The following is a 51,365-nucleotide window of genomic DNA, read 5'->3' as shown; positions in this document are numbered from 1 at the left end:
TACATCGGGGGGGGCCGGGTTCTTTTTTCCTTTAACACCGCCCCCGGCCCCGGCCGTTCTGCGGTACTACCGGTTTTCCGCGGTAGCACCGCTCTTCCGCGATGTCACCGGCCCGAGCGGGTCAGAGGCCCAGGTCGGTCAGGTCGTACGCGGTCACGTAGGGCAGGCCCTGCGCCTCGACCGCGGCAGCGCCACCGCGCTCCACGATCACCGCGACGCCGACCACCTCGGCGCCCGCCTCGCGCAGCGCCTCGACGGCGGTCAGCACCGAGCCACCGGTGGTGGAGGTGTCCTCGACGGCCAGCACCCGGCGGCCCTTGACCTCCGGGCCCTCGATCCGGCGCTGCAGACCGTGCGCCTTGCCCGCCTTGCGGACGACGAACGCGTCCAGCTCGCGGCCGCGCGCGGCGGCGGCGTGCAGCATCGCGGCGGCCACCGGGTCGGCGCCGAGGGTCAGGCCGCCGACGGCGTCGTACTCCAGGTGGGCGGTCGCGTCCAGCATCACCCGGCCGACCAGCGGGGCGGCCTGGCCGTCCAGCGTGATCCGGCGGAGGTCGACGTAGTAGTCGGCCTCCTTGCCGGAGGAAAGGGTGACCTTGCCGTGCACGACGGCCTTGTCCTTGATCTGTGCCAGCAGGGCGTCGCGGTCGTTGCTCATGAGCGTTCAGTCTAGGGGGTGGTGGTCCTCCTAGCGTCGGCGCAGGGCCCTGACCAGCACCACGGCTCCGCCGATCAGTGCCACACCGCCGCCGATCATCCACGGCACGGCGCTGCGGCCGCCCGGCCCCGGCACCACGATGCCGCCCGCCTCGCCGCCCCAGCGGGACGCCGCCCGGGCCCGCGCGCTGCGGGCCGGCAGGGCGGGGGCGTAGGGGCCGCGCGGCGGGGCGTGGTCGACCTCCTCGGCGGAGCGGCCGACGATGCTGCGGCGGACCGGGCCGCTGAGGACCGGCTCCTGCTCGTAGCCGAAGGGCAGGTCGGCGGGCAGCTCGGTGCCGGCCCCGTTCCCGGCCCCGGCGGCGGGGCCGTCCACGTCGGCGGCCTCCTCGCTGTCGTCCTCGTCGTGGTCGCCGCCGGTGGGGAGGCCGAAGCGCTCGGCGTCGGCGTCGGAGAAGGCGATCAGGTCGGAGAGGTCGTCGTCGAGGTCGTCACCGGGGTTGTCCTGGTGGTCGTCCAGGAAGAGCACGGTGGCGGTGGGCTCCTCGGCGTCCTCGGCGTCCTCGGTGTCCTCGGTGTCCTCGGCGTCGGGCTCCTCGGCCTCGGCGGCGGTGTCCGCGTCGGCTTCCGGGGCCGGGTCCGCCGCGGTGTCCTCGTCGGTGCTCCCGGCGGTGTCCGCGTCGGCATCCGGAGCCGCGGCCGGGCTCGCGAGGGCCTCCGTCTCCGTCTCCACGTCCTCGTCCGCGTCCACGTCCACGCTGGTGTCCGGCGAGGCGAGGCCGGCGGCGAACCGGTCGAGCAGCCGGCGGCCGGCGGCGGCCAGGGTCTCCCCGTCGAACTCGGTGAGCCGGCCGGTGGCGCTCAGATCGCCGATGAAGCGGACCAGTGCGGTACCGCCCTCGCCGCCCTCGGCGGTGCTGACCCGCAGCGTCGCGGTGGCCTCACCGCTACCGCGCACCTCCTGGCCCTCGGCGAACACGGTGAGGACGCCCTCGCGCCCCTCGATCAGCGACAGCACGCCCTTGTAGGTGATGGTGGAGGTGCCGATCCGCAGCTTCAGCCGCCCGCCGATCTCGTCGGCCGGCCCGCTGCCGACGGCGGCCGGCTCGGGGCTCAGCCCGGGCACGCACCGGGCCAGCAGAGCCGGATCCTGCAGGGCCTGCCGGACCAGCTCGGCCGGCATCGGGACGACAACCTCATGCTCCATGTCACGGAGCCTACCGACCGAACCACCGGTGGTCCCCGTGGTGGCCCCTACCTGCCGTCCGGACGTCCCCGACCGGCCGCACCCGGGCCCGCCGCCGACCGCTTGTGGCCCGGGCCCGCCCGCTTCTGTCCGCTCCGGGCCGGTCCGCCGCCCCGCGCCGCTCGGGCGCCGCCCGTCAGCGTGGCCCGTCAGCGCGGCCCCAGCAGGGTCAGCGCGGCCGGCGGGCGGGCCGGGCGGAGGGCGGTGAGGCGGGCGGCGGCGGCCCGCAGGGCGTCCGCGGTGAACGCGCGGGGCGCCGGGGCGTCCGGGGCGAGGGTGAGCGGGGGCTGGGCGGCCGCGGCGAGCAGGAAGGACTGGCTGTCCGGTGGGCCGGGCCGGCAGCTCGCGGCGGGGCCGCCCTGGACGGCGTACGGGACGGTCCGCAGCCCGGCCGCCCGCAGCCCGGACTCGACCTGCCAGAGGCCGTCGGGTTCGTCGCCCGCCCGGACGGCCAGCCGTCCGCCGGGTGCGAGCAGGCGGGTGGCGAGGCCGTAGAACTCCTGCGAGTGGAACGTCACCGTTCCGCTGTCGGCGGGGCTGGGCAGGTCGGCGAGCACCACGTCGAAGGCGTCCTTGCCGGGCCGTACGCCGCGCAGCCACTCCAGCGGGTCCGCCGCCGCAGTCCGGACCCGGGGGTCGTCCAGGGAGCGACCGGAGAGCGCGGCCAGGCCCGGGTCGGTCCGGGCCAGCCGGCCGACGGCCGGGTCGGCGTCGACGACCAGGACCGAGCGGACCCCGCTGTGCCGCAGCACCTCCCGCAGGGCGAGTCCGTCGCCGCCGCCCAGCAGCAGGACCCGGCCGTCCGGGCCGGCGGCCATCGCGGGGTGGACCAGGGCCTCGTTGCCCCGGTACTCGTCCGGCCCGCAGATCGCGAGCCGCCCGTCGAGGTAGAGCCGGAGCGGACCCTCGGCGGGGCCGGTGAGCACGATCTCCTGGAACCGGCTCTGGGCGGCGAAGCGGACCTGCCCGCCGTACATGGCCTGCCGGGCGGCGCGCTCGACCGCGCCGGACCAGGCGGCGGCCGCGGCGAGCAGGGCCAGGACGAGGACGCAGCCGCCCCAGAGCAGCAGCCGGGTGCGTGGCGCGGGCTCCTCGCGGAACAGCCAGAGCACCACGGCGGCCCCGGCGACGGCGTTGACGGCGCCGGTGACCAGGGCCCCGGTGCCCGGCCCGAAGAGGGGCAGGATCAGGAACGGGAAGGCGAGGCCGCCGATCAGCGCGCCCACGTAGTCGGCGGCGAAGAGGTCGGCCGCGGCCCGCCCGGCGTCCTCCCGGCGGATCCGTTGGACGAGCGTCATGAGCAGCGGGATCTCGGCGCCGATCAGGACGCCGATCACGCAGGTCAGGCCGATCATCGCGGCCTGGTACCGGCCGATCCAGGCCCAGCAGGAGTACAGCGCGAGGACGGAGAGCCCGCCGGTGAGCGCGAGCGCGCATTCGACCAGGGCGAAGGCGGTGGCCGGGCGCCGGGTGAACCGTTTGGCGAGCAGCGAGCCCAGGCCCATCGCGAACACCATGACGGAGAGCACGACGGAGGTTTGGGTGACCGAGTCCCCGAGCAGGTAGCTGCCGAGTGCGACGAGTTCGAGCTCGTAGACGAGTCCGCAGGCCGCGCAGACGAACGCGGCCAGCAGCACGGTGAGCCGGGCGAGCGCCGGGTACGCGCGCAGCCGGGCTCTGCGGCGGGCGGGCAGAGGGGTCAGGCTCCGCCCGGGCCGGGGTGGGCTGCCGTTGTCGAGGTCGAGTCCCGGCTGTGCGGGTGGACCGGCCGGATGGTTGATCACGAACAAACGCTAGGCGACGTTCGGTACGGATGGCTGCGTCCATTCGACGGACAGTGCGATACGACAGGTTGACGAATCGTTCCTGCGTGCGAATGAAAGCCGGTGTGCTGGGCTATGGCGGCAACGGGCCCGGCGGCCGCGGTCATCGGGCCAGCACCAGCGAGGACCGCGTGCAGACCAGTTGGCCCTCCTGCGGATAGGCGTGCCAGGTGCGCCAGAGCAGCCGGTCCGCGCCACCCTGGGTGACCAGCGCGGTGAAGGCGCTCGGGTCGCCGGGGAAGACGCCGGCCAGGCCGCGGGGATGCCCCTCGACCAGGGCCAGCAACTCCTGGGCACGGGCGGCGAAATCGTGCGGTGGCAGCGCCTCGATCCGGGCCGCGAACTCGTACTCCCAGCCGTCGACCTGCTTGGCCACCCGGGCGGGCAGCGGGGTCCGGCGGCCGGGCAGGCAGGCGACGGTCTCCAGGCATCTGCCCGGCCCGGCGGCGATCACCACCTGGTGCGAGGCGCCCAGCAGGCGCAACTGGAGGGTGCCGGGCGGACCGGGGCGCCCGGCACTGGCGAGTCTCAGGTCGCGGACTGCGAGAGCGGGCAGCGGTTCGCCGCCCAGGCACCAGGCCAGGTCACCGGCGCGGGTGTCCGTGTAGGAGGTCTGCAGTGTGGTGAGCATGCTCGGCTCCGCGTTTCAGCTCCGTGCGCGCCCGCCGTGCAGCAGCGAGTAGGCCCAGGCAAAGGCGAGGCTGTTCGAGGCTGTGCGGTCCAGGGCGCGGCCGACCGTGGAAGGAAGGATTCCGGCTGGAGATTCAGCAGCAGAGAAGCATGAATACGCCGGGTCCGTCGGTGATTTACCCAACTTTGTCAAGCATTCACCGTTTCGAGCACCCCGGCTTCCCTGCTCTGATCGAGCCGGTGTGCGACTTTGCACAGCGCGCGCCCCTCGCCCCGGGGCGTGCGCCGCGCACGCTGGTCGCGCGCTGCTCACGAGGCTTGCGCGCCGCAGCCCTCCCCGCGCCGGGCGCGCGCACCGCGGACGGGGAGGGGAGGGCCGGCGGGGCCGCGCGGAATCCCTGACAGGCGGCAAATGGCCTCCCTGACAGGCACATTGACTATTCGTCAGAACGTGCGAGGTGTTCCACCCGATGGTCAGAGCCGACCGAGTCGGGTGACCGCCTCCTCCAGAACCTCGATCTGCTTGCAGAAGGTGAACCGGACGAGCGGCCGGCCGGCGTCGGCGTCGTCGTAGAACACGGCGTTGGGGATCGCCACCACGCCGCACCGCTCGGGCAGGGAGCGGCAGAACTCGATGCCGTCCTTCTCACCCAGCGGGGTGATGTCGGTGGTGATGAAGTAGGTGCCCTCCGGTCGGAACACCCGGAAGCCCGCCGCGCTCAGCCCGTCGGCGAGCAGGTCCCGCTTGCGCAGCAGATCGGCGCGGAACCCGTCGAAGTAGTCGTCGGGCAGCCGCAGCGCGTCGGCGACGGCGTACTGGAAGGGGCCGGCGCTGACGTAGGTCAGGTACTGCTTCGCGGTGCGGACCGCGGCGACCAGGGGCGCGGAGGCGGTGACCCAGCCGACCTTCCAGCCGGTGAAGGAGAAGGTCTTGCCGGCCGAGGAGATCGAGACGGTGCGCTCCCGCATGCCCGGGAGGGCGGCGATCGGGTGGTGGGCGCCGCTGAACACCAGGTGCTCGTAGACCTCGTCGGTGACCACCAGCAGGTCGCGCTCGACCGCCAGGGCGGCGATCGCGGCCAGCTCCTCGGGGGAGAGCACCAGGCCGGTGGGGTTGTGCGGGGAGTTGAGCAGCAGCAGGCGGGTGCGCGGGGTGGCCAGCGAGCGCAGCCGCTCCAGGTCGGGGCGGAAGTCCGGGGCCCGCAGGGTGAGCGGCACCCGGACGGCGCCGGCCATGGCGATGCAGGCGGCGTAGGAGTCGTAGAAGGGTTCGAGGGCGATCACCTCGTCACCCGGTTCGAGCAGGGCCAGCAGGGCGGCGGCGATCGCCTCGGTGGCGCCGGCGGTGACGAGCACCTCGGTGTCCGGGTCGTAGTCGAGGCCGCGGAAGCGCCGCTGGTGCTCGGCGATCGCGGTGCGCAGCTCCGGGACGCCCGGTCCGGGCGGGTACTGGTTGCCCCGGCCCGCCAGGACGGCGTCGGCGGCGGCCCGGGCCACCGAGGCGGGCCCGTCGGTGTCCGGGAACCCCTGGCCGAGGTTGATGGAGCCGGTGGCGGTGGCGAGGGCGGACATCTCGGCGAAGATCGTCGTGCCCATCCCGGCCAGCCGTCGGTTCAGCAGCGGCCTCGTACCCATTGCGGCTCCTCACGCCTCGTCGTCCGCCCCATCCTCGGGGCAGTGGGCGGCCGGGGACAAGAACGGCCCGCCGCCGGGGGTGCCGGTGGCGGGCCGTGCCGCGGTGCGGGGCCGGGGAGGATCAGGCCTCGTTGGTGCCCTCGGGGGTCTCGCCCTCGCCGTCCTCGCCCTCGATCTCCTTCTGCAGGCCGAGGCGCTCGACGATCCACTGCTCGAAGCCGACGGCGGCCTGGGTCCAGTTGGCGGTGGTGGTGACGAAGTAGTCCAGGTTCACGCCGGTGCCGACGATCATCTGGGCCTCGCCGATCAGGCGGACCACGCCGTCCTCGTGCGTGTGGGTGTAGACCTTGGGCCAGAGGGTGTCGCGGTTCCACTCGTCGATGAGGTCGAGGATCTCGGCCTTGTCCTCCAGCGGGTACGCGCGGTCGTAGAAGGCGCGGACCGCGAAGAGCTCCTTCTGCTCGCCGCGGAACATGTAGTAGACGCGGAAACCCTCCCAGGGGGCGGTGAGGTCGCCCTCCTCGTCCACGACGTGCTTGAGCTGCATCTGGTCCAGCAGCTGGGTCACCAGCGCCTGGTCCGGGACGATGATCGGCGGCGGGCCCGCCGGCTGACCGCCCTGACCGCCGGGCTGTCCGCCCTGCGGCAGGCCGAACGACGGGATGGACGACGGGTCGATGCTCATGGGGGTCCTCTTCCTCAGTGCACGTGGTGGCCGGCAATGAGAGGCCGCCCTTTCCACATCCCATCCTGCCTCATCCGGGCCCTCCCTCACAGGGGCGCCCGGGCGGTGGGGAGGCATCGGTGGATCTTGTCGGAGCCCGGCTCCGGGACCCCGGGGAGGGGGGTCGCCGGAGGCGGGCACGGCACCGGGCCGCCGCCGCGGGGAACGGGGGCGGCCCGGGCCGGGAGGCGCCGCGGGCGCTACTTCTCCAGCGGGCCGCGGGCGCGGACGGTGAGGCGGTCGCCCTCCTCGGCCCGCTCGACCAGCACGGTGTCGCCGTCGTGCACCTGGCCGGAGAGGATGGCCCGGGCCAGCTGGTCGCCGATCGCGGACTGCACCAGGCGGCGCAGCGGCCGGGCGCCGTACGCCGGGTCGTAGCCGGTGAGCGCCAGCCAGTCCCGGGCGGCCGCGTCGACCTCCAGGGTGAGCCGGCGCTCGCCCAGCCGGGCGGCCAGCCGGGCCACCTGGAGGTCGACGATCCGGCTCAGCTCGGCGGTGCCCAGCGGGTCGAAGACCACGATGTCGTCGAGGCGGTTGAGGAACTCCGGCTTGAACGCGGACCGCACCGACTCCAGCACCAGCTGCTTCCTCCGGTCCTCCTGGGTCGCCGGGTCCATCAGGCTCGGTTCATTGAACGCGTGGCTGCCCAGGTTGGAGGTGAGGATCAGGATCGCGTTGCGGAAGTCGACCGTGCGCCCCTGGCCGTCGGTGAGCCGGCCGTCGTCCAGTACCTGGAGCAGCACGTCGAAGACCTCGGGGTGGGCCTTCTCCACCTCGTCCAGCAGCACCACGCTGTAGGGGCGGCGGCGGACCGCCTCGGTGAGCTGGCCGCCCTCCTCGTAGCCGATGTACCCGGGCGGGGCGCCGACCAGTCGGGAGACGGAGTGCTTCTCGCCGTACTCGCTCATGTCGATCCGGACCATCGCCCGCTCGTCGTCGAACAGGAAGTCGGCCAGGGCCTTGGCGAGTTCGGTCTTGCCGACGCCGGTGGGGCCGAGGAACAGGAAGGAGCCGGTCGGGCGGTCCGGGTCGGCCACCCCGGAGCGGGTGCGCCGCACCGCGTCCGAGACGGCCTGGACGGCCTTGGTCTGGCCGATCAGGCGCTGCCCCAACTCGTCCTCCATGCGCAGGAGTTTGGCGCTCTCGCCCTCCAGTAGCCGGCCGGCCGGGATGCCCGTCCAGGAGGCGACCACGTCGGCCACGTCGTCCGGGCCTACCTCCTCCTTGACCATGGAGGCGGAGGCGTCCCCCCCGGCGGCGCCCTCCTGCGCCGCGGTCAGCTCGTGCTCGGCGGCCGGGATCTCGGCGTACATCAGCTTGGAGGCGCGCTCGAAGTCGCCGTCCCGCTGGGCGCGTTCGAGCGCGCCGTGCAGGTCGTCCAGTCGCTCCTTGAGCTCGCCGACCCGGTTGAGGCTCTTCTTCTCCTGCTCCCACCGGGCCGTGAGCACGCTCAACTGCTCGTTCTTGTCGGCGAGATCGCGCCTCAGTCGGGTCAGCCGGTCGACCGAGGCCGGATCGGACTCCTTCTCCAGGGCCAGCTCCTCCATGCGCAACCGGTCGACGGAGCGCTGGAGTTCGTCGATCTCGACGGGGGAGGAGTCGATCTCCATCCGGAGCCGGGAGGCCGCCTCGTCGACCAGGTCGATCGCCTTGTCGGGCAGGAAGCGCGAGGTGATGTAGCGGTTGGACAGGGTGGCGGCGGCGACCAGGGCGGCGTCCGAGATCTGCACCTTGTGGTGCGCCTCGTACCGGCCCTTGAGGCCGCGCAGGATGGCGATCGAGTCCTCCACACTGGGCTCGCCGACCAGCACCTGCTGGAAGCGGCGCTCCAGCGCCGGGTCCTTCTCGATCCGCTCGCGGTACTCGTCCAGGGTGGTGGCGCCGACCATCCGCAGCTCGCCGCGGGCCAGCATCGGCTTGAGCATGTTGCCGGCGTCCATCGCGGAGTCGCCGCCGGCGCCCGCGCCGACCATGGTGTGCAGCTCGTCGATGAAGGTGACGACCTGGCCGTCGCTCTGCTTGATGTCGTTGAGGACGGCCTTCAGTCGCTCCTCGAACTCGCCGCGGTACTTGGCGCCGGCGACCATCGCCCCGAGGTCCAGCGCGACCAGCCGCTTCCCGCGCAGCGACTCCGGCACGTCCCCGGCGACGATGCGCTGGGCCAGGCCCTCGACGACGGCGGTCTTGCCGACGCCGGGCTCGCCGATCAGCACCGGGTTGTTCTTGGTGCGCCGGGAGAGCACCTGGACCACCCGGCGGATCTCCTGGTCCCGCCCGATGACGGGGTCGAGCTTGCCGTCCCGGGCGGCCTGGGTGAGGTCGGTGCCGTACTTCTCCAGCGCCTTGTAGGTGCCCTCCGGGTCGGGGGAGGTGACCCGGCCGCTGCCCCGGACGTCCTTGAAGGCGGCGAGCAGGGCCTTCGCGGTGGCCCCCTCCCGGGTGAGCAGGTCGGCGACGGCGCCGCCCTCGGCGGCCAGGCCGACCATCAGGTGCTCGGTGGAGACGTACTGGTCGTCCAGGTCGTCGGCGCGCTTGCCGGCCTCGGTGAGCACGGCCAGCGTGTCGCGGGCCAGCTGGGGCGCGGCGACGGTGGAGCCCATCGCGCGGGGCAGCCCGGTGGCCTGCTTGCGGGCCTCGCCGGCGATCCGGGCCGTATCCGCGCCGACCGCCTTCAGCAGCGGCCCGGCGATGCCCTCGGGCTGCTCCAGCAGGGCGATCAGGATGTGCACCGGCTTGACGTCCGGATTCCCCGCGGCGCCGGCCTGCCGGATCGCGGCCGACAGAGCGTCCTGCGTCTTGGTGGTGAACTTGCTGGCGTCCACTGCTGGGGTGTCCTCCTCGCTGATGGCGAACTGGGGTGGTGCGTTCTCACGGCGACCGGTCGGCTGCCGTCTCTGACGACTACAGCATGCACTAAGTTGAGTCTATTCCGCTCAACTTTCGGATGAATGCTTGGGGTGGCCGGGGGCTGTGTAGCGGTCCAGGCGCGGTGCGGGCTGCCACCCGGTGCGGGCGGACGGGCCGGACCGGCGGGTCAGCACCAGCAGCTCCCGGGCCGGCCCGCCCGGCCGGTGCCCGGCCGGCCAGACCGCCCGCAGCGGACGCCGCAGATCCAGTCCGTCGGCCAGCGGCACGGCCACCAGTCGCCGGGTCGCCAGTTCCTCGGTCACCGCCAGCTCGCTCAGGCAGACCGGTCCGGCGCCGGTCATCGCCGCCGCCTTCAGCGCGGTCGAGGAGGCCAGCTCCAGCCGCGGCTTCGCCGCACCGCCGTACGGCGCCAGCGCCATCTCCAGGACCTCCCGGGTGCCCGAGCCGGGCTCGCGCAGCACCAGCGGGGTGGCGGCCAGCTCGGCGCCGGTCACCGGGGCCCGGCGGCGGGCCCAGGCGTGGCCGGGCGCCACCACGACCACCAGCCGGTCGGCGGCCACCACCGCGCCGGCCAGCCCCGGCGGGGTGGACGGTCCCTCGACGAAGCCGAGGTCGGCCTCGCCGGCCAGTACGTGGCCGGCGACGTCCGACGAGTTGGCGGTCCGCAGCGTCACCGCGGTGCCCGGGCTGGTCTCGTGCAGCGCCAGCAGCCAGCCGGGCATCAGGTACTCGGCGACGGTCAGGCTGGCGACCACCACCAGCCGGGCGTCCCGCCGCTCGCGCAGCGCGTCGATCCCGGCGTCCAGGGCCTGTGCCGCCTCCACCACGTGCCGCGCCCACTCGACCACGAGCAGCCCGGCCTTGGTCGGCCGGGAGCCGCGCGGGGAGCGTTCCAGCAGCGGTACGCCGATCTGCCGCTCCATGCCCTTGATCCGGGCGCTGGCGGTCGGCTGGCTCACGCCGAGCTCGGCCGCGGCCCGCCCGACACTGCCCAGGCGTGCCACCGTGAGCAGCAGTTCCAGTGCTCCTAGTTCGGGGACGTGCGGAGAGAGAGCCATAGGTTCAGGCTATGCCGTCATAGGCCGCCGGGCGCTACCGGCCGCCGACGGCGGACGGCACGGTGGTGTCATGGCCATCCTCACCGGCGTACGACCGCTCAGCCGCACCGCCCGCTTCGACCTCGCCCAGCTCGGCCCCAACTGGTACGCGGTGGTGATGGGCACCGCGATCGTCGGCAACGGCGCGGCCGTGCTGCCCGTCCGGCTGCCGGGGCTGATCGGGTTCGGCGAGCTGATGTGGGCGCTCGGGGCGGTCGCGCTGCTGGTGCTCGGCGCCGCCCGGGTGGCCCACCTCACCCGGCACCGCGCCGCCGCCCGGGCCCACCTGCTGGACCACCCGGCCACCGCGGTCTTCTACGGCTGCCCGCCGATCGCCATGCTCGCGGTCGGCCTCGGCACACTGACCCTCGGCTCGCGGGTGATCGGCACCGGCCCCGCCGTCGCGGTGGACGCGGTGCTCTGGAGCGTCGGCACGCTGTACGCGCTGGCGGTCGCGGCCGGCATCCCGTACCTGATGATCACCCGGCACAGCGTCACCCCGCTGGAGGCCAACCCGACCTGGCTGCTGCCGGTGGTCGCGCCGCTGGTCGCCTCCGCCACCGGCCCCGCGCTCGTCCCGCACTTGCCGGCCGGCGTGGCACAGCAGGGCCTGCTGTACGGCTGCTGCGCGCTGTTCGGGGTCGGGCTGCTGGCCATCCTGGCGCTGCTGCCGGTGGTGCTCACCGGGCTGGTGCACAGCAAGCTGCCCGCCCTGGCGCTCACCCCGTCGCTCTTCCTGGTGCTCGGCCCGCTCGGCCAGTCCACCACGGCCGTCCACCAACTCGCCGACGCCGCCCGCCCGGTGGCTCCGCAGCTGGCCCCGGTCGGACTCGCCCTCGCGGAGCTCTACGGGGTCGCGGTGCTCGGCGTCGCGATGCTCTGGCTGGTCATCGCCACCGCCGCCAACCTGCGCGCCCGCCGCGCCGGGATGTCCTTCGGGATGACCTGGTGGGCGTACACCTTCCCGGTCGGCACCTGTGTCACCGGTGCCTCGGCGCTCGCCCGGCACACCGGCTTCGCGGGGTTCACCGGTCTCGCGGCCGGGCTCTTCGTCCTGCTCGCCGCCGCCTGGGCGGTCGCGGCCGGCGGTACCGCCGCCGGGCTGGCCGGCGGGCGGCTGCTGGCCCGTTAGGCCCCGTCGGGCCCCGTCCGGCCCCCGGCGAGCCCGGCCGGTCGGGCCCGGTCCGGCCGGCCCCGCCCGGCCGTACCTAGCAGAACCGTCACGTACGGGTCAAGGTTGGTCACGGTGGGTGGTGGCGGGATCCTGGGGTCGCGCGTGAGGCTGCCCGATCGGGCAGCCCGGATCCGGAGCACCCGGCTCCGCCACCGACTGAACGGATGGTTGCCACGTGCCCGGCCACCGCGCTGACCTAGGCTTTTCCGGCACTGCCGAGGATCCGCCCGGGCTCCGCCGCCGCACGGCGGTGCAGGTTCCTGCAATTGCGAAAACATGCACTCGGGCGGCACTTGTTCACCGGCCGTCACGCTGTGATGGTGGAGACACGCCAAGACCCTCGGGGCAACCGTAGCCCGCTGGTGGTGACTTGCTCTTCAATACTGGATGCGAGAGGTACGTCCGTACCTGCATATCGGGGGGAAGAGCGCCGGCCGGGACGCCATGTGTGGTGATGGTCCCCGGGACCGGAGCCGGCGAGGCGTTGCTGCTCCGCCTCGCCGGAAGCACCCTGGAATTGGCGTGACACCGGCGGATCCCCGAAAGCCCGGCGTGCGACGGCACCCGGGCCCAGGGGGTCCGCCGGCCCGCAGTACCGTGAGCGCGTGCGGCGTCGGTGCTGGGAGCACGATCGACCCCTGTGGGGGCACACGCGGCACAGGAAGATCCGAGACCCATCCGGCAGGGAGTGTTCGAGGTGACGGCGGACTCGACGGCCGCCCCGGGCACCACCGCGTCGGGCGGTGAACCCGACGAGGCGGCCCGGCAGCTCTACCTGGCCGTGCTCGCCGCCGGTGGCCGGGTGCCCGCCGCCGACGTCCCGGAGGCCGACCGGGCCGCGCTGCGCAGTCTGGTCGACATCGGCCTGCTGATGCCCAACCCGATGGACGCCTGCTACACCGCCGTGAGCCCGCGCTCGGTCAGCGACCGGCTCGGCGCCGAGCTGCGCAGCGAGGCCACCCGACTGCTGGTCCGGGCCGAGAACCTCCCCGGAGCCCTGGACGGTCTCACCCGCGCGTACGACGCGATGCCCCGTCCGCCCCAGCGCTCCGGCGGCGCCGTCTACATCGAGGGCCACGTCCACATCCGCCAGCGGATCTCCCAGCTGGTCGCCGACTGCCGGACCGAGGTCCTCACCGCCCAGCCCGGCCACCGCCCGGCCGACGCCCTGAAGATCGCGCTCCTCCAGGACGTCCGGCTGCTGCAGCGCGGCTGCTCGCTGCGCACCGTCTACCAGCCGGTCGCGGTCTCCGATCCGGCCGCGCTCGCCTACGCCGAGGAGGTCACCCGGCACGGCTCGCGGATCCGGATCCTGGACGAGGCGTTCCAGCGCCTGTTCGTCTTCGACCGCTCGGTCGCGGTGATCTCCGCCAGCGAGGACAACAGCACCGCCGCCTTCATCTCCGACCCGGCCGCGATCGCCTTCCTGGTCGGCACCTTCGAACGGGACTGGGCCCGCGCCGACGCCGTCGACTGGTCCGGCACCTTCGTCAGGGGCGCCGCCGGGGACGCCCCCGACCGGGTCGGCCGGCTGCTCGCCAAGGGCCTCACCCAGCGCACCGTCGCCACCCGGCTGGGCCTGAGCGAGCGGACCGTCGCCGCGCACATCTCCCGGCTGCGCGAACGCCACGGCGCGCAGACGCTCTTCCAGCTCGGCTGGCTGATGCGGGGCGGCCGCGATGACTGAGACCCGGCTGCCGTTCCCGGACGCCGAGGCCCGGGAGCTGTACCGGCGCGTCCTGCGCGAGGGCGGGCGGCTGCGGATCGACGAGGTGCGCGCGCAGGACGCCCCGGCGATCCGCCAGCTGACCGACCTCGGGCTGCTCGCGCTGCGGCACGCGGACGGCGTGTACCGCGCGGTGAACCCGCGCGCGGTCGGTGAGCGGATCGGCGCCGGCCTCCGGGAGGAGGGCGCGCGCCTGCTGGCCCGGGCGGCACTCGTCCCGGAACTCCTCGACGACCTGACCCGGGCCTACGACACCGCGCCCGGCCGGTACGACCGCGCCGGCGGCGTCCGGCGGATCACCGGGATGGAGCACATCCGCCACCTGATCTCGCAGCTCGCCGACGAGCACCGCCGCGAGGCCTGGGCGGCCCAGCCCGGCGGCGCCCGGCCGCCCGCCCACATGAAGGACTCCCTGGAGCACACCCGCCGCTACCTCGAACGCGGCGGCAGCATGCGCACCATCTACGAGGCGAGCGCCCGCCTCGACGCCCCGACCGTCGAGTACGCGGCGACGTCGGCCCGGCTCGGCAGTCCGATCCGCACCACGGTCGTACCGTTCAAACGCGTGCTGATCTTCGACCGCAGGGTGGCGGTCATCCCGGCGGCCGCGGACAACACCAGCGCCGCGCTGGTGGAGGACTCCGCGACGGTCGCCTTCCTGGTGGACGCGTTCGAGCAGCAGTGGCGGCAGGCGGAGGGGGTGAACTGGTCGGCGCTGGCCGCCGGTGCGGCGGAGCCGGCGGTGCACGACCAGATCGGCCGCCTGTTGGCGCAGGGACTGACCCAGCGGGCGATCGCGAGCCGGCTGGGCCTGAGCGAGCGGACGGTGGCCGGTCACATCTCGCGGCTGCGGGAGCTGTACGACGCGGAGACGCTCTTCCAGCTCGGCTGGCAGATGCGGGGAGCCCGGACGGGGGAGTCCGATGGGTGAGCCGCGGTCAGCCGGTCGCCGCGCCGGTGGGCCAGTAGCCGGTCGGGCCGACCACCGGGGGCTGCTGCCGGGGGACGCTGAACTGGTCGCCGGGCGCGGTCCAGAAGCCCTCGCGCAGCGAGAGCGCCATGCCGGCCCAGTCGAGGGCGGTCTCCACGGTGTGGTGCAGGGCCTCCTGCGACCAGGTGTCGTCGAAGACCAGCGGCAGTACCGGGGCGACCTGCTCGATGGTGGCGATCAGCGGGTTGTGCGTGATCGCCTCGTCCACCAGCAGGACGATCGGCTTGCGCAGGGCCGAGGCCCAGCCCAGCTCCAGGCTCACGCCGGCCGAGAGCGGCGCCCCGACGTAGGCGAAGACCAGGTCGGCGGACTGCAGCGCGCGGAAGTCCGACGGCACCCGGGGCTCGGGGGCCCGGCCGGCGACGGTCCAGGCGTCACTGTGGTGGGCGCTGTACACGGCGGCGCCACTGCGCAGGAGGGTGGTCCGAAGGGTCGTCAGCCGCGTCCGGCTGGCCAGGGTCACCACGCTGTCCGCCGGGCCGGTCAACCGCATCAGCGGCGCGGCCAGGAACACGCGTGCACGCCGGCCCTCGGGGGCCTGGCTGTCGTGGTGACGCAGGTAGGGCTCGGTCATGTCGACTCCGGGGGAAGGCCGACCGGATTGGGGGACGGTGCCGGCAGGCGTTGAGAGTAGTTGCTGCTTCAGGTGGATCCAGTGCCCTGTGGTGGTGAAGAATTGACCGTACAGCAACAGGTTTTTGACCTGCTGCTGGACCATCGGGGGCGAACTGATCGTCTATCAGCGGTCACGGTCGCGTCCAGGTTTCTGCCCTGTCATCTGGCTGCCTGGCAGGGAGATGACGCCGCCGGAGGACAACGGGGAGGTGACACCACAACTCGATGTGCGGCATCATGTGGACTCCAGTGCTATTAGTTCAGCTTGAGCAACTTTCGGAAAGGAGTGGGCTGGTGTCCCCTATGTCCAAGCTTGTGCGCAAGGTCGTGCTTCCGATTGCCGTCGCGGCTGGAGCTTTGATCGGTGTCGGCGTCCTGTCAAGCAGCGCGCAGTCGCAGGTGGGCGCAGGTGCCGATGATTCCCGCACCCAGGCCGCGGTTTACCTCGTCGCCAATGACATGAACTGGGGCTGACCGCTCCCCGTCATTGCCGTCGTTCAGTACCGAAAGCCTCCAGGCGCGGGCGCCCGCCGTCCTCGGGGTCGCTCATTCGGGTCTGTGCTGCGCCCGGCCGAGCATGTAGCCCAGCTGGAACAGGGAGTCGACGTTGTAGTCCTCCCTCATCTCGGCGATATGTCGCGCCAGTGTGCGCTCGCTGATGCCGAGTCTGCGGGCGATGACCCGATGGTTCGTACCGGAAAGAAGCAGGTCGATGATCGTCTGGCGCAGCCGGGAGACCACCTGCTGCGGGACGGTCGTGTCGCCGTCGAACTCCAGCGCCCGCCCCCAGTTGCGCTCGAATACCTCTTCCACGAGATATTTGATGACCGCCGGGTCGTGGATGAAAGCGGCGAGATCGTCATCGCCCACCGGAATTACCGCGAGGCGTCGGTCGACAATGATGAGGCGGGCATACGGTTCGTCCAGAGTGCGGAACTGATAACCCTCCTTCGCCAGTCGTGACACGTATTCACGGGTGGGTTGGTGGTACCGGGTGCTGGCGTTGTAGATCGTGCGCATCGAAGCGCCCTGCTGCAGGCTCTTGAGGTCCCGTTCCATTCCCGCGGCGAGCAGCTCCGGGGGGCGCGGGCCGCCCGGCTGCATGGCGAGTCCCTCGGTCATACCGGTGGCCATGCATTGTTGGAGGCGCTGATTGATGAGCGCCTTGCCCTGGACGTATTCGATGGGGCCGCCGGCCTGATCGGGGCTGTGGAAGGCATCGGCCAATTCGCTGAGGTCGGCCGGCAGGGCGACCGCCCGGGCCAGCAGATCGAGCGCCTGGCGCTGGTAGGCCGAGCTCAGGCTGAAGGAGAGCTGGGCCGGGTCGACCGCGATGAGCGAGCCGGGTTCGTCGCTGTCGGGAATGAGCAGACCGAGGTCCATGAGCTCGCGGAGCGCGGCGCTCTCGGCGGGGCCGGCGTCCGTCCCCAGCCGGCCGTTGCCGTGGACGGTCCTGAGATAGAGCGTTCGGGCATCCGCAGACAGTATTCGCGATCCGCCACCTGCGGGACCGGGCTGCTCTCGCCCACTCATCTTCGGCTCCCTGTCGTCGACCGGACAAGTGGTCAACGTTCTAAAGTCGGTTGTACCAGGCATCCTAGGTTGCGATCACGGCCAGGAGGACTGCCACCGACAGCACTGCCTGCCAGGGGCACGCTCCGGTCCAGCACTCTCTCACAGACAAGCGAGCCGCCGGCACCCCCCGATCAGGAGGGAGCCGGCGGCGGGTGCCGTGGTGGCGGGGTTATCGCTTGGGACGCCAGACGACCAGCGCGCTGGACTGGGTCGGCGGCTGGTACGGGACGAGATCCCGCCGGTAGGAGGCGTGGACGGCGGCCTCGCGCTGCTGGAGCGCGGAGGCGGCGCCCTCCAGCGAGTCGACCAGTTCGGCGATCCGGGACTGGAGCGCGGTGACCTGGTTCTCCAGTTCGATGATCCGCTTGATCCCGGCCAGGTTGATGCCCTCGTCCTGGGAGAGCCGCTGGACCTCGCGCAGCTGCTGGATGTCGCGGCTGGAGTAGCGGCGGCCGCGGCCGGCGGTGCGGTCGGGACAGACCAGGCCGAGGCGGTCGTACTGGCGCAGCGTCTGCGGGTGCAGACCGGAGAGCTCGGCGGCGACCGAGATCACGTAGACCGGGGTGTCCTCGGTGAGGACGTAGTGCGGCGGCGGCGCCGCACGGCGGGGGCGCGGGGCGCCGCCGGGCAGGCCTTCGCCGATACCGGGGCCGATCGGGCCGCTGTCGGGGGTCATCTGGTCGTCACGCTCCCTTCGCCGCCTTGAACAGGGCGGCTCGTGGGTCGTCGGAGGCGGTGGCCTCGCGGTACTGCTCCAGGGCCGACAGCGCGTCGCCGGTGACGTGCTGGGGCACCACGACCTCCACGGTGACCAGGAGGTCGCCCCGGGTGCCGTCCTTGCGGGTGGCGCCCTTGCCGCGGGCCCGCAGGGTGAGGCCGTTGGCGCTGCCCGGGGGCAGCTTGAGCTTCACCGAGGGGCCGTTGAGCGTCGGTACCTCGATGGTGCCGCCCAGCGCGGCTTCGGGGAAGGTCACCGGCACGGTCACGGTCAGATTGTCGGCCTTGCGCCCGAAGACGGGGTGCGGGTCGACGTGCACGGTGACGTAGAGGTCACCGGACTGGCCGCCGCGCTCGCCCTGGGCGCCCTTGCCCTTGAGCCGGATGCGCTGGGCGTCCTGGACGCCGGCCGGGATCCGGACCTGCATGGTGCGGGCCGAGCTGGCCCGGCCGCTGCCGTGGCAGTCGGCGCACGGGTCGTCGACGATCATGCCGCGGCCGCGGCAGTCGCGGCACGGCTCGGAGAGGGCGAAGGCGCCCTGGCCGCGGCTGACGGTGCCGGCGCCCACGCAGGTCGGACAGACCCGCGGGGTGGTGCCGGCCTTGGCGCCGGTGCCGCTGCAGGTCCGGCAGGCGGCCTGGCTGGTCATCCGCAGCGGGACGGTCGCGCCGTCCACCGCCTCCTCGAAGGAGAGCGTCACCTCGGTCTCGACGTCGGCGCCGCGGCGCGGCTGCGGCTGCCGGCCGCCCCGGTTGAAGAGGCCGCCGAAGACGTCGCCGATCCCGCCGCCGCCACCGCCGCCGCCCTGGCTGCCGGTGAAGAGGTCGCCGAAGTCGAAGCTGTAGTTGCCGCCGCCGGGGCCGCCGGAGCGGTAGCCGCCGTTGGCGAAGAGGGTGCGCGCCTCGTCGTACTCCTTGCGGCGCTTGTCGTCCGACAGGACGTCATAGGCCTCGGAGATGTCCTTGAAGCGGTCCTCGGCCTTGGTGTCGCCCTTGTTCGCGTCGGGGTGGAACTCGCGCGCCAGCTTGCGGTAGGTCTTCTTGATCTCGGTGGCGGAGGCGTCGTTGGGCACGCCGAGGACCTTGTAGTAGTCCTTCTCCACGTAGTCCTTGCCGCTCATGCGCCTGCCTCGCTTCGCCCGGCAGCCGCGTCGCGCAACGCGCGCCCTCGGTCGATTCGCTCGTTACGCCCGCTCATGGCTGCCGCCACCTCCCGGAGTCACAGGTAGGGATCCGACACGGGCGGGCCCGCCCGCCGCGGATCCACCGGATACCCCGCCGTGGGGAACCGGGTCAACGGATACGGCGCTGCGGAGCCGGCCGCCGTACTGGCCGGCGTACGACTCCGCAGCGCACGGGGTGTCAGCTCTCCGAGCCACCGTCGGCCTTGTCCGACTCCGCGGACTTCGCCGACTCGGCGTCCGGCGCGGAGGTGGTCTGGGTGCCCGGCTGGGGCTCCGCGACCGCCACCATCGCCGGGCGGATGATCCGCTCGCCGATCCGGTAGCCGGGCTGGAGGATCTGCACGCAGGTGTCCTCGGTGACGTCCGAGGAGTAGCTGTGCATCAGTGCCTCGTGCATGGTCGGGTCGAAGGGCTCGCCCTCCTTGCCGAACTGCTGCAGGCCCAGCTTGGCCACGACCGTCTCCAGCGACTCGGCGACGGACTTGAAGCCGCCCGTCACCTCGCCGTGCTCGCGGGCCCGGCCGATGTCGTCCAGCACCGGGATCAGGGACTCCAGGATGTTGGAGACCGCGATCTCGCGGACCGTCAGACGGTCCCGCTCGACCCGCTTGCGGTAGTTCTGGTACTCGGCCTGAAGACGCTGGAGGTCGGCGGTCCGCTCGGCGAGCTCGCGCTTGGCGGCGCTCGCGTCGCCGGTGCCGGCACCGGCCGCGGCGGCCTCCTCGGCGGCCTCGATCACGGCGTCCTCGGCGGCGGAGTCGTCGCCGGGCTCAGCACCCTGCGGCTTCTCCGTCATGCCGCACCGCCCTTGGGCTTCTCGTCGTCCACGATCTCGGCGTCGACGACGTCGTCGTCCTTGGCACCGGCGGCGTCACCGGCCGGGGCGGCACCGGCGGCGTCGGCGTTGGCGTAGAGCGCCTGGCCGAGCTTCTGGGCGGTGGTGGAGACCTTCTCGGACGCCTCGCGGATGGCCGCGATGTCCTCGCCCTTCAGGGCCTCCTTGAGCTCGCCGATGGCGGCCTCGACCTCGGTCTTGACGTCGGCCGGGAGCTTGTCCGCGTTGTCCGCGATGAACTTCTCGGTCGAGTAGACGAGCTGCTCGGCCTGGTTGCGGGTCTCGACCGACTCGCGGCGCTTGTGGTCCTCCTCCGCGTACTGCTCGGCCTCGCGCATCATGCGCTCGATGTCGTCCTTCGGCAGCGCGGAGCCACCGGTGACGGTCATCTTCTGCTCCTTGCCGGTGCCGAGGTCCTTCGCGCCGACGTGCATGATCCCGTTGGCGTCGATGTCGAAGGTGACCTCGATCTGGGGCAGGCCGCGGGGGGCCGGCGGGAGACCGGTCAGCTCGAACATGCCGAGCTTCTTGTTGTACGCGGCGATCTCGCGCTCGCCCTGGTAGACCTGGATCTGCACGGACGGCTGGTTGTCCTCGGCCGTGGTGAAGATCTCGGAGCGCTTGGTCGGGATCGTGGTGTTGCGCTCGATCAGCTTGGTCATGATGCCGCCCTTGGTCTCGATGCCGAGGGACAGCGGGGTGACGTCGAGCAGCAGGACGTCCTTGACCTCGCCCTTGAGGACACCGGCCTGGAGCGCGGCGCCGATGGCGACGACCTCGTCCGGGTTGACGCCCTTGTTGGCGTCCTGCCCGCCGGTCATCTCCTTGACGAGCTCGGCGACGGCCGGCATGCGGGTGGAGCCACCGACCAGGACGACGTGGTCGATCTCGGAGAGCGAGATGCCGGCGTCCTTGATCACGTTGTGGAACGGGGTCTTGCAGCGCTCCAGCAGGTCGGCCGTGAGCTGCTGGAACTGGGCCCGGGTGAGCTTCTCGTCCAGGTGCAGCGGGCCCTCGGCGGAGGCCGTGATGTAGGGCAGGTTGATCGAGGTCTCGGAGGACGAGGACAGCTCGATCTTGGCCTTCTCGGCAGCCTCGCGCAGACGCTGGAGGGCCATCTTGTCCTTGGACAGGTCGACACCGTGGCCGGCCTGGAAGACCTTCACCAGGTGGTCGACGACCTTCTGGTCCCAGTCGTCACCGCCGAGGTGGTTGTCACCGTTGGTGGCCTTCACCTCGACGACGCCGTCGCCGATCTCCAGCAGGGACACGTCGAAGGTGCCGCCGCCGAGGTCGAAGACGAGAATGGTCTGGTCGTCCTTGTCCAGGCCGTAGGCCAGGGCGGCCGCGGTGGGCTCGTTGACGATGCGCAGGACGTTGAGGCCCGCGATCTCACCGGCCTCCTTGGTGGCCTGGCGCTCCGAGTCGGAGAAGTAGGCCGGGACGGTGATGACGGCGTCGGTGACCGTCTCGCCCAGGTAGGCCTCGGCGTCCCGCTTCAGCTTCTGCAGCACGAAGGCGCTGATCTGCTGGGGGTTGAAGTCCTTGCCGTCCAGGTTGATCTTCCACCCGGTGCCCATGTGGCGCTTGACCGACCGGATGGTCCGGTCGACGTTGGTGACCGCCTGGCGCTTGGCCACCTCGCCGACGAGCACCTCGCCGTTCTTGGCGAAGGCGACGACGGACGGCGTGGTCCGCGCACCCTCGGCGTTCGTGATGACGGTGGGTTCGCCACCCTCAAGGACGCTGACGACCGAGTTCGTCGTACCGAGGTCGATGCCGACCGCGCGTGCCATCGTTGGTACCTCCACGGAAGAGTTGAGCTTTACAGGCTCAAGGATGCACGACTGGGCGGAGAGCGTCAACAGCTATGAGTCGCTGGCGCTCAACTTTGCTGAGCCGCAAACTCCGGACGACCCGCCCGGAAGGCGTGGCGCGTTGGGACTCACGTGACTGCCGCCATACCTTGGGCATCTTCTGGAGGAGTGTCGGCGGGCGGTAGTGTCCGGGCCGTCGGCCCGATAAGTTACCGGCGAGTACACTCACTCGGGTCAGAGACTGCTCACCAGGGAAGCCGCAGGAGACGGAGAGCCGATGCAGCTAGCAGCGATCGTCATCTCGCTGGTCACGTTTGTGATCGGCACCGCGCTCGCCGCCCGTGCGGCGATGTACATCTTCAGAGTGGTGAGGACCGGCCAGTCGGACCCCACCAGATTCGGCGTGCCCGCCCAACGGGCGAAGACGGTGGCGGTCGAGTTCGTCGGCCACACCCGGATGAACCGCTGGGGCGTCGTCGGCATCGCGCACTGGTTCGTCGCGGTGGGCTTCTTCACCCTCGGCCTGACCCTGCTGACCGCCTTCTTCCAGCTGTTCGACGCCGAGTTCGTGCTGCCGGTGCTCGGCGGCTGGCTGCCGTACGAGCTCTTCACCGAGCTGGTCGGCACGCTCACCACGCTGGGCATCGCGACCCTGATCGTGATCCGGCTGCTCAGCCTGCCGTCGCGGTCCGGCCGCAAGTCCCGGTTCGCCGGCTCGATCGCCTGGCAGGCCTTCTACGTCGAGTACACGATCCTCGGCATCGGCCTCTGCATCATGATCCTGCGCGGCCTGGAAGGCGCGCTGGAGAACGTCGGCTCCTACGAGGCGGCGTACCTGGTCTCCTACCCGCTCGTGCTGGCCTTCAAGGGCCTGTCGCACGGCACGCTGGAGAACCTGATCTACCTCTTCGCGATGCTGAAGATCTGCATCTCCTTCGCGTGGGCGATCACCATCGGCGTCAACCCGTCGATGGGCGTGGCCTGGCACCGCTTCCTCGCCTTCTTCAACATCTACTTCAAGCGCGAGGAGGACGGCGGCACCGCGCTCGGCGCCCTGCGGCCGATGACCAGCGGCGGCGCCCCGATCGACTTCGAGGACCCGGCGGACGACGCCGTGTTCGGCGTCTCCCAGGTCGAGCACTTCTCCTGGAAGGGCATCCTCGACTTCTCCACCTGCACCGAGTGCGGCCGCTGCCAGTCCCAGTGCCCCGCCTGGAACACCGGCAAGCCGCTCTCGCCCAAGCTGCTGATCATGAGCCTGCGCGAGCACGCCTTCGGCAAGGCGCCGTACCTGCTCGCGGGCGGCGGCAAGGACATGGAGGGCGAGGAGCGGGCCACCGCCGAGCAGCTGGCCGGCGTGCCCGCCGAGGCGCTCGCCGAGGCCGAGCGCCCGCTGATCGGCACCGCCGAGGAGGGCGGGGTCATCGACCCCGACGTGCTCTGGTCCTGCACCACCTGCGGCGCCTGCGTCGAGCAGTGCCCGGTGGACATCGAGCACATCGACCACATCGTCGACATGCGCCGCTACCAGGTGATGATCGAGAGCTCCTTCCCGACCGAGGCCGGGACGATGCTCAAGAACCTGGAGAACAAGGGCAACCCGTGGGGCATGGCCACCAAGGCGCGCCTGGACTGGGTCAAGGAGCTGAAGAAGGAGACCGGCATCGAGGTGCCGGTGATCGGCGAGGACATCGACCCCGCCGAGGTCGAGTACCTCTACTGGGTCGGCTGCGCCGGCGCCCTGGAGGACCGCGCCAAGAAGACCACCAAGGCCTTCGCGGAGCTGCTGCACACCGCCGGCGTCCGGTTCGCGATCCTCGGCAAGGAGGAGTCCTGCACCGGCGACTCCGCCCGCCGCCTGGGCAACGAGTTCCTCTTCCAGATGCTCGGCGCGCAGAACGTCGAGACCCTGAACGCGGCGCTGGAGGACGCTCCGAAGAAGCGGATCGTCGCCACCTGCCCGCACTGCTTCAACACCATCGCCAACGAGTACCCGCAGCTGGGCGGCCACTTCGAGGTCATCCACCACACCCAGCTGCTGCAGCACCTGATCGACGAGGGCAAGCTCGTCCCGGTGAACCCGGTCGAGGGCCTGATCACCTACCACGACCCCTGCTACCTGGGCCGGCACAACAAGGTCTACAGCCCGCCGCGCGAGATCATGGACAAGGTCCCGGGTCTGCGCCAGCAGGAGATGCACCGGCACAAGGAGCGTGGCTTCTGCTGCGGCGCCGGCGGCGCGCGGATGTGGATGGAGGAGCGCATCGGCAAGCGGATCAACACCGAGCGCGTCGACGAGGCGCTGTCGCTCAACCCGGACATCGTCTCCACCGCCTGCCCGTTCTGCCTGGTCATGCTCTCCGACTCGGTCAACGGGAAGAAGAACGAGGGCGCGGCCAAGGAGCACCTGAAGGTGGTCGACGTGGCCCAGCTGCTGCTCGACTCGGTGAAGGCGGCGCCGCCGGCCGAGACGGTGGAGACCGTCGACGCCTGACCGGTACCGCCGACCCGGCTGTTCGGCTGTTCGACAGTTCTGCTACAACTGCCCGGCCCGGTGGGTGCGACGAGCGCCCGCCGGGCCGGGCTTTTCGCCCGGCTCCCACCCGGGCCCCACCCGGCTTTCCACCGGACTTCGCGCCGCGTTCCCCGGGCCGCCGCGCACCGGCCGGTGGCACCAACCGGCGGACCGCCCGGCAGGGCCCGCGTTGGAAGGAAATACAGTAGGCGCCGGACCGGCTCCGTGCCGGTCGACCCGTGCCGGCCGTCCGGGCGGGTGTCCAGACCACTGACGGAGGTATCGGCCCGCCGGGCCGGGCCGCAGAGACCACAAGGGGAACAGCGCAGACCATGACCGAGGCGATCATGCTGGTCGGTGGTAAGGGCACGCGACTGCGTCCGCTGACCACCCACACCCCCAAGCCCATGCTGCCCGTGGCGGGCGTCCCGTTCATCGCGCACCAGCTGGCCCGCGCGGCCGCGGCCGGGGTGACCCGCGTGGTGCTCGCCACCTCCTACCTGGCCGAGGTCTTCGAGGACCACTTCCAGGACGGGACCCCGTACGGCATCGAGCTGGTCTACCTGACCGAGCGGGAGCCGCTCGGCACCGGCGGCGCCATCCGCAACGCCGCCTCCGGGCTGACCTGCGGCCCCGACGAGCCGGTCCTGGTCTTCAACGGGGACATCCTGTCCGGCGTCGACATCGCCGCCCTGCGCGACGGTCACGTGGCCGCCGGGGCCGACGTCACGCTGCACCTCACCCGGGTCGAGGACCCGCGCGCCTTCGGGCTCGTCCCGACCGACGCGAACGGGCGGGTGCTGGAGTTCCTGGAGAAGCCGGAGACGCCCGAGCAGATCGTCACCGACCAGATCAACGCCGGCTGCTACGTCTTCACCCGCTCGGTCATCGACCGCATCCCGGCCGGCCGCGAGGTCTCCGTCGAGCGCGAGACCTTCCCCGAGCTGCTGGCCACCGGCGCGCTGCTGCGCGGCGTGGTGGACACCTCGTACTGGCTGGACCTCGGCACGCCGGCGGCCTTCGTCCGCGGCTCGGCCGACCTCGTGCTCGGCAAGGTCGACTCCCCGGCCGTCCCCGGCCCCACCGGCGACGCCCTGCTGCTGCCCGGCGCGACCGTCCACCCCGGCGCGGTGCTGAGCGGCGGCACCGTGGTCTCCGAGGGCGCGGTGGTCGAGGCCGGCGCGATCGTCGAGGGCAGCGTGATCCTGCCCGGTGCGTCGATCGGTCCGGACACCCTGGTCAAGGACTCGATCGTGGGTGCCTACGCGACCGTCGGCGACCGCACGGCGCTGGACGGCGCGGTGATCGGCGACGGCGCGATCGTCGAGTCGGACAACGAGCTGCCGACCGGCATCCGGGTCGCCTGCGGGACGCTGCTCCCGGTCGGCGCGGTCCGCACCTCGGCCGGCCCGGGCGGCTGCCCGGCCGGTGCCTCGGCGGCCGCGGCGGTGCACGCGCCGGCCGTGAGCGCGCAGCGGTAGCTCCGGCGCCGCGGCGCCCCGGGCCCCGGCCTCCCGTGCTCCCCCGTCCGCGCTCCGGCGCCGGGCGGGGGAGCACGGTCGTCACCGGCCCGCGTCACGGGCGCGCGTCACAGGCTCGCTGCAAACCGGCCCCGGCCCGGTGCCCGACCGACGAGGAGCCGGCCGGGCGGGTACCTTCGAACCGTGGCTGGTAATCGATACGACAGCGGTCAGGGCGCCGACCCTCGCGGCGGGTGGTCGGCTCCTCCCCCCTCGACGGGGGCGCCCGGGGGGTACGGGCAGGAGGACGGTCCGGAGTACTTCACGGCTCCGCACCGGGGGGCGGCGCCGCGCCCGGGAGAGCCGGGCGGTGCGCCGGCGGGCGGTCACGGCGGTCCGGGCAGCGCGTCCGCGGGCGGTCCCGGCGGCGCCGGTGGGTACGACCCGTACGCGGCCGACCAGCCCGGTCACACCCGGGCCTTCCCGACCGGGAGCGACCCGTACGCGGGCGAGCCGTACCCGCAGCAGGGGTACCCGGCGCAGTACGGGCAGCAGCCGTACCCCCAGCAGGGGTACCCGCAGGGCGGCTACGACCAGGGATACGACCAGGGCTACGGCTACGGCCAGGACCCGGGTTACGGCCAGGACGACAACGTCGCGGTCTACCGGGCCGGCGGCCAGGCCGCCCCGCACACGGCGGGCCCGCGCCCGCGCTGGCGCGACCTGCTGATCGGGATCTTCCGCAGCCCGACCGCGACCTTCGACCGCACCCGCGACCACCAGGTCTGGCTGCCCGCGCTCACCGTCTCGCTGCTGTACGGCGCGCTGGCGGTGCTCGGCATCGGCCTGACCCACGACGACGTGGTCAACTCGACCTTCACCAGCGCGCTGACCGCCATGGTCGTCGCCGCGATCGGCTTCACCCTGGCCGGCGCCACCCTCGGCGCCGTGACGTTCGCGCTGGCCCGCCAGTTCGGCGGGGACGGCCCGTGGAAGTCCACGGTCGGCCTGGCGGTGCTGATCGGCTGGACGACGGACGCGCCCCGGCTGCTGCTGGCGCTCGTGCTGCCCTCCGACACCATGGTCGTCCAGGTCGTCGGCTGGGCCACCTGGCTGCTCTGCGCGGTGCTGCTGACCACGATGGTGCGCCGGCTGCACGACCTGCCGTGGGGCAAGGCGGCCGGCGCCGCCGCGCTGCAGCTCCTGGCGCTGCTGGTGCTGATCAAGCTGCCCACCCTGGGCTGAGCAACCGAGGGCCGCCCGTCGCGGGCCCGGGGGAGAATGGTCGACGGGTCCCGCCCGCGGGGCCCGTTCCGCTTCCACCACCCTCACCCGCACGGAGCCCGGCATGAGCCTCCCCACCACCCACGTCAGTTTCCCGGCCGGGGCGGTGACCGGCGAGTCCCCGGTGCTCGCGGTGCACCCGCTCGACGGCGGCCGGTACGCGGTGGTCACCGCGGCGACGCCGTTCCACCCGCTGGACCACACCTGGCCCGACCAGCCGGCCGACCTCGGCACCCTCACCGTGGACGGCACCGAACTGGCCGTCGTCGACTGCCTGACCGGTGCGGTCGGCCCGGACGGCGGCGCCCCCCTGGTCGGCGCGGACATCCCGGTCCGGCGCGGCGACGAGGAGTGGTCCTGGCTGGTCCTGCACGTGGTCGAGGGTGACCCGGGCGACCTCGCCGGCACGACCGCGACCCTCGCCGTCGACCCCGGCCGGCGTGCCGCGCTCTGCGCTTCGCACAGCGGCTGCCACCTGCTCGCCCTCGCCCTGAACGCCGCCCTCGCACCGCGCTGGCGCAAGGACCCGGGCCGCTCCGACGCCTTCGGCAACCCGGACTTCGACAGCCTCGCGATGGCGTCCTCGGTGATGGACACCGAGGCGAGCACCGACACCTACCGGCTCGGCAAGTCGCTCCGCAAGAAGGGGTTCACCGCCGAGGCGACCGAGGACTTCCCGGCCCTCGCCGACGCCCTGCCCGCCCTCACCGACGAGGTCAACCGACAGCTGGCCGCCTGGGTGGCCGCCGACGCCCCGGTCCGGATCGACGTGCCCGGCCCCGAGCTCACCGCCCGCCGCCAGTGGCACTGCGAGCTGCCCGAGGGCTCCGCGCGGATCTTCTGCGGCGGCACCCACCTGCACCACCTCGGCGAGCTGGCCGAGCTCCGCACCGAGCTGCGGCTCTCCGAGGACGGCAGCGAGCTGGTCGCCGTCACCCGCCCGAAGCGGGCCTGAGACGCGGGCCCGGACGCGGGCCCGAAACGCCGCGGGCGGCCACCCCTTCGTCGAGGGGTGGCCGCCCGTCGTGCGTGCCGCGTTCTGCCTCTGCTCCGGTGCTCCGGTCAGACCTGCGTGCGGTGGAAGTTCAGGAACGAGCGGGACGGCGTCGGGCCGCGCTGGCCCTGGTAGCGCGAGCCGTACCGCGCCGAGCCGTACGGGTGCTCGGAGGGCGAGGAGAGCCGGAACAGACAGAGCTGTCCGATCTTCATCCCCGGGTACAGCTTGATCGGCAGCGTCGCGACGTTCGACAGCTCCAGCGTGACGTGCCCGCTGAAGCCGGGGTCGATGAAGCCGGCCGTGGAGTGCGTCAGCAGGCCGAGCCGGCCCAGGCTGGACTTGCCCTCCAGCCGCGAGGCCACGTCGTCCGGCAGCGTGATGACCTCGTAGGTCGACGCCAGCACGAACTCGCCGGGGTGGAGGATGAACGCCTCGTCGCCCTCCGGCTCGACCAGCCGGGTCAGGTCCGGCTGCTCCTCGGAGGGGTCGATGTGCGGGTACCGGTGGTTCTCGAACACCCGGAAGAAGCGGTCCAGCCGCACATCGATACTGGAGGGCTGGATCATCGCGGGGTCGAACGGGTCGACCACGACCCGGCCCTTGTCGATCTCGGCCCGAATGTCCTTGTCAGAGAGCAGCACGCTTCGAGGTTACGTGCACGACAGGGCCCCGGACGAATCGCCCGGGGCCCGTTCCGTCCTGGTGTCCGCCGTCAGGCCAGGAACTCCGCGGCCTCCAGCCGCATCGCCCGGGCCAGTTGCGGCGCGGACAGCTCCCGCACGTCGGCCAGCACCGAACTGCGCAGCCGTCCGCACTGCGGACAGCGGATCAGCCGCCCGGGCCCCAGCCGGCCCGGCCCGAGGTTCTGCATCGGGAACGTGGTGGTGCTGAACAGGTGCCCCTCGGCACAACGAACGACGGCGCGCTGCTCCATCGGTCCCCTTCCCATCCTTACCCCGGTACTCGCCCGTACTCATCGCACCCCGAACGGCGGAGCGCTCGGGACAGCGTCACATTAGGGGATGTTCCGGACATTCCGCAGGATGCCTCGCCGCCCCGGAACCCACCCGCCGGAGCACTCTCACGCGGCCCACACAGTACGCCTCCGCCCCCGCCCCGGGCGGCTCCGCCACGACCCCGGGCCACCTGTGCAACGGGCGTCACGCATGGGGTACAGTGAGGGCAGATCGAGCGGTCTGTGACGGCTCGTCAGGCGGGCGTAGTTTAATGGTAGAACATGAGCTTCCCAAGCTTATAGCGCGAGTTCGATTCTCGTCGCCCGCTCCAGCGGTAAAGCCCCAGGTCAATGACCTGGGGCTTTCCTGTTGTCTGGACCAATTTGGGGTCACCGTGCCAGATTCGTGCCAGAAGGGCGCCGGCAAGCCGTTGGATCCTGTGATGAGGGAGCAGCCTTGCACTGGAACGTCCCTTGTCCACAGTCCTCTTGAACAAGGAGCGCCCGCTGGCCCGGACTGCTCCCGGGCAGTCACGCAGTGATCTCCGAGTGCTCGGCGACGGGGGGTTGAACGCCGGTGAGTTCGGTGGCGCGCTCGGCCAGGAGCGGGGCGAGTTCCGGATACCAGCCCCGCGCGACCGCTTGCAGCATCTCGGCCAGCGCGGCCAGTTCGCCGATCCGGCCGGCCGGCGTGCCGAGGATCGAGGAGAACTCGTCTCGGATGCGAGCGGCGAGCCCGGGAACCAACAGGCTGTTGGCGTGAAGCAGGCCGGGGTCGTAGCCGACGGGCACCCGGCCCCAGCGTTCCCAGTCGAGGAGGGCGAGCGGTGCGGTGAGATTGCCCCAGTGAAGGTCACCGTGGCCGGTCACACGCTCGATCTTCTCGGGTGCGGGGATACCGAGGAACCGCGGGAACGCCTTGTCGATCCAACCGGACCGCACGGTGACCCGAACGCCGTCCGCCTGGCCCAGATGGTGGAGGGCTCGCCGTAGGCTCCCCCACCACTCGTCCGGGAGACCGGGATCGTGGGCCAGGTCCGGTCGGTCGGGCGAGATGACCGGGTGAGGAACGTAGTCGGCGACCTCGGCCTTGTAGACGTAGGTGTCGTCGGTCCAGTCGAGCACGTCGTGCAGTCTGGGACGCGGCACGTCGTCCGACACCAGGACCGACGCACCAACGCTGCCTTCTCCCCGCTTCCGGCCCGCGTTCGCCTTGGCGGTGGAGGCCACCCGCAGCCAGAGGTCACCGGCCCGACGGCTGACCGTGCAGCCGAGGAACCCCCATAGGGGAGCGCTGGTGCAGGTGAGCCCGAGAAGCGCCGCCGCGTTGGCGTGGGCGGCCTCCATGCGGAGTCTGGTCTCCTCATCCGGCGGCGAGTGCATCGATCACGCTCCTGAGTCGGTCGCGTTCCAGCGGGACGGCCACAGCCCTTTCCGCATCGTGCCAGTGATTCGCGGTGCTCGCGGACAGCAGCACCACATCCAGGCCAGGGCACGACGCCACGGCCAGCAGCGCAGCTGCCGGAGCGGACAACCCTGGCCGGATGAGGTCCACCAGTTCGGGTGTCATCAACCCCGGGAGCACTCCGCCATGGAGCGGAGCCGAAGCGAAGGTGATCACCCCGGCGTCCCCCGCCTCCACGAGCGGTCCGCCGCCGTCGAGCGCCTTGGCGATGGGCTCGGCCATGACCAGACTCACAGGGAGCTGCAGTCCGCTGAAGTGGTGACTCGCAGAGCCGGCGGCTTGCTCGGCCAGGCCGAGAACCTCTGCCACCGTCAAGGCGCCCGAGCTCAGGCCCGACCAGGTGGCGACGCCGTAGCCGCCGATTCGGCCGGCCTGGGCGAACTCCTCCAGTACGGCGAACGCCCCCCGTAGAAGATCGTCCAGTCGGGTGCGGTCGTGGCCGGATGCGGCCTGCTCGGGGTTGTGGACGAAGACCAGGTCGGCGCGGCCCAGCGCACTCAGGGAATGCTCGGTCTGCCACCGCACGAACGCCGGATCGAGGCTGTGGCCCACCCCCGCCTGTTCCGGGGTGAGCACGTTGGCCTCGACGGCGGCGCGGCCTTGGGCGGTCGTGATGAAGCCCGTCTTCGTGCTCACCCGAACGCTCGGGTGGCCAGCCAACACGGACGCCAGCTCCTGATGCGCCAACCCGCGGGCGTAGTTGGGGGCGGTGTCCACCCATCGCGCCCCGGCGGCGAGGGCGGTGCGCGCCGCCTGGCTGACGGCGCGCACCCGGTACGTTCCCAAAGCGAGAGCAGCGGTCACAGCGCCGTCCCGACCACGGAGGCAGCCTGGCCCTCGATCAGGACGGAGAGTAGCGACGCCACGTCCTTCACCTCCAGGTCGGCTGTAGCGGCCAGTGATCCGAGGGTGGTCGGCTGCCCGTCCAGCAGAACCCGCAGCAACGGGGCCGCCTGGCCGGCGAAGTCCCACGCGGTCCCCGCCGCCGCGAGGGTCACGGTGCCGTCCGGCCCGTTCTCGCTCATCCTGGCCCGAGGTGCGGTGAGCCGGACCGTGATCTCCGGCCGGGCCGGAAGGCCGTCGATGTAGGGCAGGGACGTGACCGCCCGGCCGTAGTGTGTGGTGTCGACCGACTCGGCCCAGCGGCTGACCAGTTCGGGATCGGACAGCTCGGTCAGCATCTCCTTGCGCAGCTCGTCGACGTACGCGGCCTGCTTGCCGCGCGAGGCGAAGCGCGGCACGTCCAGCCGCAGGGCGAGGTGGGAGCGCAGCTGGTCCACCACCCAGGTCAGCAGGTCGGCTCCGGTGTGGGTGACCAGGCCGAAGGTCAGGTGCAGGGACGGCGTTCCCTGGTCCGCGGTGACCGCGTGCCACCAGCCACGCGGCAGGTAGAGCACGTCCCCGGCCGTCAGGACGAGATCGGCTACCGGGTCGCCTTCCGGCTGGTCCGGGGACTCCACATCCCGAAAGGTCGGCGCGGTCCGGGTGGGGGCGTACAACCGCCAGCGCTTGGCCCCGTACATCTGGACCACCACCACGTCGTGGTCGTCCCAGTGCGTGCCGAAGCCTTCCCGTTCGGTCCACGAGGCGTAGGCGTTGACCTGCACCAGCGTGCCGAGGAACCGTTCCAGGGCCTCGGCGGTGGCCCCGATCGGCGGGTGGATCTTCTCGATCGAGTCCAGTACCAGCGAGGCACCCTCGGCCAACCGTGCCTGAAGTTCGGCCGGTTGGATGCGGTGCCAGGTCACCGACCGGCGGGTGGTCACCGGTAGCGCGTACCGGTGCAGGGGGAGCATCTCGCCGTCCATCGACAGCCGAAGCCGCGGGGGCTCCAGGCGCTGGGTGGCGAGGATGGTGTTCAGGTCGTCCCAGGACAGCAGGCCGGCGATGTCGGCGGCCTGCCCGGGGATGACGGCGTAGGAGCGGTTGAACGTCTGGGCGAGGAACGAGTCCCCGCCCAGACGCGCCGCCCACGAAGCGGCATCATGCATCGTGGGCGTCCTTATCAGTCGTTGCCGTCGGAACGGCCGCTGCTGACGTCGGACGGCTGCTCGGTACGAGCCCGGGCAGCGGCGATCTTCCGCGCGGCGACCAGGAGGCCGCCAGCGGCCGGAGCCGTCGGGGTGTCCTGCACCATGTGCTTCTTCCCTTCTTCTTGAGAACTCCTGCCGGGGTTCCGGCAGGAAGACTGGAGTGGCGCCAGCCGACCAAAAGGGTGTGGCGACCGGCGCCGTGTCCACCCGCCCGTGATTCCCAGGGGCCGGGTGGAGACTGAGAGGGTCAGGCCGACTGCGGCAGGCAAGCTGTCTGAGCCTGCGTGGCGTGGACAAGGACGGCGAGCCGTCTGTCTCCGGTCACCAGTTGGTCAGCGGCGCACTCGAACCACACGACCTTGCCGGCGCCCTCGGGATACCAGCCCCAGGAGTGGGTGAGCCCTTCGACCAGGACGAGACCACGTCCGCCCGTGATCATGTCCTCAGCGCTGCCGGGGTCGGGCGTCCGGACGCTGTTGTCCGCGACCTCCACGCGCAGACGTTCGCCGGTCCACCGCACGGTGACCCGGAACCGGGCGCCCGTGTGCTCGACCGCGTTGGTGAGCACTTCGCTGGCGCAGAGCTCGACGTCCCGCAACGCGGCATTGGACAGCGGAACGCCCCAGCGTTGGGCAATCCCCTTGATCAGGCGGCGGGTTGACGGGACGGCCACGAGATCCGGCTCGACCTCCCACGTCTGTGGTGCCGGCAGCTCGGCGTTGTTCGTCGGGCTCATCAGCACGGACCGCCCTCTCAGTCGGGGTTCCTCCGGCTTGCCCTCGGAGGAACCCCAGGATTGCCGGGTGGGCGGTTCTGGAATAAGGGCCAGGTGTGTACCCACCACGGGTAGACTCGCGGTCAGTTATGCCACGTGACACCGAGTGATGATCTTCCCGGTGCTGGGGGTGCCGGACATGACCGAATCCACGCCTTCGGCGGGGCTGCCGAGTCGCCTGCTGGTGGACCCCGAGATGGTCGCCGCCTGCAAGGTGCGGGACTTCGCGGTCATCTTCGGCCTGGCGAAGGCCAGAGGTGGCTTCCACTCGTCCCGCATCGCCAGGGTTTGCGAGCTGACGCCCAGTCGAGTGGGTGAAGTCATCGCGGGCAGTCGGACGATCACCAACATGGCCGTCATCGAACGCATTGCGGACGGTCTGCGCATCCCCGGTCACATGGTCGGCCTTGCTCCCCGAGCGTGGGAGCGTCAGTCGGCCACTTCCCGAGACACCACGCGGCCGATGAGCCACCAGGTCACCTCAACCGGGGATTCGGTGCTGCCGAATCGCGAGCTGGACGACATCCTCGCCATCGCGGCCGGGGCCAAGGCCACGCCGACGGTTCTCAGGTCCCTCCAGGCGTCCATCGAGGACTACTGGCGACGCGACGACGAGCACGGCGGTGAAGCCCTTCGGCCGGCCGTGATGGGTCAACTGCGGTACGTCATGGGCATTCTGCGCGACACGGCCGATCCGAACTACCAGCGCAGTCTCCACGGCATCGCGGCCGAGCTCGCACGCCTCACGGGGTGGACGTACTTCGACGCCCGGCAGTACAGCACGGCTCGGACCTACTTCACCGATGCTCTGCGCTTGGCTCGCGAGATCGACGACCGGCCGTTCGTCGCCAACGTGCTCTCCTGCCTCAGCCTCCAGGCCACTTACGAGGACAAGGCGCGCGACGCGATCACCCTGGCGCGGGCTGCACAGGACAGCGCTCGGCTCGACGCCGGTACGCCGAGGCTGATGGCGATGCTGTCCATGCGCGAAGCCTTCGGCCATGCCAGTGCGCAGGACCAGGAGTCCACCCGCCGCGCCATCTCGGACGCGCACCGGCACTTCGAGCGGATCGACCCCGCCGATGACGGCCCGGCGTGGGTTCAGTACTTCGATCGGACGAAGCTCACCGTCGACACCGGCATCGCGCTGGGCCAGCTCGGCGACTCGTCGGCGGCCGAACCGCTCATCGAAGAGGCCCTACGCAGCGAGGCGGCGGCGAACCTGCGGGGTCGCGCGTTTCATTCCTTTTGGCTCGCGCGCACCCAACTCCAACGGCGAGAAGTGGAGTTGGCATGCGCCACGGCCGGGATGGCCCTCGACCTGGCAGCCGAGGTGGCGTCCCCCAGAGTGCTCGCGCATCTCCAGGAGTTCCGTCAGCTGCTGGCCCCCTACCGCACCGCCCGGCCGGCCGCCGAGTTGTCGGTACGCATCCGGGACATGAGCGTCTGACTACAGGCCGGCCTCATCGAGCAGCAGGTACAGCACGCCGACCAGGGAGCCGCTGCTGACGATCTCGCGGCGGTCGATCATGGCGCGCAGCTCGGTGAGCGGAATCCACTCGATGCGGTCCGACTCGTTCCGTTCGGTCGGCGGTCCGGTGTACTCGACGGCGTCGACTCGGAAGACGAAGTGTTCCGAGTCGGTGATCCCGTTCGCGGGCTGCGCGTAGATGAGCGGCTTGACCTCTCCGGTCTTCCAGCCCGTCTCCTCCAACACCTCGCGGGCGGCGGCCTCCGCGGGGGTCTCGTCAGCTTCGATCAGACCCATGGGAAGCTCCCAGGCCCACGAGTCGGTGATGAAGCGGTGCCGCCACATCATCAGCACCTGCTTCTGGTCGTTCACCACCGCCGCCACTGCCAAGTGCCGCAGCTTGAGCACGTGATGCTCCCAGCGGTGGCCGTCGGGCTGCTCGACATCGACCATCCACAGGTTCACCCATGGGTTCTCGTAGATGGGACGTTCCCCGTGGATCTTCCACTGCATGGTTTGAGGCCCCTCTCGATGGACCTTCAGCATGTCAGACCCAGGCGGCGCGGCCAGCTTGTTCCGGCGAATTTGCGTCAAGGTGACGAATACGGATCCAAGCCTGTCGCGCTGCGGCCATAGCCGCCTACACGCGGGTTCAGCTGGGAGCGTCGGCGAGGCCCGGATGGCCACCACGCTCACTACAGTCATCGTCATGACTGACTCCCAAGGTCACGAGGCGGTGGCCCAGCCTCGCGCGGCCGCCGGCGTGCTGTTCTTCGACGAAGCCGACCGCGTGCTCCTGGTGAAGCCCACGTACAAGCTGAGCTGGGAGATCCCGGGCGGCTACCTGCATCCCGGTGAGACCCCGAGTGAGGGAGCGGCCCGAGAGGTCAAGGAGGAGCTCGGCATCACCCCGCTCCTCGGCCGGCTCCTTGTCGCGGACTGGGCGCCCCACCCGACCGAGGGCGACAAGCTGCTCTTCGTCTTCGACGGGGGCCTTCTCCCGGCGGAGGAGCAAGCGCAGATCAACCTGGACGGGGTCGAGGTCGGCGAGTACGCCTTCCACACCGCCGACCAGATCGACGTGCTCCTCATCCCTCGCCTGGCCCGGCGAGTCCACGCTGCCCTCGCCGCCGGATCATGCTCGGGGACCGCCTATCTGGAGCACGGGACACCTCGCCCCTGACTCCTAGAAGGGCGGCTCCTCATCGGTCTCCACTGCGTCGAACAGGGAGTCGCTGTGCCGTCGTGGCCGGCCTCGGCGCGACCATGAACCGCACCATGTCCTGGTCCGCCGACCCCATGCCCGAGGGTGTCGTGCTGGACGCCCTGCTGGAGAACGTCCAGTGGGATCGTGAGGCGAGGTACTGGGGCGGTGTTGCGGCCAAGGTGACGGACAGGGGTGCCGTCAGCTGGGCCGGTGGTGCCCGCGACTCCGGCCACAAGGTCTACGACGCGCTGAACAACCCGGACACCGACGCCGGCATGCAGATCCGGGGCCGCTTCTAGCCCGCAGACAGTAACGGCCCCTCCCCAATCGCAGTGGGGAGGGGCCGCTCGGCATCTTCGCACGCTGGGACCGGGTCTGGGCATGTCCTGCGCGGTCCCGACGAAGCACCGGATTGGAAAGCCTGCCGACGAGGAGCAGGTCGGTCTGCCCTGCTGGGGCTTTTGCGTTCTCCGGGGTCGGCGGGGATCAGGGGCGGGTCGGGATTCGGTGGAGGGTGCGGATCGGGCGGGTGGTGAGGAGGGCGAGGGCGGTGAGGAGGGCGACCGCGATGCCGACCAGGAGGACGCGGTCGGTGCCGAAGGCTCCGACGGCGGGGCCGGCCAGGGCGCTGCCGATCGGGTACATGCCGACGGATCCCGCGACCTCGTAGGCGTGGACGCGGTTGAGCACCTCGCCCGGCACCTGGGTCTGGACGCTGGTGGCCCACATGACGCCCCAGACGCCGATGCCGGCGCCGACCGCGACCTGGGCGGCGGCGAGCAGCCAGACCGGCCAGCCGAGCACGATGCCGAGCGGGTAGAGCGGGTAGGTCAGCATCGCCACGGCCCCGGCGGCGAGCGGGCGTTCGGGCTTGTAGCGGATCGCCAGCAGGCCGCCGGCCACGGTGCCGGCGCCCAGGGCGGCGTTGAGCAGGCCGAAGGCGGTCGCGCCGTGCTCGACCACGATGACGCCGGCGGCCACCGACAGCTGCGGTCCCCAGGAGAGCACCGCGAAGAACATCCAGATCGCGATCACGCCCCAGAGCCAGCTCCGGGCGCGGAACTCCCGCCAGCCGATCGCCAGGTCGCGCCAGAGACTCCCACCGGCCGGCGGGGTGGGGAGCGGTCCGAGCCGGAGCGCGAACAGGCAGGCCGCGCTGGTGCCGTAGGCGACGGCGGAGATCACCATCACCCAGCCGGTGGCCCCGAAGCCGACCAGGACGCCGGCCAGCGCCGGGCCGCCCAGTCCGGTGAGCGCCTCGGAGGTGCGCAGGACCCCGTTGGCCCCCTGGACGTCCCGGGCCACCAGCGGGACGGTCGAGGCGGAGCCGGGCTGGAACAGCGCGTTGGCGGTTCCGGCCACCACCAGCAACGCGTAGAGCTGCCAGAGGTGGTCGATGCCGTGCATGAACAGGACGGCGAGCAGCAGGTGGGCGGTGAGGTTGGCCAGGTCGGCGATGATCATCATCCGGCGGGCGGTGAACCGGTCGGCGAGCACCCCGCCGAACAGCACCAGTCCGGCGAACGGGGCCACCAGGAAGGCCATCGCGTACCCCGCGGTGTCCAGGCCGTATCCGCCGCTGAGCAGGCCGGCCGAGACCGCGACCGGCAGCATGGCCCAGCTGAGCAGGCCGGCGCTGCGGGCGGTGAAGTAGCGGCGGAAGTTGCGGGACCAGATCGCCGGTTCGCCGGTCGGCGGCGTCCCGGTCGCCGGTGCCCCGGTCGCCGGCGTCCCGGTCGCCGGTGCCCCGGTGGGCTGGTCCTGGAGCCGTGAGGGTGTCGCGGCCGCGGTGGGGTCGGTCAGGCACTGTTCCATGACTGTTCGAGCCTTCGGTCGTTGATCGTGGTCGTCATCGGTGGGTGTCGTCCCGGGCCGTGTCGTCCCGGGAGGTGGTGTCCCAGGCGGTGTCGGGCCGGGCGGCGAGTTCCGCGCGCAGGGCGGCGTTCTCCTGTTCCAGCCGGGTGAGGCGGTCCTGGAGCGGGGCCAGGGAGTCGGAGAGTTCGCGTCGGCTGAAGCGGGGGGTGATGTGGTTCGGGCAGTTCCAGGCGGTGGCCTCGACCCGGATGGTGACGAGTTGCTCGACCGTGCCGTCGGTGCGCGGCGAGCCCAGCCGCCGGGCCAGCACCGGGTCCGCGCCGGCCGGTACGGCGGTGGCGTGGCCGAACAGCTTCAGACGGGCCTGGCGGGCGTGGTCGAGGAAGAAGAGCGCGACCCGGTCGTCGGCGCGCAGGTTGCCGGTGGTGATGTACTGCCGGTTGCCCCGGACGTCCAGGTAGCCGAGGGTGTGCGCGTCCAGGACGTGGACGAACCCCGTGGGTCCGCCCCGGAACTGGAGGTACGGCCAGCCGGTCTCGCCGACGCTGGCGAACAGGAAGCCGTCGAGGCCGCGAATGAAGTCGGCCTCGGCGGTGGTGAGCGGCTCGGCCTCCTCGCCGGGCCCCCGCAGCCGGCGGTCGGCCGCCGCTGCGCTGCCCATCTCCCGCTGGACCCGGCGCACCGCCGGGGTGTACGCGAGGTGGTCGTACCGGCTCATGCGGCGGCGCTCCCCGAGACCTGGCCGACGATGCCGCGGGGATGACGGTCGATCAGGGGCGTCGGGGGCGGGGTTCGGAGCGCCGCCGCGCGGGCGGTGGGGAGGGATGTGGTGGGGAGGGGCGTGGTGAGCTGCGGCAACGGGTCACCTCAGGGATCGGCACGGGGAACGGCCTTGCGGTGCGACCACCGTACGGAGCCGGTCTGGTCGGGTCCCTGCAGTCGGACCAGAGGGCCGGGACCCACCCCGGGAGGTCGGTGCCGGCCGATCTCACCCGTGCTGACCTGCTGTTCTGTCGCCCGGGCCGGTGATCGGCCCGGGCGGACCGGCAGAACCGGCGAGACTGCCGGACCGTCCTCCTGCCGCCGGGGCCGGCGTTCAGGGGGAGGCGGTCCGGTCCGTCAGTCGGGAGAGCCGTTGCCGGGCGGTGTGCGCCTCCTCCTCGCCGACCAACTCGCGGGCGTAGCAGTGCAGCAGGCCGTGCAGCCCGAACCGGCCGGCCGCCCGCTCCCGTACCAGGTGGGCGTCCGCCAGGCTCGCCAGCAGTCCGGCCGCTTCGGCGGTGGTCGAGTCCGCCAACGCCGCGGCGCCGTCCACGGTGAGGTCCGGGCCGGGCAGCAGGCTCAGGAGCCGGAACATCCGCCGGGCGTCGGCCGGGAGCGCGCGGTAGGAGAGGTCGTAGGCGGCCCGTACGGTGGAGCGTCCGTCCCCTTCGACGCGCAGCCGGCCGAGCAGGTCGTCGCCGGCCAACTCGGCGTAGTGGTCGGCGATGCCGGTGTCCCGGGCTGCCCCGCGGTCGCCGGCCGATCCGCCGCAGTGGTCGGCGATGCCGGTGTCGCGGGCCACCAGGTTGGCACCGGCGATCCGGATCGCCAGGGGCAGGCCGCCGCACAACCGCGCCAGCCCGCGGGCCGCGTCCGGTTCGGCCGCCACCCGGCAGTCGCCGACGATGCTGCCCAGCAGCCGGCCGGCCTCGTCGGGGTCGAGCGCGTCCAGGCTGAGCCGGCGGGCGCCGTTGTCGGCGACCAGACCGGCGAGCCGGCTGCGGCTGGTGATCACCACCGCGCAGTCCCGGGCGCCGGGGATGAGCGGCCGGACCTGCTCGGCGTCGCGCGCGTTGTCCAGCACGATCAGCATGTGCCGGTCGGCGAGCAGGGTGCGGTACAGGGCCGCGGCCTCGTCCTCGTCCGCGGGCAGGTGGTCGGGCGGTGTGCCCAGGGCCCGGAGGAACTGCGCGAGGACATCGGCCGGGCGCAGGGCCGGAAGCCGGGAGTGGCCGCGCAGGTCGACGAACAGCTGCCCGTCCCCGAAGTGTTCGCGCCGCGTGTGCGCCCAGTGCGTGACGAGGGCGGTCTTGCCGATCCCGGGCGGGCCGACCACCACGACCAGGGGCGGGCGCCGCGCGGGGTCGGGGGCGACGAGGGTGTCCAGCACCCGCAGCTGCCGGTGCCGCCCGACGTGCGTACCGGTCCCGGCGGGCAGTTGGGCCGGGGGTGGGCCGGCCGGGGCGGGCCGGTCGGCGGGTGCCGTGCGCCCGGCGGGTGCGGGGTGCGTGGCTGGCCCCGCGTCGTCTGGCTGCCGTGCGAGGGGCAGGTGTCGGCGCAGGACCCGCAGGTGGGCGTCGCGGACCTCGGCGCCGGGGGTGACGCCCAGGTCCCCGTCCAGGCGGTCGCGCAGGCGGGTGAACACCCGGAGCGCGGCGGCCTGTTCCCCGCTGCCGGCGAGGGTGAGGATCAGTCGGGCGTGCAGACCCTCGTGGAGCGGTTCGGTGGTGACCAGGTCCGCCAGCACCGGCACGGCCTCCTCGGGGCGGCGCAGCAGCAGCGCGGTGTCGGCGTGCAGCAGCGCCGCCCGGACCCGTCGCCCGTTGGCCGCCACCGCGGCCGGGTGCTGACGCAGTGCCGGATCGGCGTCCGCGAGCACCGGGCCCCGCCACCAGCGCAGGGCCTGGGTCAGCGACTCGTACGCGGCGGCCCGGTCCGGCGTGCGGTGCGCGCGGTCCGCCCGGTCCAGCAGCTCGTCGAAGTGGCCGAGGTCGAGCCGGCTCCGGGGCGCCGCCAGCAGGTAGCCGGTGGGCGTCCGGACCACGGCCGGCGGCGGGTCGTTCGCCGGGCCGCCCGGGGCCAGCAGCCGGCGGGCCTGGCTGACGTAGGTGTGGACCAGGCTCTGGTGGGAGTCCGGCGGCCCGGCCGGCCAGAGGACGTCGGTGATCTCCAGCGGGGTGGCGGGTCCGGGGTGCTTGAGCGCCAGCAGCCCGAGCAGCCGGCGCAGCATCGGGCCGGTGACGGGGAGCGGGGTCCGGCCGCGTTGGAGGGCGAGCGGGCCGAGGATCAGCAGGCGGGGGCGGCCGGCGCCGCGCGGTGGCCCGGTGCGGGTGGCGGCCAGCAGGTCCGCCCGCTCGCCGTCGGTCAGGCCCAGCGCTCCGGCCAGGTGCCGGAGGGTGCGCGACTGGGGCCGGCGGACCCGGCCGTGCTCGATGTCACGCAGCGCCCTGGTACTGATCCCGGCCCGTGCCGCGGCCGCCTCCTGGCTCAGCCCGGCGCGTCGGCGCAACGACCGAAGCCGCGGGCCGAACGGGTCCGGCTCGCCTGCCGGGCACCCCCGGGCCGGGCCGGTGGTCGACGTCCGCTCCGCCATGGCATCTCCCTCGTCCGACGACCGTGACCGGTCGGCCGTGACCGCGACCGTACGACCGTGACCGTACGACCGTGACGGCGGCGGCACCGCGGGTCGTGCGCGGCCGACCCGGCGCCGACCCGACCGGCGATCAGTTTGGACCAGACCAATCTGCCGGGCAAGGGAAGGCCCGCTCGCCAGGGAGGGGAGGGGAGGGGAGGCGAGGGGACGGGGCGGGGCGGGCCTTCGGGCGGGCTCCTGGTTGAGGCGCCCCGCCCGGAGGCGCGGCCCCGCTTCGGGTGAACCGACAGGTTCGTCCTTGATCGTCCTGCGCGTAGCATGCCGGGGTGGAGGGGGCACCGGGCAGGGACCGCGCGTCGAGGCTGTCGCACGCGCTGGTGGTGGCGGTCGCCGCCGCCGTGGCCTCGGTGCACGTCCTCAAGGGGCTGGCACGGGTACCGGCGGAGCCGGGGGCCGGTCTCGCCGTCGCGGCGGCCTGCCTCACGCTGGTGGTGGCGCAGCTCCGCCACACCTCGCCGGCGGTGCGGCGGATCGCCCCGAAGGCGCCGCCGGTGGCCTGGACGGCCGCCGAACTGGCCGTCGGCTGGCTGGCCGTGGTCCCGCTGGGTGCCTCGATCGCTGTGCTCTGCCTCCCCGCCGCCTCGCTGCTGCTCGAACGCCGCCGCGTGTCGCCGGCGCTGTTCGGCGGCTGCGCGGTTCTGGTCGAGCTGGCCCGGTCGGGCAGTGTGCGCGACACCGCCGACCTGGCGCTCATCGTCGCGATCGGCGGCATCATGCTGTACGCCGTCACCACGCTCGCGCTGTTCGCGACGCGCGTCCACGCGGCCCGGCTCACGCTGGCGGCCTCCGCCGTGACCGCCGAGCGGCTGCGCCTCGCGTCCAGCCTGCAGGCCGAACTCTCCGCGGGGCTGCGGGAGGTGCGCGGCCTGGCGGGCCGGGACGACCCGGCGGTCCTGGACCCGCTCATCGCCGCCGCGCGCCGGACCCTGGCGGCGACCCGCGCCACCGCTGCCGAGCTGCGCAGCCTCTCGTTGGCTCCCGAGGCGGCCAGTGCCCGGGCCCTGCTCACGGCCGCGGGGATCACCGCCGACCTCCGGGTGGGGCACGCGGAACCGCTCGGCCCGGCCGGGACGGTGCTGGCGGCCGTGCTGCGCGAGGCGGTCACCGCGGTGGTGCGGGTCGGCGACGCGCGGCGGTGCGAGATCGTCACCGGCGAGCGGGCCGGGCAGGTGGTGCTGCGCGTGGTCAGTGACGGCGTGCCGACGGCCGCGCTCGGGGCGGACCTCCTGGACGGCCTCGCCGACCGGGTCCGCGCCGTCGGAGGGCGGCTGACGGCCGGTCTGGAGCCGGACGGCCGGTTCGCCGTCGAGGCGGCGGTCGGGGCCACCCCCGCGCCGACGGCATCCGCCGATCCGCCCGAACTGCGGACGGCGCTCGGCCTGTACTTCCTCGTCCTGGGTACCTTCTGGGTCAAGGCCGTGCTGCTGGTGCCGGTGGCGCTGCTCTGGCTCGGCGTCCCGTGCCTGCTGGCCTTCTGCGCGCTGCAGATCCGCTTCGCGACCCAGGACTCGCCGCGCCACGCCCGGCTCGTCCTGCTCGCCTCGGCGGCCTTCGCCCTCGTCCCGCTGCCCTGGTTCGGGCGGAACTGGATCGGCACCGTCGGCATCCTCGCCTGCTCGGTCCTGATCGCCCTGCCCCTGCGGGCCGGTGCGGCGCTCGCCGCGGCGGTGGTGGTGGCCGGCGGCGTGATCACCGGCGGCGGCCCGGCGCCCACGCTGCTCGCCGCCGTCGACGCCCTGATCACCTGCGTCGTCGTCTACGGGGTGCTGCGCCTGGTCCGCCTGGTGCGGGAGCTGCAACGGGCGGGGGCGGGGCTGGCCCGGGCCGCGGTCGTGACCGAGCGGCTGCGGGCCGCCCGCGACCTGCACGACCTGCTCGGCCACGGACTGACCGCGATCCTGCTCAAGGCCGAACTCGCCCGGCGCCTGGCGGACCAGGACGCCGGGCGGGCCCGGGCCGAGCTGCGGGACATCGTGCGGCTGGCCGAGCGCGGGGAGAGCGAGCTGCGGACGGTGGTCAGCGACAGTCCCCGGCTGTCGTTCGCGGCCGAACTGGCTTCGGCGGCAGCGGTGTTGGAGGCAGCCGCGATCACGGTGGAGGTCGACGACGGACCGGTGCCGGCGGCGGCGGGGGCCGTGCTGAGCGTGGTGCTCCGCGAGGCCGTCACCAACATCCTGCGGCACAGTTCCGCCCGGTACGCGCGCATCGCCACGTCGACGGACGGGACGTCGGTGCGTCTGGAGGTCGAGAACGACGGGGTGGCGGACGGTGTCAGCGCACCCGGCTCCGGGGTCGGCGGCCTGACCGTCCGACTCACCGCGATCGGCGGCAGCCTGGTGGCCGGTCCGGACGACGGCTGGTACCTGTTGCGCGCCGAGGTGCCCGCGGGCTGAGGGCAACCCCGGCCTGCCTGGACCCCCGCCCCGCCGCAGGGTACGGAGCACGGTGCGGAACAGCGTACGGAGCCGTGCCCTACAGCCAGCCCGCCTCGCGCGCGATCCGCACCGCGTCCGTCCGGTTCCGGGCGTTGAGCTTGCCGACGACCGCGGTCAGCACATTGCGGACCGTCCCCGTCGACAGGTGCAGCCGTGCCGCGATCTCCGGCGGTTCGGCCCCTTCGGCCAGCTCCCGCAGCACGTCGTTCTCCCGCGGTGTCAGCGGGTTGTCCGCGAGGTCCCAGGCCGCCACGGCGAGCCCCCGGTCCAGCACCCGTCCGCCGCCCGCCACCTGGCGGATCGCCGCCACCAGCTCCTCCGGCGGGGCGGTCTTCAGCAGGAAGCCGTCGACCTTCGCGTCCAGGGCACGGCGGAGCAGCCCGGGACGGCCGTTCGAAGTGAGCATCAGGGTCCGGCAGTTCGGCAGCTTCTCCTTGAGCGCCGCGGCCGCCTGGAGGCCGTCGGTGCGCCCCGGCATCTCGATGTCGAGCACCGCCACGTCGGGGGTGACGACCAAGGCGCGCGGCACCACGTCGTCGGCCGAGCCGGCCTGGGCCACGACCTCCAGGTCGGGCTCCAGCTCCAACAGCGCCACCAGGGCGCCGCGCACCACGTGTTGGTCCTCCGCCAGCAGGAGTCTGATCATGCGACGACCCTACCCGTGACGATGTCACGGGTCGCTCGTGATCCGTTCCCTGTCCCGGGAGTTCGCGGATCGACAGGCTTGAGGACATGAGCGAAGCGATCACTTTGGAAGCCGTGAGCAAGGTCTACGGCAAGGGGCGGAGCGCGGTCGCCGCGCTGCGCGAGGTGACGGTGCGGCTGCCCAAGGGCGGCTTCACCGCCGTGATGGGGCCCTCGGGTTCGGGCAAGAGCACCTTCCTGCACTGCGCGGCCGGCCTGGACCGCCCGAGCTCCGGGACCGTTCGGCTCGGCGACACCGACCTGTCACGGCTCAGCGAGACCAAGCTGACCGAACTGCGCCGGGAGCGCGCGGGGTTCGTGTTCCAGGCGTTCAACCTCATCCCGTCGCTGACCGTCGAGCAGAACATCACGCTTCCGCTGCGCCTGGCGGGCCGCCGGGCGGACTCCGGGCGGCTGGCCGAACTGGTCGGGCGGGTGGGGCTGGGGGAGCGGACCGGACACCGCCCGGGCCAGCTGTCCGGCGGCCAGCAGCAGCGCGTCGCCATCGCCCGGGCCCTGATCCCGGACCCCGAGGTGCTCTTCGCCGACGAGCCCACCGGCGCCCTGGACACCATGACCGCCCGCGAGGTGCTGACCCTGCTCCGGCAGACCGTCGACGAGTTCGGCCAGACCATCGTCATGGTCACCCACGATCCGGTCGCCGCCTCCTACGCCGACGAGGTGCTGTTCCTGGCCGACGGCCGGGTCGCCGACACGATGTCCGCGCCGACCGCCGCCAAGGTCGCCGACCGCATGATCCGCCTGGGAGCGTGGAACCGATGATGCTCAGCTTCGCCTTCGCCACCCTCCGGCACCGCAAGGCCGGGTTCGCCGGCGCCTTCGTCGCCCTGTTCTGCGCCGCGGCGCTGGTCTGCGGCTGCGGGACACTGCTGGCCACCGGACTGCTCGGCGGCGTTCAGCCCGAGCGGTACGCGGCCGTGCCGATCGTGGTCGCCGGGGACCAGGACGTCCACCAGGTCGAGAACAAGGGCAAGGGGAAGGTCAAGGAGAAGGCCAAGCCGATCGCCGATCACGCCTGGGTCTCCGCCGCCCTCGCCGAGCGCATCAAGGCCCTGCCCTCGGTCAAGGCCGTCACCACCGAGGTGACGTTCCCGGTGCTGCTCCCCGGCGGCCCCTCGCGCGACTCGTGGGGCCACGGTTGGGAGTCCGCGCCGCTGGCCGGTCTGACGCTGGCCTCGGGGACCGCGCCGTCGGCCGCCGACGAGATCGTGCTGGACGCGGACACCGCCGCCCGGACCCACCTGTCCGTCGACTCCACCGTGCCGGCCCGGACCGCCGCGGGGACGTCGACCGTTCGCGTGGTCGGCGTCACCGCCCAGGGCTTCGCGAGCCAGGCCGCGGTGTTCTTCGCCCCCGAGCGGGCCCGGCAGCTGGCCGGCCACGACGGTCTGGTCAGCGCGATCGGCGTGTTCCCGGCCGCGCCCTCGGCCGGCGCCGATGTCGAGGCCCTGCTCCGGAGCGTCCCGGCTCCGGCCACCTCGACCTCCTCGGCCACCTCGACCTCCTCGGCCACCTCGCCCGCCCCGGCCGCCGTCGTCCGCACCGGCGACGACCGCGGACCGCTGGAGTTCCCCGACGCGGCCAACGCCCAGGTGCGCCTGGTCAGCATGGGCGCGGTGCTGGCCTGTACCTCGCTGCTCGTCGCCCTGTTGGTGGTCGTCGGCACCTTCGGCCTGTCGATCCAGCAGCGTCAGCGCGAGATCGCCGTGCTGCGCGCCGTCGCCGCGACCGGACGACAGGTCCGGAAGATGATCGGCGGCGAGGCGCTCACCGTGGGCCTGGCCGCCGGAGTGCTCGGCGCCGCCGCCGGCCTGCCGCTGGGCGACTGGCTCCACGACCGGTTCGTCGCCCTGGACGTGATCCCCGCGAACATCCCCGTCGTCCTCTCCCCGTTCCCCGTGGTCGCCGCCGCCGCTGCCACCCTGCTGGCCGGCTGGGGCGCCGCCCGGATCTCGGCCCGGCGGGCCACCGCCATCAAGCCGGTGGAGGCCCTCGGCGAGGCCGAGCTGAAGCCGCCGCGGCTGGGCTGGGCCCGGATCGTCTTCGGCGCCCTCGCCACCGTCGGCGCTGTCGTCCTCACCGCGCTGCTCACCGCGCTCCACTCGGACCAGGCCTCCACCCCGGTCTGCTTCATCGCCGTCCTGCTGTGGTGCACGGCGCTGTCGCTGCTCGGCCCGCTGGTCGCCCGGATCGGGGTCGCGGTGCTGGGCCTGCCGCTGCGGGCGTCCCGGGTCGGCGGCTACCTCGCCGCCCACAACCTGCGGGCCGCCGCGCACCGGCTGGCCTCGGTGGTCACCCCGCTGACCCTGCTGGTCGCGATGGCCTGCACCATCCTGTTCACCCAGACCACCCTCGACAGCGCCGCCAGGGAGCAGCGCGACCGGGGGAGTGTCGCCGACTTCGTGGTCGGGCCGCGGGTGCCCGGCTCCGCCGTCGAGTCGGTCGCCGGCGTCCCCGGAGTGCGGACCGTGACCCGGGTGCTGCACACCCAGGTCCGTGACGGCCTGACCAAGCGCAGCGTGCAGGCGGTCTCGCCGGAGCGGCTGACCGACACCCTCGACCTGGCGGTGACCACCGGCGACCTCGGCGCGCTGGCGGACGGTACGGCGGCGGCCGCGGACGGGCTGGGCTACCGGCTCGGCCAGCGGATCCGGCTCACCCTCGCCGACGGCACCCCGGCGGAGCTCACCGTCGTCGCCCTGTACGCCCGTGGCCTGGGCTTCGGGGACCTGACCCTCGCGCACGGCCTGGTCGCCGCGCACGTCGACGTCCCGCTCGACGACGAGCTGCTGGTCCGGGGCGAGGGCGTCACCCGGGAGGCGCTGGCCGCGGCGCTGCGCGCCGAGCCCGGCATCGGTGTCCTGGACCGCGCCGCCGCGCAGGTCGCGGGCAACCGGACGAGTGCCCAGATCGGCTACGTCACCCTCGGCCTGATCATCGCCTTCGTCGCCATCGCGGTGCTCAACACCCTCGCCATGAGCATCACCGACCGCCGCCAGGAGTTCACCGCGCTGCGGCTGATCGGCACCACCCGCCGTCAGGTCCGGCGGATGCTCGGCTGGGAGACCGCGGTCTCCGTCGCGATCGCGGTCGTGCTCGGCCTCGGGATCGCGTTCGCGGTGCTCACCACCTACGCCGAGGGCATCACCCGCGGCACCGCCGCGGTCGCCCTGCCGGTCGGGCAGCTCCTGCTCGTCCTCGCCGGTGGCACCGCACTCGCCGCCGTGGGCACCTGGCTGCCCGCCCGTCTCGCGCTGCGCACCCCGGAGCGGGCGGCCTGAGTGCCGGCCCGAGCGCCGGCCCGGGGTACGGCAAAGCCGCAGGTCTCGCGACCTGCGGCTTTGGCGCTTCCGGCACCGACCGGGGACGACCGGCACCGACCGGGCGCGGGTCGGCGCGGATCGGCGTGGGTCAGCGCGGGGCGGCGGCGAGGGCCTCGATGGCGGGGACGAGTTCGGCGGGGGTGGGGAGGGCGTCGTTCTCGGCCCGGAGGCCGGCGGCGGCCTCGCGCAGCGCCGGGTCGGTGACCAGACGGGTGAGCAGCGGGGTGTCGACGTCCTCGGACGCCGAGCGCAGCGCGGCACCGGTGCCGGTGAGGATCTCGGCGACGGCGAAGTTGTCGGCACCCTGGGGGAGGAGGAGCTGGGGCAGGCCGGCCTGCAGGGCGGTGAGCGTGCTGCCGGAGCCGCCGTGGTGGACCGCCGCGTCGCAGACGCGCAGCAGCTCCGCCAGCGGGACCCAGGGCAGTGGGCGGATGTTGGCCGGGAGGGTGCCGAGGTGGGTGAGGTCGGCGTCGCCGACGGCGAGCAGGAACTCGGCGTCCACCGAGGCGGCCGACTCGATCAGGCGGGTGATCGCGTGCAGGCCGTCCATCTCGGCGACCACGGTGCCCAGGGTGACGGCGACCCGCGGCCGGGTGCCGCGGCGCAGCAGGTCACGGGGGACGACGCCGCCGCCGTTGTAGGGGAGGTAGCGCATCCGCAGGCCGCCCCGGTCGCCGCCGAGCGAGGCCGGGACGATGTCCAGCGGGGTGGTCTCGGCCGGGCCGGCCACGCCGTGGGCCTCGTAGAGGTCGGTGAAGTGGGTGGCCAGCCGCGCGGCCATGTCGAGGCCGGAGGTGAAGCCGAAGTTCTGGAGCGCGACCGGGATCTTGAGCTTGGCCCCGACCAGCTGGGCGGAGGCCAGGCAGGAGTCGTGGATCAGCAGGTCGGGCTCCCACGCGTCGGCTACGGCCAACAGGTCGTCCACGGTGGAGCGGGAGGCGTAGGCGAAGGCGGTGGCGGCCAGGTCGAGGATCTGGTCCTGGTCCAGCTCCGGCGTGGCGTACCGCCGCTCGCCGGTGGCTTCCGCGAACGCCTCCCGCAGGGGCCGGCCGTCGCCGATCTCGACGATCGGGAAGCCGGCCGCCCGGAGCTGCTCCATGGGCTTCGGGCTGGCGAACAGGACCTCGTGCCCGGCCGCCCGCAGGGCCTGCGCGGTCGGCACCATCGGGAACAGGTGGCTGGGCGCGGCCGGACCGGTGAAGAGTATGCGCACGATCGTCTCCTGGGTTGCACTTCGGCTGGTCGGGAGTGGCTGGTGCGGGGCGGACCCGCTTCCTCCGTGAACTGACGGACGATCAGTTCCTGTTCCCGGCAGGATCGATAATCGGACGTTCTGGCGCGGCTCTTGCGTGCGGCGGTGCGGTGTGCTCCGGCGTCCGTGTCGCCGACGGCTTCCGCCCGTCAGGGCCACCCGGGCGGAAGCCCCGTCAGGCGGCCGCGAGGAACGTGCGGACGGTGGCGGTGAAGGCCTCGGACTGCTCGAAGACCACGACGTGCCCGGTGTCGAACTCCGCGTACTCGCTGCCGGGGATGGCCGCGTGCAGCCGGCGGGCGTTCTCCACCGGGACGGTGGCGTCCTGGGTGCAGCCGATCACCAGGGTCGGGGCCTGGACGCGGGGGAGCGACTCGGTGATGTCGAGGTTCAGGTTGAGGCCGATGTGCCGCAGCGTGCCGGGGGTCGGCCGCATGAACGCGGCGTTGGCCTCGACGGCCTCGCGGCCGATCCCGTTGAGGAAGCCGCGGCTGAACGCGGTGAGGGTGGCGTAGCGGCCGAAGGCGGCGGTGTCGTCGGCGATGGCCAGCCACACGGTCATCATGTTGCGCAGGTACTCGTCGTCCGCGTTGATCCAGCCCGCGGCGGCGACCAGGCGGCGCACCTGCTCCGGGCGCCGGGCCGCGGCGGCGGTGGCGACGACCGCGCCGAGCGAGAAGCCGACGACATCGGCCGGGCCGCGACCGGCGTCCTCGATGACGGCGTTGACCTGTGCGGCGAGGGTCTCGACGGTCAGCTCGCCGCCGTCGTCCTCGGCGGTCTCGCTGCCGGACAGCTCGGGGAGCAGCACGGTGTAGCGGTCGGTGAAGCCGTCCAGCAGGTGGTCCCACATGCCGGAGCCGGGGCCGGTGCCGTGCACGAGGACGAGGGTCTCGGGGCCCTCGCCGACGACGCGGTAGGGGATGCGGGCGGTGGCGACGGTGACGGTGGGCATGGCTGGGGTCCCTTCGTGGGTGGGGTGGCCGGATCGGGTGCCGGGGTGGGCCGCGGCCCCCGTCGACAGAAAGTAAACTACACGGTGTAGGTAATGGAAGCAACTACACCGTGCAGTGCACTTTCGGGGATGCGAGGGGACGCGAGGGGACGCGAGGGGACGACGGCCGGGCGGCACGACGAGGGCCGGCCCCGGGGGTGGGGCCGGCCCTCGTGGACGGGCGCGAAGCGGCGGGCGGGTCCGGATCAGCGAGCGGGCGCGGGCGCGGCGAGTGGGTGCGGGTTCGGGGGGCGGGCCCGGACCGGTGGGCGGGCCCGGATCAGCTGCCGTAGAGGCGCAGGAAGGCGCGGACGCCGGCGGTGATGCCGGGGATCAGCTCCGCCTCCGGCACGTGGACCGCGCCGAAGAAGGTGCGGTCGGCGGCGCCGCTGAAGGTGAGCTGGGTGTACTGGGTGGCGGCGAGTTCGGCGTCCTCGATTCGCAGCAGTCCCAGTTCGGCGAGGCGGCCGAAATGCGCGGTGAGGTCGCGCTGGGAGGCGAGCGGCCCGGCGTCCAGCCAGGCGTCGAGCACCTCGGGCGGGATGTTGCCGGCCTCGGCGCGGATCGTGCGGCCGAGCGCGTAGTGGTCGCCCGCCGCGAGGACGGCCCGGACGCGGTCGACCGCGAAGGCGGTGAGGTCGGTCTCCAGGTCGACGATCTTGTGCAGATGCCGGTCGGCCAGCCGGGCGATGACCTCGGTCAGTTCGCCGGCGGTCTCCAGGGCGACGGAGAGGAAGAGCTTCTCCTTGTCCCCGAAGTGGTTGTAGATGGTGCGCTTGGACACCCCGGCCTCGGCGGCGATCGTGTCCACGCTGGCCCGGGTGTAGCCCTCGCGCCCGAAGACCGTGCTCGCCGCGCGGGCGATGGCCAGGCGCTTCTCCGGCATGCGGCGTGAGCCCGCAGCGGTTGTGGCGCCCGGCGTTCCCGGCGTGGCTGGTGTGCCTGCGGTCATCGGGGCTCTCTCCTCCGTGGGATGGATTGCACTACTCGGTGCAGTTTACTCTTGGGTCCGGTTCGTTCCGCTTCCGGTGCGTCACCCGGCGGAGCGGGGCCGTGGAACTGCGGCGGTTCGGCACGCCGTCCACGCAGTGACGGAATCCCTTCCCGGGTTGATCGCCGGGAGAAGAGCGGAGGGCCCGGTGCAGTCAGGTGGAGCCGAAGTGAACGTCGAGAACCCGGCCGGGCCCGGGTGGCCGGAGCCCACCTGCTCCTTCGCGCCGCCCGCGCGGGCGGCGGTCGACCAGGCCGTCGCCGCCGAACGCTGCGAACTCCTGCTGCGGGAGGCGCTGGACGGCGTCCGCCCGGAGCTGTCCTGGCGGCACGCGGTGCCCTGCGCGGGTGCGCGCCTGCCGGCGCCCGGCTCCGGTCCGGCCGACGGGGGCGTCCAGTGGTACGTCGGTCGCGGCCGGGACATCGTCACGATCATCTCGGCCGCCCGCCGGGGGGAGTTGCCGGCCCTGCTGGAGGCGGGGTGGCGACGGCGCGGCTGGACCATCACCTCGGTGAACGCCTGTCGCGACCTGCCCGGAGTCGCCGCGGTGACGCCGGACGGCTACCGGCTCGCGCTGGAGTTCGGCGCGCTGGGGGAGGCCCGGCTGACGGCGACCTCGCCGGGAGTGGCCCGGTCGGAGTGGGTGGAGGGCGTCTGCGGCGGTCCCGAACTCCCCGTCTCCGCCGCCGGGGTGACGTCACTGCCGGAGATCTGGTGTCCGTACTGGAGTGCGCTGGGGTGACCCGGGCGGTGCGTCGGCGGCGCTCTGGGCCCGTGGTGTCCTGAGTCCGCGGTGCTCTGGTCCCGCGGTGCTCTGGTGCCCGCAGGCGGCGGTAGCGCGTCGAGGAGGCGCGGGGGGGGGGGCCCCCGGGCGGGGACGGGCGGAGGAAAGAACACACCGAGGGCGGCGCGCCGCCACCGGACACCGCCGGCCCCGCCCCCGCAGCGCGGGCCAGCCA

The 51,365-nt window shown here is 72.9% G+C and carries 44 protein-coding genes and 1 tRNA gene; 16 read left to right on the top strand and 29 right to left on the bottom strand.

Annotated features, from left to right (window positions below):
• Window positions 1–121: 121 nt before the first annotated feature.
• The 8 genes from pyrE to ACFXHB_RS06460 all read right to left on the bottom strand — a co-directional run bounded on the left by pyrE (window position 122) and on the right by ACFXHB_RS06460 (window position 10,641).
• Window positions 122–658 (bottom strand): orotate phosphoribosyltransferase, encoded by a 537-nt coding sequence (pyrE, locus tag ACFXHB_RS06495; protein ID WP_380572605.1) that lies wholly within the window; start codon window positions 656–658, stop codon window positions 122–124.
• A 30-nt stretch (window positions 659–688) separates the two neighbouring features.
• Entirely contained in the window at window positions 689–1,864 is a 1,176-nt protein-coding gene (locus tag ACFXHB_RS06490; RefSeq protein ID WP_380572603.1) for a hypothetical protein, read from the bottom strand.
• A gap of 188 nt (window positions 1,865–2,052) precedes the next feature.
• Window positions 2,053–3,687 (bottom strand): polyamine aminopropyltransferase, encoded by a 1,635-nt coding sequence (locus ACFXHB_RS06485; RefSeq protein ID WP_380572602.1) that lies wholly within the window; start codon window positions 3,685–3,687, stop codon window positions 2,053–2,055.
• A 142-nt stretch (window positions 3,688–3,829) separates the two neighbouring features.
• Window positions 3,830–4,357 (bottom strand): DUF2617 family protein, encoded by a 528-nt coding sequence (locus tag ACFXHB_RS06480; protein WP_380572600.1) that lies wholly within the window; start codon window positions 4,355–4,357, stop codon window positions 3,830–3,832.
• A 473-nt stretch (window positions 4,358–4,830) separates the two neighbouring features.
• Window positions 4,831–5,991, bottom strand: a complete 1,161-nt coding sequence (locus ACFXHB_RS06475) for a pyridoxal phosphate-dependent aminotransferase (RefSeq protein WP_380572598.1) — start codon at window positions 5,989–5,991, stop codon at window positions 4,831–4,833.
• A 121-nt stretch (window positions 5,992–6,112) separates the two neighbouring features.
• On the bottom strand, window positions 6,113–6,676 hold the full coding sequence (locus tag ACFXHB_RS06470; protein WP_380572596.1) for a YbjN domain-containing protein: 564 nt from the start codon (window positions 6,674–6,676) through the stop codon (window positions 6,113–6,115).
• Between the two features lie 239 nt (window positions 6,677–6,915).
• The gene (gene clpB, locus ACFXHB_RS06465; RefSeq protein ID WP_380572595.1) at window positions 6,916–9,537 is read right to left on the bottom strand and encodes an ATP-dependent chaperone ClpB; all 2,622 of its coding nucleotides are present in this window, start codon (window positions 9,535–9,537) and stop codon (window positions 6,916–6,918) included.
• A 111-nt stretch (window positions 9,538–9,648) separates the two neighbouring features.
• Window positions 9,649–10,641: a LysR family transcriptional regulator gene (locus tag ACFXHB_RS06460; protein WP_380572593.1), complete on the bottom strand. Its 993-nt coding sequence runs from the start codon at window positions 10,639–10,641 to the stop codon at window positions 9,649–9,651.
• 70 nt (window positions 10,642–10,711) lie between these two features.
• On the opposite strand from ACFXHB_RS06460, the gene ACFXHB_RS06455 reads away from it, so the two are divergent.
• The 3 genes from ACFXHB_RS06455 (at window position 10,712) to ACFXHB_RS06445 (ending at window position 14,511) form a co-directional block, all read left to right on the top strand.
• A complete protein-coding gene (locus ACFXHB_RS06455; protein ID WP_380572592.1) occupies window positions 10,712–11,812 on the top strand; it encodes a TDT family transporter in 1,101 nt (366 codons plus the stop codon).
• A 739-nt stretch (window positions 11,813–12,551) separates the two neighbouring features.
• Window positions 12,552–13,541, top strand: a complete 990-nt coding sequence (locus ACFXHB_RS06450) for a LuxR C-terminal-related transcriptional regulator (protein ID WP_380572590.1) — start codon at window positions 12,552–12,554, stop codon at window positions 13,539–13,541.
• Window positions 13,534–14,511, top strand: a complete 978-nt coding sequence (locus tag ACFXHB_RS06445; protein WP_380572588.1) for a LuxR C-terminal-related transcriptional regulator — start codon at window positions 13,534–13,536, stop codon at window positions 14,509–14,511. Before ACFXHB_RS06450 ends, ACFXHB_RS06445 begins: the two co-directional genes overlap by 8 nt.
• Before the next feature lie 7 nt (window positions 14,512–14,518).
• On the opposite strand, the gene ACFXHB_RS06440 is transcribed toward ACFXHB_RS06445, so the two are convergent.
• The gene (locus tag ACFXHB_RS06440) at window positions 14,519–15,145 is read right to left on the bottom strand and encodes a hypothetical protein (protein WP_360635537.1); all 627 of its coding nucleotides are present in this window, start codon (window positions 15,143–15,145) and stop codon (window positions 14,519–14,521) included.
• Window positions 15,146–15,489: 344 nt separating this feature from the next.
• Here ACFXHB_RS06440 and ACFXHB_RS06435 point away from each other — a divergent pair, with 344 nt between their 5' ends.
• A complete protein-coding gene (locus ACFXHB_RS06435; protein WP_380572586.1) occupies window positions 15,490–15,660 on the top strand; it encodes a hypothetical protein in 171 nt (56 codons plus the stop codon).
• Window positions 15,661–15,732: 72 nt separating this feature from the next.
• On the opposite strand, the gene ACFXHB_RS06430 is transcribed toward ACFXHB_RS06435, so the two are convergent.
• The 5 genes from ACFXHB_RS06430 to dnaK all read right to left on the bottom strand — a co-directional run bounded on the left by ACFXHB_RS06430 (window position 15,733) and on the right by dnaK (window position 21,293).
• Window positions 15,733–16,719, bottom strand: coding sequence for a hypothetical protein (locus tag ACFXHB_RS06430; RefSeq protein WP_380572584.1), 987 nt, complete (start codon window positions 16,717–16,719; stop codon window positions 15,733–15,735).
• Between the two features lie 211 nt (window positions 16,720–16,930).
• Window positions 16,931–17,437, bottom strand: coding sequence for a heat shock protein transcriptional repressor HspR (locus tag ACFXHB_RS06425; RefSeq protein WP_380572583.1), 507 nt, complete (start codon window positions 17,435–17,437; stop codon window positions 16,931–16,933).
• A 7-nt stretch (window positions 17,438–17,444) separates the two neighbouring features.
• Window positions 17,445–18,599 carry a molecular chaperone DnaJ gene (gene dnaJ / locus ACFXHB_RS06420; RefSeq protein WP_380572581.1) on the bottom strand — a complete coding sequence of 385 codons (1,155 nt, stop codon included), beginning with the start codon at window positions 18,597–18,599 and terminating at the stop codon, window positions 17,445–17,447.
• A gap of 241 nt (window positions 18,600–18,840) precedes the next feature.
• Window positions 18,841–19,458: a nucleotide exchange factor GrpE gene (gene grpE / locus ACFXHB_RS06415; RefSeq protein ID WP_380572579.1), complete on the bottom strand. Its 618-nt coding sequence runs from the start codon at window positions 19,456–19,458 to the stop codon at window positions 18,841–18,843.
• Window positions 19,455–21,293 (bottom strand): molecular chaperone DnaK, encoded by a 1,839-nt coding sequence (gene dnaK / locus ACFXHB_RS06410; RefSeq protein WP_380572578.1) that lies wholly within the window; start codon window positions 21,291–21,293, stop codon window positions 19,455–19,457. The genes grpE and dnaK overlap by 4 nt, the downstream gene beginning before the upstream one ends.
• A 298-nt stretch (window positions 21,294–21,591) precedes the next feature.
• Here dnaK and ACFXHB_RS06405 point away from each other — a divergent pair, with 298 nt between their 5' ends.
• The 4 genes from ACFXHB_RS06405 to ACFXHB_RS06390 all read left to right on the top strand — a co-directional run bounded on the left by ACFXHB_RS06405 (window position 21,592) and on the right by ACFXHB_RS06390 (window position 27,528).
• The gene (locus tag ACFXHB_RS06405; RefSeq protein WP_380572576.1) at window positions 21,592–23,808 is read left to right on the top strand and encodes a (Fe-S)-binding protein; all 2,217 of its coding nucleotides are present in this window, start codon (window positions 21,592–21,594) and stop codon (window positions 23,806–23,808) included.
• A 353-nt stretch (window positions 23,809–24,161) separates the two neighbouring features.
• Window positions 24,162–25,310: a sugar phosphate nucleotidyltransferase gene (locus ACFXHB_RS06400; RefSeq protein WP_380572575.1), complete on the top strand. Its 1,149-nt coding sequence runs from the start codon at window positions 24,162–24,164 to the stop codon at window positions 25,308–25,310.
• Between the two features lie 183 nt (window positions 25,311–25,493).
• Entirely contained in the window at window positions 25,494–26,534 is a 1,041-nt protein-coding gene (locus ACFXHB_RS06395; RefSeq protein WP_380572573.1) for a Yip1 family protein, read from the top strand.
• 103 nt (window positions 26,535–26,637) lie between these two features.
• On the top strand, window positions 26,638–27,528 hold the full coding sequence (locus ACFXHB_RS06390; RefSeq protein WP_380572571.1) for a metal-dependent hydrolase: 891 nt from the start codon (window positions 26,638–26,640) through the stop codon (window positions 27,526–27,528).
• Between the two features lie 107 nt (window positions 27,529–27,635).
• On the opposite strand, the gene dcd is transcribed toward ACFXHB_RS06390, so the two are convergent.
• Complete coding sequence (gene dcd, locus ACFXHB_RS06385; protein ID WP_380572569.1) at window positions 27,636–28,211, bottom strand: dCTP deaminase; 576 nt, start codon at window positions 28,209–28,211, stop codon at window positions 27,636–27,638.
• A 71-nt stretch (window positions 28,212–28,282) separates the two neighbouring features.
• Window positions 28,283–28,504, bottom strand: a complete 222-nt coding sequence (locus tag ACFXHB_RS06380) for a hypothetical protein (RefSeq protein ID WP_363603827.1) — start codon at window positions 28,502–28,504, stop codon at window positions 28,283–28,285.
• A 279-nt stretch (window positions 28,505–28,783) separates the two neighbouring features.
• Between ACFXHB_RS06380 and ACFXHB_RS06375 the strand changes: the two genes are divergently transcribed.
• A tRNA-Gly gene (locus tag ACFXHB_RS06375) sits at window positions 28,784–28,857 on the top strand.
• Window positions 28,858–29,056: 199 nt separating this feature from the next.
• Here ACFXHB_RS06375 and ACFXHB_RS06370 read toward each other — a convergent pair.
• From ACFXHB_RS06370 to ACFXHB_RS06350, 5 genes are all read right to left on the bottom strand, one after another.
• Entirely contained in the window at window positions 29,057–29,872 is an 816-nt protein-coding gene (locus tag ACFXHB_RS06370; RefSeq protein WP_380572567.1) for a hypothetical protein, read from the bottom strand.
• A 16-nt stretch (window positions 29,873–29,888) separates the two neighbouring features.
• A complete protein-coding gene (locus ACFXHB_RS06365) occupies window positions 29,889–30,794 on the bottom strand; it encodes an aldo/keto reductase (protein ID WP_380572565.1) in 906 nt (301 codons plus the stop codon).
• Complete coding sequence (locus ACFXHB_RS06360; protein WP_380572563.1) at window positions 30,791–31,981, bottom strand: cupin domain-containing protein; 1,191 nt, start codon at window positions 31,979–31,981, stop codon at window positions 30,791–30,793. The genes ACFXHB_RS06365 and ACFXHB_RS06360 overlap by 4 nt, the downstream gene beginning before the upstream one ends.
• Before the next feature lie 14 nt (window positions 31,982–31,995).
• Window positions 31,996–32,127, bottom strand: coding sequence for a hypothetical protein (locus ACFXHB_RS06355; RefSeq protein WP_380572561.1), 132 nt, complete (start codon window positions 32,125–32,127; stop codon window positions 31,996–31,998).
• A 143-nt stretch (window positions 32,128–32,270) separates the two neighbouring features.
• Window positions 32,271–32,759: an ATP-binding protein gene (locus tag ACFXHB_RS06350; RefSeq protein WP_380572670.1), complete on the bottom strand. Its 489-nt coding sequence runs from the start codon at window positions 32,757–32,759 to the stop codon at window positions 32,271–32,273.
• A 178-nt stretch (window positions 32,760–32,937) separates the two neighbouring features.
• On the opposite strand from ACFXHB_RS06350, the gene ACFXHB_RS06345 reads away from it, so the two are divergent.
• Window positions 32,938–34,248, top strand: coding sequence for a hypothetical protein (locus tag ACFXHB_RS06345; RefSeq protein WP_380572559.1), 1,311 nt, complete (start codon window positions 32,938–32,940; stop codon window positions 34,246–34,248).
• Here ACFXHB_RS06345 and ACFXHB_RS06340 read toward each other — a convergent pair whose 3' ends face one another.
• Window positions 34,249–34,782: an NUDIX hydrolase gene (locus tag ACFXHB_RS06340; protein ID WP_380572558.1), complete on the bottom strand. Its 534-nt coding sequence runs from the start codon at window positions 34,780–34,782 to the stop codon at window positions 34,249–34,251.
• A gap of 196 nt (window positions 34,783–34,978) precedes the next feature.
• Between ACFXHB_RS06340 and ACFXHB_RS06335 the strand changes: the two genes are divergently transcribed.
• Window positions 34,979–35,452: an NUDIX domain-containing protein gene (locus ACFXHB_RS06335; protein WP_380572557.1), complete on the top strand. Its 474-nt coding sequence runs from the start codon at window positions 34,979–34,981 to the stop codon at window positions 35,450–35,452.
• 62 nt (window positions 35,453–35,514) lie between these two features.
• Window positions 35,515–35,775: a hypothetical protein gene (locus tag ACFXHB_RS06330; RefSeq protein WP_380572555.1), complete on the top strand. Its 261-nt coding sequence runs from the start codon at window positions 35,515–35,517 to the stop codon at window positions 35,773–35,775.
• 187 nt (window positions 35,776–35,962) lie between these two features.
• Here ACFXHB_RS06330 and ACFXHB_RS06325 read toward each other — a convergent pair whose 3' ends face one another.
• The 3 genes from ACFXHB_RS06325 to ACFXHB_RS06315 all read right to left on the bottom strand — a co-directional run bounded on the left by ACFXHB_RS06325 (window position 35,963) and on the right by ACFXHB_RS06315 (window position 40,646).
• Window positions 35,963–37,291, bottom strand: a complete 1,329-nt coding sequence (locus ACFXHB_RS06325) for an MFS transporter (RefSeq protein ID WP_380572553.1) — start codon at window positions 37,289–37,291, stop codon at window positions 35,963–35,965.
• Between the two features lie 34 nt (window positions 37,292–37,325).
• Window positions 37,326–38,009: a pyridoxamine 5'-phosphate oxidase family protein gene (locus tag ACFXHB_RS06320; RefSeq protein ID WP_380572551.1), complete on the bottom strand. Its 684-nt coding sequence runs from the start codon at window positions 38,007–38,009 to the stop codon at window positions 37,326–37,328.
• A gap of 378 nt (window positions 38,010–38,387) precedes the next feature.
• A complete protein-coding gene (locus tag ACFXHB_RS06315; protein ID WP_380572549.1) occupies window positions 38,388–40,646 on the bottom strand; it encodes a BTAD domain-containing putative transcriptional regulator in 2,259 nt (752 codons plus the stop codon).
• A 326-nt stretch (window positions 40,647–40,972) separates the two neighbouring features.
• Between ACFXHB_RS06315 and ACFXHB_RS06310 the strand changes: the two genes are divergently transcribed.
• Window positions 40,973–43,099, top strand: a complete 2,127-nt coding sequence (locus tag ACFXHB_RS06310) for a histidine kinase (RefSeq protein WP_380572548.1) — start codon at window positions 40,973–40,975, stop codon at window positions 43,097–43,099.
• A 79-nt stretch (window positions 43,100–43,178) separates the two neighbouring features.
• On the opposite strand, the gene ACFXHB_RS06305 is transcribed toward ACFXHB_RS06310, so the two are convergent.
• On the bottom strand, window positions 43,179–43,787 hold the full coding sequence (locus tag ACFXHB_RS06305; RefSeq protein WP_380572547.1) for a DNA-binding response regulator: 609 nt from the start codon (window positions 43,785–43,787) through the stop codon (window positions 43,179–43,181).
• Window positions 43,788–43,873: 86 nt separating this feature from the next.
• Here ACFXHB_RS06305 and ACFXHB_RS06300 point away from each other — a divergent pair, with 86 nt between their 5' ends.
• On the top strand, window positions 43,874–44,608 hold the full coding sequence (locus ACFXHB_RS06300; RefSeq protein ID WP_380572545.1) for an ABC transporter ATP-binding protein: 735 nt from the start codon (window positions 43,874–43,876) through the stop codon (window positions 44,606–44,608).
• Window positions 44,605–47,127 carry an ABC transporter permease gene (locus tag ACFXHB_RS06295; RefSeq protein WP_380572543.1) on the top strand — a complete coding sequence of 841 codons (2,523 nt, stop codon included), beginning with the start codon at window positions 44,605–44,607 and terminating at the stop codon, window positions 47,125–47,127. The genes ACFXHB_RS06300 and ACFXHB_RS06295 overlap by 4 nt, the downstream gene beginning before the upstream one ends.
• 130 nt (window positions 47,128–47,257) lie before the next feature.
• On the opposite strand, the gene ACFXHB_RS06290 is transcribed toward ACFXHB_RS06295, so the two are convergent.
• The 3 genes from ACFXHB_RS06290 to ACFXHB_RS06280 form a co-directional block, all read right to left on the bottom strand.
• Window positions 47,258–48,382 (bottom strand): nucleotide disphospho-sugar-binding domain-containing protein, encoded by a 1,125-nt coding sequence (locus tag ACFXHB_RS06290; RefSeq protein ID WP_380572541.1) that lies wholly within the window; start codon window positions 48,380–48,382, stop codon window positions 47,258–47,260.
• Window positions 48,383–48,596: 214 nt separating this feature from the next.
• On the bottom strand, window positions 48,597–49,376 hold the full coding sequence (locus tag ACFXHB_RS06285; RefSeq protein WP_380572540.1) for an alpha/beta fold hydrolase: 780 nt from the start codon (window positions 49,374–49,376) through the stop codon (window positions 48,597–48,599).
• Between the two features lie 319 nt (window positions 49,377–49,695).
• Entirely contained in the window at window positions 49,696–50,301 is a 606-nt protein-coding gene (locus tag ACFXHB_RS06280; RefSeq protein ID WP_380572539.1) for a TetR/AcrR family transcriptional regulator, read from the bottom strand.
• Window positions 50,302–50,575: 274 nt separating this feature from the next.
• Between ACFXHB_RS06280 and ACFXHB_RS06275 the strand changes: the two genes are divergently transcribed.
• Window positions 50,576–51,148 carry a hypothetical protein gene (locus tag ACFXHB_RS06275; protein WP_380572538.1) on the top strand — a complete coding sequence of 191 codons (573 nt, stop codon included), beginning with the start codon at window positions 50,576–50,578 and terminating at the stop codon, window positions 51,146–51,148.
• The last annotated feature ends 217 nt before the right edge of the window (window positions 51,149–51,365 follow it).

Source organism: Kitasatospora sp. NPDC059327, from assembly GCF_042752535.1.
Lineage (GTDB): Bacteria > Actinomycetota > Actinomycetes > Streptomycetales > Streptomycetaceae > Kitasatospora.
This window is presented reverse-complemented; position numbering and strand designations above follow the sequence as displayed.

Excerpts from the sequence above, each read along its gene's own strand:
- pyrE (WP_380572605.1), bottom strand. The coding sequence starts at position 658 with ATGAGCAACGACCGCGACGCCCTGCTGGCACAGATCAAGGACAAGGCC.
- ACFXHB_RS06490 (WP_380572603.1), bottom strand. The coding sequence starts at position 1,864 with ATGGAGCATGAGGTTGTCGTCCCGATGCCGGCCGAGCTGGTCCGGCAG.
- ACFXHB_RS06480 (WP_380572600.1), bottom strand. The coding sequence starts at position 4,357 with ATGCTCACCACACTGCAGACCTCCTACACGGACACCCGCGCCGGTGAC.
- ACFXHB_RS06475 (WP_380572598.1), bottom strand. The coding sequence starts at position 5,991 with ATGGGTACGAGGCCGCTGCTGAACCGACGGCTGGCCGGGATGGGCACG.
- ACFXHB_RS06470 (WP_380572596.1), bottom strand. The coding sequence starts at position 6,676 with ATGAGCATCGACCCGTCGTCCATCCCGTCGTTCGGCCTGCCGCAGGGC.
- ACFXHB_RS06460 (WP_380572593.1), bottom strand. The coding sequence starts at position 10,641 with ATGGCTCTCTCTCCGCACGTCCCCGAACTAGGAGCACTGGAACTGCTG.
- ACFXHB_RS06455 (WP_380572592.1), top strand. The coding sequence starts at position 10,712 with ATGGCCATCCTCACCGGCGTACGACCGCTCAGCCGCACCGCCCGCTTC.
- ACFXHB_RS06445 (WP_380572588.1), top strand. The coding sequence starts at position 13,534 with ATGACTGAGACCCGGCTGCCGTTCCCGGACGCCGAGGCCCGGGAGCTG.
- ACFXHB_RS06440 (WP_360635537.1), bottom strand. The coding sequence starts at position 15,145 with ATGACCGAGCCCTACCTGCGTCACCACGACAGCCAGGCCCCCGAGGGC.
- ACFXHB_RS06435 (WP_380572586.1), top strand. The coding sequence starts at position 15,490 with ATGTCCAAGCTTGTGCGCAAGGTCGTGCTTCCGATTGCCGTCGCGGCT.
- ACFXHB_RS06430 (WP_380572584.1), bottom strand. The coding sequence starts at position 16,719 with ATGAGTGGGCGAGAGCAGCCCGGTCCCGCAGGTGGCGGATCGCGAATA.
- ACFXHB_RS06425 (WP_380572583.1), bottom strand. The coding sequence starts at position 17,437 with ATGACCCCCGACAGCGGCCCGATCGGCCCCGGTATCGGCGAAGGCCTG.
- dnaJ (WP_380572581.1), bottom strand. The coding sequence starts at position 18,599 with ATGAGCGGCAAGGACTACGTGGAGAAGGACTACTACAAGGTCCTCGGC.
- grpE (WP_380572579.1), bottom strand. The coding sequence starts at position 19,458 with ATGACGGAGAAGCCGCAGGGTGCTGAGCCCGGCGACGACTCCGCCGCC.
- dnaK (WP_380572578.1), bottom strand. The coding sequence starts at position 21,293 with ATGGCACGCGCGGTCGGCATCGACCTCGGTACGACGAACTCGGTCGTC.
- ACFXHB_RS06405 (WP_380572576.1), top strand. The coding sequence starts at position 21,592 with ATGCAGCTAGCAGCGATCGTCATCTCGCTGGTCACGTTTGTGATCGGC.
- ACFXHB_RS06400 (WP_380572575.1), top strand. The coding sequence starts at position 24,162 with ATGACCGAGGCGATCATGCTGGTCGGTGGTAAGGGCACGCGACTGCGT.
- ACFXHB_RS06390 (WP_380572571.1), top strand. The coding sequence starts at position 26,638 with ATGAGCCTCCCCACCACCCACGTCAGTTTCCCGGCCGGGGCGGTGACC.
- ACFXHB_RS06380 (WP_363603827.1), bottom strand. The coding sequence starts at position 28,504 with ATGGAGCAGCGCGCCGTCGTTCGTTGTGCCGAGGGGCACCTGTTCAGC.
- ACFXHB_RS06370 (WP_380572567.1), bottom strand. The coding sequence starts at position 29,872 with ATGGAGGCCGCCCACGCCAACGCGGCGGCGCTTCTCGGGCTCACCTGC.
- ACFXHB_RS06360 (WP_380572563.1), bottom strand. The coding sequence starts at position 31,981 with ATGCATGATGCCGCTTCGTGGGCGGCGCGTCTGGGCGGGGACTCGTTC.
- ACFXHB_RS06355 (WP_380572561.1), bottom strand. The coding sequence starts at position 32,127 with ATGGTGCAGGACACCCCGACGGCTCCGGCCGCTGGCGGCCTCCTGGTC.
- ACFXHB_RS06350 (WP_380572670.1), bottom strand. The coding sequence starts at position 32,759 with ATGAGCCCGACGAACAACGCCGAGCTGCCGGCACCACAGACGTGGGAG.
- ACFXHB_RS06345 (WP_380572559.1), top strand. The coding sequence starts at position 32,938 with ATGACCGAATCCACGCCTTCGGCGGGGCTGCCGAGTCGCCTGCTGGTG.
- ACFXHB_RS06340 (WP_380572558.1), bottom strand. The coding sequence starts at position 34,782 with ATGCAGTGGAAGATCCACGGGGAACGTCCCATCTACGAGAACCCATGG.
- ACFXHB_RS06335 (WP_380572557.1), top strand. The coding sequence starts at position 34,979 with ATGACTGACTCCCAAGGTCACGAGGCGGTGGCCCAGCCTCGCGCGGCC.
- ACFXHB_RS06325 (WP_380572553.1), bottom strand. The coding sequence starts at position 37,291 with ATGGAACAGTGCCTGACCGACCCCACCGCGGCCGCGACACCCTCACGG.
- ACFXHB_RS06320 (WP_380572551.1), bottom strand. The coding sequence starts at position 38,009 with ATGAGCCGGTACGACCACCTCGCGTACACCCCGGCGGTGCGCCGGGTC.
- ACFXHB_RS06315 (WP_380572549.1), bottom strand. The coding sequence starts at position 40,646 with ATGGCGGAGCGGACGTCGACCACCGGCCCGGCCCGGGGGTGCCCGGCA.
- ACFXHB_RS06305 (WP_380572547.1), bottom strand. The coding sequence starts at position 43,787 with ATGATCAGACTCCTGCTGGCGGAGGACCAACACGTGGTGCGCGGCGCC.
- ACFXHB_RS06300 (WP_380572545.1), top strand. The coding sequence starts at position 43,874 with ATGAGCGAAGCGATCACTTTGGAAGCCGTGAGCAAGGTCTACGGCAAG.
- ACFXHB_RS06295 (WP_380572543.1), top strand. The coding sequence starts at position 44,605 with ATGATGCTCAGCTTCGCCTTCGCCACCCTCCGGCACCGCAAGGCCGGG.
- ACFXHB_RS06285 (WP_380572540.1), bottom strand. The coding sequence starts at position 49,376 with ATGCCCACCGTCACCGTCGCCACCGCCCGCATCCCCTACCGCGTCGTC.
- ACFXHB_RS06280 (WP_380572539.1), bottom strand. The coding sequence starts at position 50,301 with ATGCCGGAGAAGCGCCTGGCCATCGCCCGCGCGGCGAGCACGGTCTTC.